Source organism: Deltaproteobacteria bacterium (assembly GCA_019309045.1).
Lineage (GTDB): Bacteria > Desulfobacterota > Syntrophobacteria > BM002 > BM002 > JAFDGZ01.
This window is the reverse complement of record JAFDGZ010000014.1, coordinates 1-51166: the sequence shown is the minus strand read 5'-3', so window position 1 is coordinate 51166 and position 51166 is coordinate 1. Positions and strand designations below refer to the sequence as shown.

40 protein-coding genes are annotated in these 51166 nt (G+C 52.6%); 25 read left to right on the top strand and 15 right to left on the bottom strand.

Annotation, left to right across the window (positions count from 1 at the left end; all coding sequences use genetic code 11):
- The 6 genes from JRI89_04930 to JRI89_04905 form a co-directional block, all read right to left on the bottom strand.
- A partial coding sequence (locus JRI89_04930; GenBank protein ID MBW2070581.1) for an FAD-dependent oxidoreductase occupies nucleotides 1-1032 on the bottom strand: 1032 nt, incomplete at its 3' end.
- Between the two features lie 105 nt (nucleotides 1033-1137).
- Nucleotides 1138-1566, bottom strand: coding sequence for a response regulator (locus tag JRI89_04925; protein MBW2070580.1), 429 nt, complete (start codon nucleotides 1564-1566; stop codon nucleotides 1138-1140).
- 96 nt (nucleotides 1567-1662) lie between these two features.
- Nucleotides 1663-2145, bottom strand: a complete 483-nt coding sequence (locus JRI89_04920; protein MBW2070579.1) for a universal stress protein — start codon at nucleotides 2143-2145, stop codon at nucleotides 1663-1665.
- A gap of 30 nt (nucleotides 2146-2175) precedes the next feature.
- On the bottom strand, nucleotides 2176-3765 hold the full coding sequence (locus JRI89_04915; protein MBW2070578.1) for a response regulator: 1590 nt from the start codon (nucleotides 3763-3765) through the stop codon (nucleotides 2176-2178).
- The gene (locus JRI89_04910; protein MBW2070577.1) at nucleotides 3758-6094 is read right to left on the bottom strand and encodes a PAS domain S-box protein; all 2337 of its coding nucleotides are present in this window, start codon (nucleotides 6092-6094) and stop codon (nucleotides 3758-3760) included. Before JRI89_04910 ends, JRI89_04915 begins: the two co-directional genes overlap by 8 nt.
- 396 nt (nucleotides 6095-6490) lie before the next feature.
- Nucleotides 6491-8239 carry a sigma 54-interacting transcriptional regulator gene (locus JRI89_04905; protein ID MBW2070576.1) on the bottom strand — a complete coding sequence of 583 codons (1749 nt, stop codon included), beginning with the start codon at nucleotides 8237-8239 and terminating at the stop codon, nucleotides 6491-6493.
- Nucleotides 8240-8694: 455 nt separating this feature from the next.
- Between JRI89_04905 and JRI89_04900 the strand changes: the two genes are divergently transcribed.
- Nucleotides 8695-10239, top strand: a complete 1545-nt coding sequence (locus JRI89_04900) for a response regulator (protein ID MBW2070575.1) — start codon at nucleotides 8695-8697, stop codon at nucleotides 10237-10239.
- Between the two features lie 21 nt (nucleotides 10240-10260).
- Here JRI89_04900 and JRI89_04895 read toward each other — a convergent pair whose 3' ends face one another.
- The 4 genes from JRI89_04895 to JRI89_04880 are packed head-to-tail and all read right to left on the bottom strand — an operon-like array spanning nucleotide 10261 to nucleotide 12753.
- A complete protein-coding gene (locus JRI89_04895) occupies nucleotides 10261-10719 on the bottom strand; it encodes a cytochrome c3 family protein (GenBank protein ID MBW2070574.1) in 459 nt (152 codons plus the stop codon).
- Nucleotides 10720-10775: 56 nt separating this feature from the next.
- Nucleotides 10776-11300: a (Fe-S)-binding protein gene (locus JRI89_04890; protein MBW2070573.1), complete on the bottom strand. Its 525-nt coding sequence runs from the start codon at nucleotides 11298-11300 to the stop codon at nucleotides 10776-10778.
- 9 nt (nucleotides 11301-11309) lie between these two features.
- Nucleotides 11310-12062, bottom strand: a complete 753-nt coding sequence (locus tag JRI89_04885; GenBank protein MBW2070572.1) for a (Fe-S)-binding protein — start codon at nucleotides 12060-12062, stop codon at nucleotides 11310-11312.
- Nucleotides 12063-12102: 40 nt separating this feature from the next.
- Nucleotides 12103-12753, bottom strand: coding sequence for a nitrate reductase (locus JRI89_04880; protein ID MBW2070571.1), 651 nt, complete (start codon nucleotides 12751-12753; stop codon nucleotides 12103-12105).
- 523 nt (nucleotides 12754-13276) lie between these two features.
- Here JRI89_04880 and JRI89_04875 point away from each other — a divergent pair.
- The 14 genes from JRI89_04875 (at nucleotide 13277) to JRI89_04810 (ending at nucleotide 32286) form a co-directional block, all read left to right on the top strand.
- Nucleotides 13277-14407, top strand: coding sequence for a response regulator (locus JRI89_04875; GenBank protein ID MBW2070570.1), 1131 nt, complete (start codon nucleotides 13277-13279; stop codon nucleotides 14405-14407).
- A 385-nt stretch (nucleotides 14408-14792) separates the two neighbouring features.
- Complete coding sequence (locus JRI89_04870; GenBank protein MBW2070569.1) at nucleotides 14793-17084, top strand: PAS domain S-box protein; 2292 nt, start codon at nucleotides 14793-14795, stop codon at nucleotides 17082-17084.
- A gap of 201 nt (nucleotides 17085-17285) precedes the next feature.
- Nucleotides 17286-18791, top strand: a complete 1506-nt coding sequence (locus tag JRI89_04865; protein ID MBW2070568.1) for a response regulator — start codon at nucleotides 17286-17288, stop codon at nucleotides 18789-18791.
- 25 nt (nucleotides 18792-18816) lie between these two features.
- Nucleotides 18817-20154 (top strand): sigma-54-dependent Fis family transcriptional regulator, encoded by a 1338-nt coding sequence (locus JRI89_04860; protein MBW2070567.1) that lies wholly within the window; start codon nucleotides 18817-18819, stop codon nucleotides 20152-20154.
- Nucleotides 20155-20400: 246 nt separating this feature from the next.
- Nucleotides 20401-20778, top strand: a complete 378-nt coding sequence (locus JRI89_04855) for a response regulator (protein MBW2070566.1) — start codon at nucleotides 20401-20403, stop codon at nucleotides 20776-20778.
- A gap of 15 nt (nucleotides 20779-20793) precedes the next feature.
- Complete coding sequence (locus JRI89_04850) at nucleotides 20794-21669, top strand: methylenetetrahydrofolate reductase (GenBank protein ID MBW2070565.1); 876 nt, start codon at nucleotides 20794-20796, stop codon at nucleotides 21667-21669.
- A gap of 27 nt (nucleotides 21670-21696) precedes the next feature.
- Nucleotides 21697-24795 (top strand): CoB--CoM heterodisulfide reductase iron-sulfur subunit A family protein, encoded by a 3099-nt coding sequence (locus JRI89_04845; protein ID MBW2070564.1) that lies wholly within the window; start codon nucleotides 21697-21699, stop codon nucleotides 24793-24795.
- A 17-nt stretch (nucleotides 24796-24812) separates the two neighbouring features.
- The gene (locus JRI89_04840) at nucleotides 24813-25571 is read left to right on the top strand and encodes a hydrogenase iron-sulfur subunit (protein ID MBW2070563.1); all 759 of its coding nucleotides are present in this window, start codon (nucleotides 24813-24815) and stop codon (nucleotides 25569-25571) included.
- Between the two features lie 41 nt (nucleotides 25572-25612).
- Nucleotides 25613-28645, top strand: coding sequence for a CoB--CoM heterodisulfide reductase iron-sulfur subunit A family protein (locus JRI89_04835; GenBank protein ID MBW2070562.1), 3033 nt, complete (start codon nucleotides 25613-25615; stop codon nucleotides 28643-28645).
- Nucleotides 28645-29100 carry a hydrogenase iron-sulfur subunit gene (locus JRI89_04830; GenBank protein ID MBW2070561.1) on the top strand — a complete coding sequence of 152 codons (456 nt, stop codon included), beginning with the start codon at nucleotides 28645-28647 and terminating at the stop codon, nucleotides 29098-29100. Before JRI89_04835 ends, JRI89_04830 begins: the two co-directional genes overlap by 1 nt.
- Entirely contained in the window at nucleotides 29097-29765 is a 669-nt protein-coding gene (locus JRI89_04825) for a methylenetetrahydrofolate reductase C-terminal domain-containing protein (GenBank protein MBW2070560.1), read from the top strand. Before JRI89_04830 ends, JRI89_04825 begins: the two co-directional genes overlap by 4 nt.
- Complete coding sequence (locus JRI89_04820) at nucleotides 29762-30700, top strand: methylenetetrahydrofolate reductase (protein MBW2070559.1); 939 nt, start codon at nucleotides 29762-29764, stop codon at nucleotides 30698-30700. The genes JRI89_04825 and JRI89_04820 overlap by 4 nt, the downstream gene beginning before the upstream one ends.
- A 132-nt stretch (nucleotides 30701-30832) precedes the next feature.
- Nucleotides 30833-31219: a response regulator gene (locus JRI89_04815; protein MBW2070558.1), complete on the top strand. Its 387-nt coding sequence runs from the start codon at nucleotides 30833-30835 to the stop codon at nucleotides 31217-31219.
- 41 nt (nucleotides 31220-31260) lie between these two features.
- Complete coding sequence (locus JRI89_04810) at nucleotides 31261-32286, top strand: ACT domain-containing protein (GenBank protein ID MBW2070557.1); 1026 nt, start codon at nucleotides 31261-31263, stop codon at nucleotides 32284-32286.
- A gap of 78 nt (nucleotides 32287-32364) precedes the next feature.
- On the opposite strand, the gene JRI89_04805 is transcribed toward JRI89_04810, so the two are convergent.
- The 3 genes from JRI89_04805 to JRI89_04795 all read right to left on the bottom strand — a co-directional run bounded on the left by JRI89_04805 (nucleotide 32365) and on the right by JRI89_04795 (nucleotide 35489).
- Nucleotides 32365-33591: a (Fe-S)-binding protein gene (locus JRI89_04805; protein ID MBW2070556.1), complete on the bottom strand. Its 1227-nt coding sequence runs from the start codon at nucleotides 33589-33591 to the stop codon at nucleotides 32365-32367.
- A gap of 387 nt (nucleotides 33592-33978) precedes the next feature.
- On the bottom strand, nucleotides 33979-34587 hold the full coding sequence (locus tag JRI89_04800; protein ID MBW2070555.1) for an IMP cyclohydrolase: 609 nt from the start codon (nucleotides 34585-34587) through the stop codon (nucleotides 33979-33981).
- 143 nt (nucleotides 34588-34730) lie between these two features.
- On the bottom strand, nucleotides 34731-35489 hold the full coding sequence (locus JRI89_04795; GenBank protein ID MBW2070554.1) for an AAA family ATPase: 759 nt from the start codon (nucleotides 35487-35489) through the stop codon (nucleotides 34731-34733).
- Nucleotides 35490-35930: 441 nt separating this feature from the next.
- On the opposite strand from JRI89_04795, the gene JRI89_04790 reads away from it, so the two are divergent.
- From JRI89_04790 to JRI89_04760, 7 genes are all read left to right on the top strand, one after another.
- Complete coding sequence (locus tag JRI89_04790) at nucleotides 35931-36287, top strand: response regulator (protein MBW2070553.1); 357 nt, start codon at nucleotides 35931-35933, stop codon at nucleotides 36285-36287.
- 446 nt (nucleotides 36288-36733) lie between these two features.
- The gene (locus JRI89_04785; GenBank protein MBW2070552.1) at nucleotides 36734-39793 is read left to right on the top strand and encodes a CoB--CoM heterodisulfide reductase iron-sulfur subunit A family protein; all 3060 of its coding nucleotides are present in this window, start codon (nucleotides 36734-36736) and stop codon (nucleotides 39791-39793) included.
- Between the two features lie 52 nt (nucleotides 39794-39845).
- Nucleotides 39846-40601: a hydrogenase iron-sulfur subunit gene (locus tag JRI89_04780; protein ID MBW2070551.1), complete on the top strand. Its 756-nt coding sequence runs from the start codon at nucleotides 39846-39848 to the stop codon at nucleotides 40599-40601.
- A 94-nt stretch (nucleotides 40602-40695) separates the two neighbouring features.
- On the top strand, nucleotides 40696-43731 hold the full coding sequence (locus JRI89_04775) for a CoB--CoM heterodisulfide reductase iron-sulfur subunit A family protein (GenBank protein MBW2070550.1): 3036 nt from the start codon (nucleotides 40696-40698) through the stop codon (nucleotides 43729-43731).
- A 17-nt stretch (nucleotides 43732-43748) separates the two neighbouring features.
- Nucleotides 43749-44228, top strand: coding sequence for a hydrogenase iron-sulfur subunit (locus JRI89_04770; protein MBW2070549.1), 480 nt, complete (start codon nucleotides 43749-43751; stop codon nucleotides 44226-44228).
- The gene (locus JRI89_04765) at nucleotides 44221-45024 is read left to right on the top strand and encodes a 4Fe-4S dicluster domain-containing protein (protein ID MBW2070548.1); all 804 of its coding nucleotides are present in this window, start codon (nucleotides 44221-44223) and stop codon (nucleotides 45022-45024) included. The genes JRI89_04770 and JRI89_04765 overlap by 8 nt, the downstream gene beginning before the upstream one ends.
- 106 nt (nucleotides 45025-45130) lie before the next feature.
- Nucleotides 45131-47653: a PAS domain S-box protein gene (locus tag JRI89_04760; GenBank protein ID MBW2070547.1), complete on the top strand. Its 2523-nt coding sequence runs from the start codon at nucleotides 45131-45133 to the stop codon at nucleotides 47651-47653.
- Between the two features lie 4 nt (nucleotides 47654-47657).
- Here the strand turns inward: JRI89_04760 and JRI89_04755 are convergent, their stop codons facing one another.
- Both JRI89_04755 and JRI89_04750 read right to left on the bottom strand, forming a co-directional pair.
- Nucleotides 47658-48044 carry a response regulator gene (locus JRI89_04755; protein ID MBW2070546.1) on the bottom strand — a complete coding sequence of 129 codons (387 nt, stop codon included), beginning with the start codon at nucleotides 48042-48044 and terminating at the stop codon, nucleotides 47658-47660.
- 77 nt (nucleotides 48045-48121) lie between these two features.
- The gene (locus tag JRI89_04750; GenBank protein ID MBW2070545.1) at nucleotides 48122-48562 is read right to left on the bottom strand and encodes a GNAT family N-acetyltransferase; all 441 of its coding nucleotides are present in this window, start codon (nucleotides 48560-48562) and stop codon (nucleotides 48122-48124) included.
- Between the two features lie 488 nt (nucleotides 48563-49050).
- Here JRI89_04750 and JRI89_04745 point away from each other — a divergent pair, with 488 nt between their 5' ends.
- From JRI89_04745 to JRI89_04735, 3 genes are all read left to right on the top strand, one after another.
- Nucleotides 49051-49596, top strand: a complete 546-nt coding sequence (locus tag JRI89_04745; protein MBW2070544.1) for a 4Fe-4S dicluster domain-containing protein — start codon at nucleotides 49051-49053, stop codon at nucleotides 49594-49596.
- Nucleotides 49597-49617: 21 nt separating this feature from the next.
- A complete protein-coding gene (locus tag JRI89_04740; protein MBW2070543.1) occupies nucleotides 49618-50469 on the top strand; it encodes a CoB--CoM heterodisulfide reductase iron-sulfur subunit B family protein in 852 nt (283 codons plus the stop codon).
- A 25-nt stretch (nucleotides 50470-50494) separates the two neighbouring features.
- Nucleotides 50495-51166 (top strand): FAD-dependent oxidoreductase (locus tag JRI89_04735; protein ID MBW2070542.1); only part of this gene is annotated, 672 nt, incomplete at its 3' end.

The window sequence follows — 51166 nt, the reverse complement described above, 5'->3', positions numbered from 1 at the left end:
GCTATACTCGCACGGATGCGGACACACCCGACCCAATACCCCGGGCAGCGGCAAACGCTCCATGATCAACTGCACCGCCTCCACATACTTGCCCTGGCCTATCAACTGCACATAGCCCTGCACATTCACCCCCGCAGGACAACTCACTACACATGGCGCCCGATCCTTCTTGTCTATGGTGAAGGTAATGGGCACAGCCTGGGGAAAGTGACGGTAGATGGCATTGCGGCTTCCCAGATATTCATCGAACTGGCTCGGCACAGACACCGGACATGCCTCTGCACAGAGACCGCAGCCGGTACAGCGGTCTTCGCGAACATAGCGGGGTTTTCTCCTAACTTTGACGGTAAAATTTCCCACGTAGCCGTTCACCTCGGCCACTTCGGAATAAGAAAGCAGGTGGATATTGGGCTCCTGTGTCACCGCAACTGTCTTGGGCGTGGAAATGCAGGCGGCACAGTCAAGTGTGGGGAAAGTTTTGTCGAACTGCACCATGTGTCCCCCAATGGAAGGCTCCCTTTCCACCAGATAAACCTGATTGCCCGACCTGGCAATATCCAGGGCTGCCTGAATACCGGCAATACCTGCTCCCACGACCAGGACGTCAGGATGCACTCTCACTTCCCGGGCAGCCAGACTCTCATGGTAGTGCACCCTGCTGACCGCGGCTGCCACGAGCGCTTTTGCCTTGTCCGTTGCTTCTGCGGGATCTTCCACCACCCAGGAGCAGTGTTCCCTGATGCACGCCATCTGGAAAAGGTAGGGATTGACACCGGCCCTCTGACATGCCCCCTGAAAGGTTTTTTCGTGCAGCCGAGGAGAACAGGAGGCGACTACCACTCTGTTTAAACCAAAGTCGCGGATGTCCTGCTGGATCATTTCCTGACCGGGGTCCGAGCACATGAATTTGTAGTCCCGGGCCACAATTACATCTTTCAACCCCCTGGCAAAAGCCACAACTTCTTCTGTGTTCACCTTGCCGGCGATATTAGTGCCGCAGTGGCAGACATACACGCCTATGTTCTTTGCCATGCTTCATACCTCATCTAGCAAAAGATATGCTCTGGTACAGGCACTGCCGCTTTGCGCTGACCTGCTTGCTGCCGGGACTCGCGCTGGCAAGCCAGGCTAAATCCCTCAGGATTCTGGGGCAGCATTTTTTTCCGACACACAGCCGAGGCAGTTTTCCAGAGTGCGTAGGAACTCCTCTGTCTCAGGCGGTTTCTCCAGATAGGCTTCCGGCTCTGGGACCTCCTGGCCGCGGTAGGTATTCAACATCTTTTGCGAGTGGAAAAAAGTCCTGCGAGAAATGGCCGACAACATTATGACAGGAATGTGCCGCAGCTCTTTGTTGGTTCGCAGCTCTCGATACATCTGGATGCCGCCTTCCTTGGGCATCATCACATCGAGAATTATCGCCTCCGGCTGGTGAGCCAGGGCTTTCTGCAAACCTTCTTCACCATTGGTGGCAATGATCGGTTTATAGCCGCTGGTCTCGAGTAGGGTGGAGATAAAGGTGCGCATATCGAGTTCATCGTCCACCACTAGCACTTTTTTCTTTTTCATACAACCATACCTCCTCGCTACACGCTTTCAGGGTAGCTCCGGCTCCCTGGCAGGCGGCAGCCGTGGCCGAGCAGCCCCGGCTGACTTGTGCCTTCTTCAGCCAGGCAGTTTGAAGGCCTTTTCTGGATTGCGAATCGCCATTACATGGCAGTGCGCTCTTCTGGCCACATTCTCCACTGTACTGCCAAAACTCTGCTTGTTGAGTTCAGAACTCCCGGATGCGCCCATTATGATGAAATCCACCTTGTTCTCCCGGGCGTAGCGAACAATTTCCACAAAAGGCACCCCGACCCTGACCTGAAAGTTCACCTCCCGGCACTCCTGCAGTCTTCCTTGATACCTCTTTTTGAGATCTTCTTCCGCCTTGGCAAGCAGTTCAGGATCCGCAGTTTGCTCATCCTGGCCTTCCTCCACATATTCGTCCACCACATGGCGAAGGTATTTGTAGCCCGAGTGAAGCACATGGAGTACATGCAGCCTGGCACCATAGCGCTGGCAGAAATCTACGGCATGGTGAAAGGCCATCTCTGCCTCTTCAGAAAAGTCACTGCAAAACAAAATGTTGCTGTATTGCACCATAGCTCTTTCTCCCTCCCGTACTGGCTGGTCCTACTGGGCACTGGTATCGAGCACTTGATCGTTTTCGCTGCTTCCCTGCTCACCTTCCCCTGGCCTCTCAGGAAGCAAGATTCGAAACAGTGAACCCCTGCCTACTCGCGATTCCACCTCCACACGACCGCCATGCTCATCAACAATTTTCTGCACATTCAGTAGACCGAGGCCGGTGCCTTCGGCCCCCTTGGTGCTAAAGAAGGTGGTAAAAAGCTTGCTCTTATCCTCTTCGGCAATGCCGCAGCCATTGTCTTCCACCTCAAAACAAACCGCCCACCCAGGCTGCCGGCAGGTGCGGAGTACAACCTTTCCATGCCGGTGTCCACAGACCTCCGGGCGACAGGCATCAATGGCGTTGTTGACCAGATTGACCAGACTTTGATGAATGCCGTTGGCATCCATAGCCACCGGCTGCTGATCGCCCGTGCTCTCTATTATCAGCTTAACGCCAAATTCATCTGCTCGTGGTTTGAGCAACTCCGCCACCTCGGCTACCACTTGAGCTGCCTCCGTCAGCGTGAATTCAGGGCGGCGATCTTTGCAGTAGGTGAGCAGATCCATAGCCAGGGTAGATATCTTGCCAATGTTGCGCTGCACCATGTCCCAGCCTTGCCTCAGATACTGCTGATTGTTTCCTTCGAAACCTTTATTGACCACAAACATGCCGCCTTTCAGGCCACCAACTATATTCTTGATGGCATGTGCCAAACTGGCCACAGTCTCCCCTGTTGCTGCCAGCCGTTCGGTTTGAATCAACTGTGCTTGCAGACGGTGGATCTCGCGCAAATCTTGGCAGAAGACAACACAGCCGATCACTCTTTCCTGATCGCGCAGTGTCACCCCAGTGGTACGAACCGGAATGTCTCTGCCGCTGCGGTCTCTGATGGTAGCGTCCAGATAGTCTCCCCTGCTCACGGTGCCAGCATGCTGCCCCTCTTCCCCAAACCGACACCAATGCTCGACCACTTGGCGAGGGAAGAGATCTTGAAGCCGCAGCTTGCCCACTACCTCCTGGTAGCCGTAGCCGGTCAGCCTCTGAGCACTACTGTTGAAAATCACCAGGCGGCCCTGTTCATCGGCAGCCACAATGCCATCCAGAGAATTGTCGATCAAGCTTGCCTGAAAATCGTTGATTCTTTTGATCTCAGCTGTGGCTTGCGCCACTTTACGCTCCAGGTTTTCTGTGTAGTCACGCAGTTGCCTCCTGAGACTGATCTTTTCCTCCGCCCGTTTCAGGGCCAGGGTTAGAGCTTCGTCGTGAATAGGTTTCGTAATAAAATCAGAGGCTTCTAACTGCAAAGCGCGAATAGCAAGTTCCATTTCACCATGGCCGGTGATCATGATCACTTCGGCATCCGCATCCATCTCTTTGACCTTCCGCAATACGTCGAGCCCGTCCATCCCTGGCATCTTGATATCAGTGAGCACAATTATGGGACGTTCACGCGTGAATACCTCAATGCCTTGTTCGCCGCTTTCGGCGAGCAAGACCTCATAGCCGGCATCACGCAGGGCTATAGCCATCACTTTGCGGATGCCCTCCTCATCGTCGATCAGAAGAAGCCGGTGCCTATCTGCTTCAGCCACCTGCCACCTCCATGGCCTCCTCCCTCTCCTCTTCGGCAGCAGGAAACCTCAGCCTGAACAGAGTGCCCTGCCCCTCCACGCTTTCCACTTCAATGCGGCCGTCGTAGTCTCTGACTATGCCAAAACTGATGGAAAGGCCGAGGCCGGTGCCCTTGCCAACCGGCTTGGTTGTAAAAAAGGGCTCGAAAATTTTTTCCCGCACTGCTTCACTCATGCCCACACCGGTGTCGGCAATCTCTACCACCACTTCACCATGCTCCTGGTAGGAAGCAATGGTGAGCACCTTGTCCACCTTTTCGTCTCGGCTGAGCGCTTCTTTCTCGTCCATGGCATCACGGGCGTTCATAATAAGGTTGAGAAATACCTGTTCCAGCCGATTCCTGTCTCCCTTGATAGGGGGCAGATTGCCGTCTAGATCGAGCTCCACCCGAATGCCATGTACTTCAAGCTGGCGGCCGAGCACGGTGAAGCTTCCCTCTATGCACTCATTCAGCTGGACATTGACCTTGCGAATCTCTGTTTTGCGGCCAAACTGGCGGAGATGATTGATAATCTGCGAAGCTCGATCCACCTGACTGTCCATTTCTTCCGCAAGAGTCTGCAAGATTTCAGCGTCCATCTGCTCGCCCCGGGCAATTTTTTTCAGGAGAAAGCTGGACGAAGTCTTTATCACTGACAAAGGCTGATTCAACTCATGAGCCACACCTGCCGACATTTCCCCAAGGGTGGCCATCTTGCCTGCCTGCACCAGCTGCTCTTCACTTCTCACCCGTTCAGTCACGTCTGAGGTGGTAACGATGATCGCATCCTGCCCCATGTGGCTCAGGTTTGAAAAGCTGATGTTCACCACGAGTTGCCCACCGCTCCTTGTGCGGTGCCTTACCTTGTAGATAGCGCTCTTCTGATGCCATGGGGCTCTCTTGAGTCTTTCCCTCTCTTCAGGATCGGCAAGATCCAGAAAACTCCTGCCCAGCAATTCTTGCCTGGAGTAGCCATAGTCCTCCAGAGCCCGCTCATTAGCATCGAGGATCTCCAGGGTATGATAGTCCAGGACAAATATTGGATTGGGGTCGCTGTTGAAAAGCGTGCGGTACTTCTCCTCGGAGCGCTTAAGTTCTTCTTCCAGTTCACGCACCTGGGTGATGTCGAGGGAGACCTCCATGGCGGCCGTGACTTCACCTGCCTCATTGAAGATTGGAGTGGCGAATGCCAAAATATAGGCCTTGCTGCCGTCCTTCTTCACCACGACTTCCTCGCTGGAGTGGGGCTGAGCATCCCGAAAGGTCTTGTCTACACTGCACACCTCACACTTGCTATCCCTGCCTTTGTAGGCCCGATAGCAGTATTCACCCACCTGATTGCCGAATTTTTCTTCGAAGGCCCGATTTGTCCTTACTATGCGGAATTCACGGTCCTGCACTGTTATCTGGCAAGGCACCTCTTCAAAGAGCATCTGATACTCTTGTTTGCTTCTCTGCAGCGCTCGAGCCTGCTCACCAATATTGCGCCGCATCTCGTCGAAACAGAGGGCAAGATGACCGATCTCATTGTCAGGAACCGGCCCCAGATCCTGGTCGTAATTGCCATTGGCTATCTCTTTGGTGGCTGAAACCAGGCGACGAATGGGTTTGTTTACGAAATGGTTCACAGATACCGCCATGATGGCGGACACCGCGACGAACATCAACAGGGCAAAGAGCACCGTCCTGGTCTTGGTAGCACTGATCTCCTGATCCAGCTCTTTGAGAGACAAGCCTATGTCGAGTACACCAAGAACAGTACGAGATTCAGGATGATAGTGGCAGCTGGCCTGCCAACAGCTAGGCTCATTGTAGATGGGATTGATCATCCCCAGGACGCGATAGCCGCTCGGATTGCGGTAAATTCTGCTGCGATCCCCCATGCTCAAGCGCTCGAGAGGCCTATCCCGCCGGTGACAGGCATAACAGGCCTCGGCCTGCATATCCACATTGGTGCCGATCTCCTGCTTGAGGCTCGAGAACATGATGGCGCCGTTCTTGTTGAAGATTCTGATCTTCTCTACACCTGGCTGCGCCCCGATTGCCTTTATGATCTCGTGCAAACTCTCTCGCTGGTTCTTGAGCATGCTATAGTAGGTGCTTCGTTTGACAGCATCGCTGAAGCGGCCCACATTGTCCACCATGCGCTGGAAGGCCAGTTTTTCCTGGAAGGAAACCAGGGAGTAAGTAAAGACGAGCACTGCCACTAGAAAGATGACGCCTACTACCAGGCTCAATTGCAGGCCCAAGCTCCGTTTGAAGTTTGCCAGGGCACCTAGGATTGACTGGGCAGTTCCGGAAAAAGCCATGATGCTCCTTGCAGGAGGCAGGGTTCAATTCAAAGTCATGCCAGGTCCATGCCATCTGGAATTGGATTAAAATGGCTGCTACAAGTAGTTGATATTACTAACTTTAAATCACTAGAGAGGCTATATACCAGAGTCTTGCAGGGATGGGGAGATGCAACATAAATAGCAACATTTCTATGTTATTTGGTGCTAATTTCAATGGTTACTGTGTTGCGCTCATGATGCAACATTGTTGCAACAACCGTTGCAGCAGCAACCATATCAATTACTTTCCGAGCCAAGTCCTTCAATGCATAAGTTAAATGACGAACTTATTGACACAGGACTTAGTGCTGACTGAGAAACTGCTTCGAGGTAAATCTGCAGAATACGTCACAGTATCTGCGAATCGATGCACTAAGGCACGATATTGTGCTTTTTCATCTTGCGCCACAGAGTAGTGCGGTCAATGCCGAGGGCCCTGGCTGTCTTTTGCCTATGCCACTGGTTCTGGCGAAGTTGCGTCAATATTTGCCTTTTTTCCTGATCATGCTCGCCATGTTCGGAGGTCTGCCACTCTGTAGCAGGCCTTTCATGGTGATTCTGGTCGAGCGGCACCCTCAGATATTTCGGGAGATGCCGCCACTCTATGACACTTCCCTGGCAGAGGATGCAGGCATGTTCCATGATGTTCTCCAATTCGCGAATATTGCCAGGATATTGATAGTTGAGGAGCCCATCCATGGCCTGCTCGGAGACTCTGCCAATAGCTGTTCCTTTGGTAGCGTTGTAGCGCCTGATGAAGCGATCGATCAGCAGAGGGATGTCGCCCCGCCGCTTGTTGAGCGGCGGCAATTCCAGGCGCATGACATGCAAGCGGTAATAAAGATCCTCTCTGAACCTTCGTTCTCTCACCAGACGCTCCAGCCCCTGGTTGGTGGCGGCAATAATGCGTACGTCTACCCGCGTGAGCTTTCTGCCACCTAGAGGATAGAACTCCCTGTCTTCGAGTACTCTGAGAAGCTTTGCCTGCAAAGAAAGGGGCAAATCGCCTATCTCGTCCAAAAAGATCGTGCCGCCATCCGCTTCCTGGAACCTTCCAGGCTTGTCCTGGTCTGCGCCGGTGAAGGCCCCCTTCACATAGCCGAACATTTCAGATTCGAGCAAGCTGTCCGGCAGCGCTGCGCAGTTCACCTTTACAAAAGGCTTGTCCTTGCGTCTGGAAATTTTGTGGATTACTTTGGCCAGCAGGTCTTTACCGGTACCGGTGGCACCCTCGATGAGCACATTCGCCTCGCTGGCAGCAACCACCGGCACAATCTCGAAGATCTGCTGCATCAATCCATCTTTGCCGACCATATCGTCGAGGGTATAGGTCTTGCTTATGGCACGATTGAGCTGCTGGATCAGGGAGATGTCTTGAAAAGTTCCCAGGCCCCCCACAATCTGGCCACTCTCGTTTCTCAGGGCCAGGAAACTTACCCGTATGGGCAGACTCAAACCGTCCTTGGTGACCAGATGACTGTGATGATCTGCGAGTTTTTTCCCGGTCTTGATCGACTCATTCAGCAGACATCTCACCTCCGGGCGGTCACAGCCCATGAACTTGGCGTGGTGTTGGCCGAGAATCTCCCGGCGCTTGTAGCCGGTGATTGTCTCAGCCACTGAATTGAAAGACATAACATGGCCGCTTCTGTTGACGGTAAAGATGCCAATGTCCAGATTATCAAGAATGAGCTTGAGTCTGTGTTCACCATAGCGGATACGTTCGAGCAGTTCGCTGAAAATAGAAAAATCCTGAAAAATTTCAATGCAGCCGCTCACACGCCCATCGCTGGTCAGCAGGGGAGAAACCAGCTTGGTGATTCGGTGACGATTCCCTTTCTGGTCTTGAATTTCCATGTCAAAGGCCTGTGGCCTTCCTGCCTTTTGGATATCGTCCCGGGACATGCACTCGCCGTGGCAGAGGTCATTGTAAAATACATCGTAGCACTGTCTGCCGAGCACCTCCTCCTCACTGAAGCCTGTAAGTCTCTGGACAGTTTGATTGAAAGAAGTGATACGACGATCCCTGTCCACAGTGAAGACACCGATTCCTAAGTTCTCTAACAGCTGGCTCAATTGTTCATGAAAAATGATATCAGTTGCAGCCCGGGTGACCGGCATGGCTCTCCTCCCCACCTTTGTCAAGGCTCCGGTTGTCTTCCTCTGTCGAGGCCGCTCAGCCCTCAAGTGTCCAGGTTTGATATTGGACCGGTATTGGCTGAAATTCTATCACAAGCACGGTTGATCCAAAAGTGCCCCCCATGCTCGGGAGAGAGTCGCGGACCTCAGCCACCACACCCCGAGTGACCTGCCGCCTGCCTGTGGCCAGGCTGCATGAGCAGGAAGGCAACTTGTTATGCTAGAGTAAGTGCTGTTATAGTAAACAATCATGCTGATTGTCATGCCCGAAAGGTACCTGCAACCAGAAAAGTAGAGACAACTGCCCGCGGGGCACCTCGTGGGGAGGCGGGCCATTCTCCAGTTTCGGGACTGCCTGGCACGATGGCCAGTGCTGTCCGCTGGGAGGAGCATATCAGCCCCAGCCCTCGAGACTGCAACAGAGGAGATCTGCTGCCATGATTGCCAAGAAGTGGCGTATCCTTTTCATAGACGACGACGAGAGCATCCGCAAAGTCATGGCCATTGAATTGACAGATGCCGGCTACACAGTATTCACAGCAGCAGATGGGGAAAGCGGCATTGAACTGCTGCGCCAGCATCCTTGTCAGATAGTCATCACCGACATTCGCATGCCCGGCATGGACGGGCTCGAGGTGGTGCGCAGAATCAAGGCCGAGGACCCGGACAGGGAGGTGATCGTTATCACCGGCTATGGGGATATGGAACTGGCAATAAGGGCGCTGCAACTCGATGCCTCTGATTTCATTACCAAACCTATTCATAATGAAGCCCTGGAAATCGCCCTCAAACGGGCCAAGGAACGTTATCACACCAGAAAGGAGCTGCGCGACTATACGGCTGTGCTGGAAGAGAGATGGATGGACACGGCAGACAAGCTCGCAGAGACATACAACTTTCAAAAAAATCTCATCGAGAGCTCCATGGACGGCATTCTCGCCTGTGATCGGCAGCGCATCGTCAACACTTTCAATAGAAGTCTGGAAAAAATGCTCGGCTATACCAAAGAGGAGGTTATTGGCAAGAAGTCTTTTGATTTCTTCTTTTCCCCGAAAGATGCTGACAGGATCAAACAGATCCTCTACAGCGACAATTATGGCGGCAAATACAGACTGTCCGTATACGAAAACACCCTCATTGCCAAAGATGGCAGCAACGTGCCGGTACAGCTCTCAGCCAGCAGCCTCTTCGAAGGAGACGAGGAGATCGGCATTGTTGCCTTCTTCCGTGATCTCAGAGACATAAGAAAGCTGGAGCAACAATTTGCTGATCAGGCCAAACTGCTGCACCAGGACAAGATGATATCTCTCGGCAAACTGGCGGGCAGCGTGGCTCACGAAATCAATAATCCCCTGTCCGGCATCCTCAACTACGTCCGACTCATGCTGCGAATTCTCAAGCGAGGTCAGCTCACCCCGGAATATAGAGAAAAGTTTCAGAAGTACCTCACCCTCATGGAAAGCGAAACCAGCAGATGCTCGAGAATCGTCTCCAGCCTGCTGGCCTTTTCCCGAAAATCCAAGCTGGAAGTCTGTGAAGTAAACGTCAATGACTTGCTCAGTCGCTGCATCACCCTCAGTGAACACAATCTGGAGCTCCACAACATCACCATCAAAACCGAGTTGGATCCCCAGGTGCCGACCTTGCCCGCTGATGCTGATCAAATTCAGCAATGTTTCCTCAACATCATGTTCAACGCCATGGATGCTATGCCCCAGGGCGGCACTCTGTCCATCTCGAGTCGCTATCATCGCGAGAAAAAAGAAATCAAGGTGAGTGTGGCCGATACTGGTTGTGGCATCAGCGAAGAACACCTGCCGCGGATCTTCGATCCCTTCTTTACAACCAAGAAGGAGGGCAAGGGTGTAGGCCTGGGCCTCTCTACAGTGTACGGCATTATTGACCGCCATAAGGGAACCATTCAAATATCGAGTGAACCGGGCAAGGGTACTCTTTTCACCATCACCCTGCCAGTAAAGTAGCCGCCCAGGTGCGAAGCCGAGTCAGGGCTGGGCCGACTTGGGCCTAATATGGCATTCACCGCAGGCCACAGGCCCGCCTTTCACCTCTTTTTTCCTCATACCGCGGTGACAGCCGATACACATACGGTGATAGGCCTGCCTCAATATCTTCTTCGTGGGGTCAACCTCGGGGCTAAATTGGAAGCCGGCGCTGTTTTTATGGCAGGAAGAGCAGCTGATCCCCTCTGCACCCTCCTCTAACTCTGACTCGTCTAGGACGTTCTCACCGCGCTGAAAACGATGGTGGCAGGTTGTGCAGTCGAGGTCTGCATCTATGTGAAGCATGTGGGGAAACGCCACAGGAGGCCGCTGATGTTGGCCGAACACCACCTGGTCCTGCAAAACGATCTCTTCTGGCTGCGCCTGCAACTGCATTGCCAGCAGGAGCCCTCCTCCGGCCAGGACCGCTATCCATACCAGTAGACGTCCTCGATACAGCATGCCCGCCCTCCTCAGCGCAGACCACCCAGCATCTGCCGTGGTTTGTCAATGCCCTGTCAGTCTTCTTCGTCTTTGGCTTTTAGTTCCTCGGGAATAATCAAGGCCTGTTCGAACATCTCTTTAAAAGAGAGAACTCGGATACCCAGGTCATATTCTTTGTTGAGATCTCGAATTTGATCATAGCAGTTGTGACAGGGGGTAATGCAGATAGTCGCCCCAGTTGCCCGGATCTGCACGGCCTTTACCTTGCCGGCCTTTAGACGCCGCTCTCTGAATGGGCCCGCCATGGGTATGGCTCCCCCACCGCCGCCGCAGCAAAAATTGTAGTCTCCGTGAGGTTCCATCTCCACAAAATCCTCGCAGAGATAAGAAATGATTTCCCTGGCATCTCTGCCGCAGCCGCCGTTGCGGCTCACATTGCAGGGATCCTGGTAGGTGCACCGCTCATTGGCAAAGACCGTCTTGTCCAGTTTGAGCCGTCCTTCGCGGACATATTCGGCAAATAGGGTGACGCTGTGCACCACCTCGAACTTGTGATCACGGCCCAGCCAGACAGGCGCTTCAAACTGAAGCGCACGCAAGGCGTGGCCTCATTCCGTAATGGCCACGCGTCTCACCTCCAGTTCCTCGGCAGCATCGCGCACCAGCTGCGACACATAGGCAGCACACTTGAGGTCGCCGGCAAACATGGCCAGATTGGTATCATCCCATCCCTTGGTGGACACGGTCCAATCCTCGCCCGCCAGATAGAAAATCATGGCAGCCTGGGAAATATCCATGGGATAAAATTTAGGTTCTCTGGCATTTACCGTATAGAGAAGATTGGCGCCTTTCTTGTCAATGGGAATGGTGGCTCCAGGGAGCTCCTCCTGGAGTTCTTCCTCCATCCACTCCAGGGTGTCTATCCATTCCTCCTTGGTTATGGCCATTTGATTGCCATGCTCGAGATAGTTCTCAATGGTCTTGACCAGATTCTCAGGCACCTTTCCCTGGGATACGCACAGGCCGCGCCCCATGCTGGTGATGGTGGCGATATCAATGCCGAAGGGACAGTACATGGTACAGCGGCGGCACATGGTACACTCTCCGTAGACTCGCCAGTAGAGGTCATCAAGAAATGCCTCGTCCACTCTGTCCTTTCTCTTGATCGCTTCCAGCACTTTCTTGGCCTTGTAGGCCGGGATCATTTTCGGATCTCTGTCGTTGGCAAGATAGTAATGGCAGGTATCAGCACAGAGGCCACAGTGGGCACAGATCTCCAGCCACATTTTCAGACGGGCATTCATCCTGTCTGCCACTGCCTTGCTGAACGGTTGGGCGCTAGATCTTGCTGTCTCTGTCATGCATTCCTCCTCTGCAGACATTGAATTTTAACCCTGTGCTCTACCAGGAGGGAGCGCTTCGGCGGCCAAACTCCATGCCAGTTACTGCCCGGGAAACGAAAAACATCAGAAAATGGCTCAATTTGGTAAAAGGAATCACCACGAGCATCAATTCACCAAAAGCCATGTGCAGCAGAAGCATTGTCTCATAGTGAAAGTACTGGTGATAGGCCAGATATCCTGTAACAAAGGGGGCCGCCGTGAGCAGCAGAAGAACATAGTCTGCCAAAGTGGTCACCACTCGTACATGGGGCAACACCAGCCGGCGAATTAACAAGAAAAGGGCGCAAGCTATAGTAACGAGGGTCAAGTAATCAGCTATTTTTTCAGGAAGATACCACCAACTTATTTGCCAGGATTCGTACCAGAGGACCCCGTGGGCCAGCAGCAGCAGCGGGGTGGCAATCAGGCAGATGTGAAAGAGGAATCCCACCAGCGTCACTATGGGATTCTTTTTCGCTGTCTGGTTCAGGGGGATCAGCCAATGAAAGATTGACAACCACAGCCACTTCCAGTTGAAAAACCGATAAATGGGCCTGTCTTTCTTGAGGCTCAAATTGGCAAAAAGGATGATCCGCACAATCATCCCACAGACAAACACCCCAAAGGACAGCCACAACAGAGGGCCTCGCAGTAATTCGTACAAGTTCATAGGGCTCCACTCCACACCGTGGGTCTAGGCCTCCACATCTCAATGAGAGCGACTTGAAAAAAGTGCAGACTTCTCAACGGCTTTATGGGGAGCAAACCGTATGCCCAAAAGGGTACCAGTATAAAATAGTCATACATTTCAATATGATATATCCATACTGCAGAAACGGCCGCCGGCAAGCGAGAGGGGGAAATACCCCGCCTCGTAAACAAAAAACCCTCTAAGCTATCAAATTCAAGGCCATTTTTTCCTTTTGTGTAATAATGTCCCATCCGATACCAAATTACCCGTTCTCTGCCTTGACCTGAAACCACCCAAGCGGTCCTGGTGGACTTTGCCACGGCGTCACCACGTGCACCAGGGGTGCATCTGGAGATTGTCCTATTGCTGTAACATGATGAATATTCACAAAACGCCTTGCAATTGACAGGTTATTTTGTGATACTTTGCGCAAAATTGACGACTGATCCGAGCACATTTGCGGTGCAGAGGAGAGCAGGCCAAAGCTAGTCGAGGAAAGACAATGGTTGTTCAGTGCCAGAAACTTCTGCTGGTTGATGACGAAGAGGGGATTCGCAAGGTGCTCTCAATTGCCCTGCAGGACGCCGGCTATCAGGTGCTCTCTGCCCCTGATGGAGAGGCAGGGTTGGAGCTTTTCCGGCGGGAGCACCCTGCACTTGTAGTCACCGACATAAAGATGCCAGGCATGGACGGCATCGCGCTGCTGCGACATATAAAGGCGGAATCGCCAGACACTGAAGTGATCGTCATCACCGGTCACGGCGACATCGAAGTTGCCATCAAAGCCCTGCAACTCAAGGCCTCAGATTTCATCACCAAGCCCATCCACGACGAAGCCCTTACGGTTGCCCTGAAGAGAGCAGAAGAAAAGCTGCGGCTGCGCCGAGAACTGCAAGAGAGCCAGAGGCAGGTCCTTCATGCAGAAAAGATAGCTTCTCTGGGCAGACTTGCCGCTGGAGTGGCCCATGAAATCAACAATCCTCTCGCCGGTATTCTCATCTATGCTGAAATGCTCATGAAAGAAATGGAGGACAACAATCCCTGGCGCCAGGATCTGGCGGAAATTATCACCCAGACCCTGCGCTGCAAACAAATTACCAACCGTCTGCTGGAGTTCAGTCGACAGTCTCTGGGAAGAAAAATAAGATTCGATGTGAATTTCACAGTTGAACAGGCTGTTGCCATGCTGGAACACCAGGCCATCTTTCACAACATCTTCATTGATCTCGATCTCCAGCAGGACATGCCCCCGCTCGTCGGCGACCCGGACGAATTCCAGCAGGTAGTTACCAATCTGCTCCTCAATGCCGCCGACGCCATGGAGGGCAGAGGCCGTATCGCCATCTCCACCTGGGACCATGCCGGCAGCAGGGAGATAGTGCTCCGGGTGGAAGACACTGGCCCTGGTATACCCCAAGACCTGGCAGACAAGATATTTGAACCCTTTGTTACCACCAAACCATCAGGCACGGGAACAGGATTGGGCCTGGCCGTGGCCTTTGGGGTGATCAAGCGGCACTCTGGCTCCATAGTCCTGGAAAATCCAGGTGAACAGGGGGCTTGCTTTGCCATTACTATACCGGTGCAGCCTCCAGCAAGCAGCGCAGAAAGGGAGGAGCTCTGCTGTTTATAACTTGCAGTGCACATGTCAGCTGATAGCAGGAAAACTGGACGCACTGAAAATGATGCCGCCCATTATGCCACAGCTTGCCATTCTGCTGCTATTGCAAGTGACGCTGCGGCCAGCTTGCTTTCTCCGGGCGCCTAGCAGGGTAAACCGCCATGTGCAACGTATCGTGTATGGTGAGGCTGCTGCTTGCCAAAACACCGCTGACAGAGGGCGCCATTTTGAAAAAAGCCTCAGCGTCCTTTATAATTCACTAGACTGGCCAGCTAGGCCCATAAGCAATACAGGCTGTCAACTCTACAATCTTGCAGAGGCGGGCTATGAGCACATCTTTACTGCAACAGCGACCAGTGCCTGCCAGGGGCAGGGAATATGAAAAGAACGGTTTATCGTGAAGCGTCCTGATCCAGCAAGACAAAGCCAGGAGAGGGCAGGTAAAGCCCCCTCTACTGGCAACTTGAGGGGCTCTGAACTGCACCGCTATTTTGCCCACGTCACTGATGCGGTGGTGGTGGCAGACAGTAGCAAACGCCTGGTCTATCTAAACAATGCGGCAGAAGCTCTTTTCAAAAGAACCCTTTCTTCTGGAAAACCTCTTCTCTCCTGCGCCGATCTCTTTCATCTGGAGCCCCACTCCAGGAGTAGCTGTTTTGTAGAAGAAGTGCTCTATGGCAGGCGAAATTCCCTGCGCACTAACATTCGCTTGCCAATGGAGCAGGGCAATTGGCTTTCCTTCACAGTATCCGCCTCTGCGATTCAAGACATACAGGGCGCTCCTGGAGGCTGTCTGGCCATCCTGCGGCCTTCAATGGAGGATCTCGATACTCTTCCGGAGATTCAGGACAAGCTGGCCACTCTCTCCAGTATTCTAGAAAATTTTCCCACTCCCTTTTTCACGGTGGGGCCTGACCTGGTGATCACCTTCATGAACCGCTACCTTGAGGAGCTCACCGGCTATCGGCGCGAAGAGGTAGTGGGCCGGATGACCTGTGCCAAGGTGCTCTGCACCAAGGAATGCCAGACAGATGCGTGCGTGCTCAGGCAGGCCATGGAGTATCGAAGGCCTCTTGCCGGTATAAGACGCGTAATCCGCAGTAGAGACGGTAGAGAGATCCCGGTGGTAGTAAACGCTTCTCTCATCACTGATCCTTCCGGGAGAGTCATCGGCGGCTACGAGGCCATACGTGACATTACCCCCATAGTGGAAGCCCAGAAAAAGGTGGAGATCCTCACCGAAATGACCCAAGAGGGCATCCTGATGGTGGACCAGGAGTGTCGGGTCATCTTTGCCAACAGCAAGATGGCGGAAATCGTCGGCTCCCCAAAAAGTGAACTGATAGGCAGGACACTCGCTGAGCTGCTCACCAGCCAGCACGAAGAAATGGTCAAGGAACTCCTGCAGCGAGCAGATCTTGAAGACGAGGAGCAGCTGCGCTTTTGCAGCACTCTGCAGCTTTCCCATTGGGAACAGGGTGACTCGCGTATCTATGAGACCTGCATGAGCGGTTGCCGCCTGGGCAGCGGCAGGACAGTATGTGTCTATCTTCGCGATCTCACCAAGCGCATTGAAATCGAACGTCAGCTACGCAAAGCCAACAGCTTTCTCCAGAATATTATCCAGAGTTCTGTTGACGGCATTGTAGTCACGGACACCTCGGGTACGGTGATGATTTTCAACGAGGGGGCCGAACGTATTCTCGGCTACCAGGCGGAAGAGATTGTCGGCAAGCCTGGCATGTTGAGCCAATTTTACGATCCAGAACTGGCCCGGGAGATCATGAGAAAAATGCGCGCTGACGAACACGGTCCCCCGGGTAAACTGAACCCAACGCGCATCTCTTTTACTGACAAACAGGGACAAGAGGTGCCGGTGAACTTCTCCGCAGCCATTATCCAGGAAGGTGAACGAGAGCTCGGCAGTGTGGGCATTTTTTCCGATCTCAGGGAGCATGAGAGAATGCGCCGTCAACTCGAACAAACCCAGCGTCAACTGGTGCAGGCGGAGAAGATCGCCTCTCTGGGCAGACTGGCTGCAGGGGTTGCTCATGAAATCAACAATCCCCTTGCCGGTATTCTCATCTATGCCGATATGCTGATGAAAGAAATTGCCAGCAATGAACAGTGGCGTGCGGATCTGCAGGAAATCATCAACCAGACATTGCGCTGCAAACAAATAGTCACACGATTGCTCGAGTTCAGTCGTCAGTCCCTGGGACAAAAGTTTCTCTTTGACGTAAATGACGTCATCAAACAGAGTGTGGAACTCCTGCGGCATCAGGCACTATTTCATAATATTGAATTTGTCCTGCAGCTGGATTCTACACTGCCGCAGATCCTTGGAGATCCCGGTGAACTGCAACAGGTTTTTACCAATCTGATTCTCAATGCTGCTGACGCTATGGATGGCAAAGGCAAGATCACCGTAGTCAGCAAGACATCGACTGATGGCAGCCAGATAGTCTTGACATTTTCGGACACTGGCCCCGGGATCCCTCCAGAGGATTTGGACAAGATATTCGAACCCTTCTTTACTACCAAACCACTGGGAAAAGGAACTGGCCTGGGACTCTCTGTTGTGTATGGAGTGATTCAGCGGCACGGCGGCAGCATAGAAGTGCAGAGCCCTGCCGGACAGGGAGCCACCTTCCTTGTGACCCTGCCAGTGGGATCTGGTGCGGAATAATTGCTAGGGTGAGGTCGCAGCTGAGGGGGAAAGTTTATCCAGAAAAAGTGGCTGGCAGCCCTCGCTGCTGTGCCACTTGCATTGCAGACTCCGCAGGGGGAGATAGACCAAGCCGCTCCAGCAGCGACAGACAGAACGGTAACCCCGCCATCTCCCTTTAGGAAGAGGCAGACATCAATTCTTCGGTAGGCAGGAGATTGCATGCAGGCTGCAGAGCAGGCAGAAATCATTCTGGTGGTGGATGACGAAAGAGTCGTCAGGGAGGGCTGCAGTCGTATTCTCACACCCGAGGGTTACCAGGTGCTCACCGCTGTCAATGGCAAGGAAGCCCTGGATCTGTTGCCTGCCAATCCCGTGAATCTGCTGCTGTGCGACTTGAAAATGCCAGTCCTCGGAGCCATTGAAGTCCTGGAGGAAACCACCCAGACCTACCCAGATATTCCAGTGATCATCATCACTGGCCACGGCACGGTAGAAAGTGCAGTGGAATGCATGAAGAAAGGAGCCTATGACTTTATTACCAAACCCTTCAGGGCAGACCATCTGGTCCTGTTAGTAAAGAGAGCCCTGGAAAAGCAGGCCCTGGAAAGGGAGGCTCGGCGGCTCCAGGAAGAACGAGCAAGAAACCTCTATGACCTGGCCATGGAGCAGAGCCGTAGCCGCACTATTGTAGCCTGCATGGCTGATGGGGTGCTGGTGACCAATCGCAACCTGGAGGTGGTTCTTCACAATCCTGCTGCCATGAGACTGCTGGGATTCACTCCCCCGGCAACTCCAACGGCCATGCTGTCTCACTTTATCGACGATGAACAGTTGACTGAAGCGCTGCGCCTCCTCTTGCAGGAACAACAGCAGGAGGATGAGTATATTGTCCAGGAACTAGAACGAGCCCAGACACATCTGCGGGCTCTTTCCGGGCTCGTGTATGGGCCAGAACGAGAAGTGCTGGGCACCGTTACCGTGTTTCACGATATTACTTCTCTCAAGGAACTTGACGAAATGAAGTCCCGTTTCGTTCAGCAGGTATCCCACGAATTGCGTTCTCCACTTGCGGCAATCAAACAACAGCACAGTGTGATTCTGGAAGGAATGGCCGGGGAACTCACTGCCAAACAGCGGGAACTACTGCAACGCGGCCATGACAAGATCCAGGGCTTGCTGGACATGATCAACGAATTACTGGACGTGGCTCGCATTGAGAGCGGCCATGCAGTACAGCAGCAAATACCTTTGCAACTTAATGGCATCATCAAGGAAACCTGTACACTCCTCGCTGAGAGAGCTCGAGAACAAGGGGTAGAAATTGAACTTTCCTTGCCCGAGGAAATGCCAATGGTCCAGGCAGATGAACGCTGCATGGAAGAAGTCTTTATCAACCTAGTTGCCAATGCGATCAATTACTCTCCTGAAGGGGGCAAGGTATCGCTCTCTGCCGTGGATCATGGAGAATACCTCGAACTGCGATTGACTGACACGGGCATAGGAATTGCTCCGGAAGAACTCCCTAAAATTTTTGATAAATTTTACAGAGTTAAGCATCCAAAGACCAGACAGGTCATTGGCACCGGCTTGGGCCTCGCCATTGTCAAGGGAATCATAGAGGCCCACCGCGGCTCCATTGAAGTGGAAAGTACACCTGGGCAGGGAACAACCTTTCGCATTATGCTGCCCACGATTAGCGGAGATGATACAATTGGGTGCAACTGAGATGAAAAACAGGTCTCACATACTGGTGGTAGACGACGAATCAGTGGTTCGCACTGGCATCGGCCGAATACTCGAAAGGCAGGGTTTACCCTACTACACTGCCGCCAATGGGAACGAAGCCCTGTCTTTGCTGGCGAAAGACAAGGTGGGCATAGTCTTGTTGGATGTAATGATGCCAGGAATGAATGGCATCGAAGTGCTGAAGCGCATTCGAGCCAGCTATCCGGATACTGTGGTCATCATGATTACTGGACATCCCACCATAGACAGTGCTGTGCAGTGTACTCGGCTCGGAGCAATGGACTATCTGGTAAAGCCCTTCCGGGTTGACGAACTCGAAGCGCTCATCTCGAGGGCCCAGGAGTGCCTCGGTGCAAGCCAGGATTGCGGCTCCGCTGTCCATCTTCAGGACACAGCAGCCGAGGTGCCATACATTGTCGGCAACAGCCCTGCCATCAGGCAGGTGTTCGCCAAGATCAAGAAGGCTGCCCCCAGTCACAGCACCGTGCTCGTTACCGGCGAAAGCGGCACTGGCAAGGAACTGGTAGCCAGAGCCATCCATGCCCTCAGCGACCGCGCCGACCGAGAGTTCGTACCAGTCGACTGTTCCGCCCTGGTAGAGAGTCTTTTGGAAAGCGAGCTGTTCGGCCATGTCAAAGGCTCGTTCACTGGAGCGTATCAGACAAAACACGGTCTTTTTGAACTGGCAAACCATGGCACCTTTTTCTTCGACGAGATTTCCAATCTCAGTCTGAATATCCAGGCAAAACTGCTGCGGGTGATTCAGGAACGGGAGTTCATGAAAGTCGGCAGTCAGAAGCGAATAAAGCTGGATATTCGCATCATCGCCTCATCTAACAGGGACCTGCGCGAAGCCATCCACGATGGCACCTTTCGCGAGGACCTCTTTTACCGCCTCAGTGTGGTTCCCATACATCTGCCGCCATTGCGAGAGCGCACCGGAGATATTCCTTTGCTGGTAGACCACTTCCTCGACCTTTATTCCAAGAGAAGCAACAGAAAAGTAGAAGGTATATCCAAGGCAGCTCTGGAAATGCTCACGTCCTACGCCTGGCCGGGAAACGTCCGAGAACTGGAGCACACTATTGAGCGCATCCTTATCCTGGAAGACTGTGAAATAATCCAGCCCGAACACCTGCCGTCCTTTATCACCCAACGCCAGGGAGAATTTCAGGTATTTTCTGAAGAAAATTTCACCTTGGAGGAGATAGAAAAACGCTATATTCAGTTTATCCTCCGACGCACCAAAGGCAAGCGGCAGCAAGCCGCCCGCATCCTGGGAATCAACCGAAAAACCCTGGCAGCCAAGATCAAGAGGTACGACTTGCGGGTAAATTGGTAACAGTCGGGGCATTTTTACACAATCAGAGAATTATCATGGAATCAATGCCACTTATCCCATAATCTGCCTAGCTACCGGGGCAATCACACCGCTTCGCTCTCCTGAGGCCGCCTCTGGCTCAAATTTGATATCACCTTGAGATAACTACCATTTTACCACATTACCACCTTAGGCACAGGGCTTGCTGCTAGGCAAGAGCGGTATCAGGCAGAAAAATGCGGCATTCCACAAGGAAGACAGAGGCTCATGGCAGAGTGTGGCACCCTACTCATTGGAGAACCTGGCTGCGAGCTGGCTACCGAACTGCAGCAACTGGTGGCCAACAAAGGCTACAAAGTCTGTGCCGTCAACAATCTCGAGGATGTCATTCACACCCTGCAATGCGAGAAAGTGCACGTCCTGGTCCTAGATGTCTGCCTTTATGAAAAAATAGGTTTTGAAGCCCTCTCTATCATCAAGAGTATGGATCGAAGTCTGCCGATCATAGTAACCACCGATGAAAATAATCCTGATATGGAAAGCCGCATCAGGCAAAAGGGCATATTTTATTACCATGTGAAGTCTTTTGGCATGGATGAGCTCGTACTCGCCATTATAAATGCCATGGCGCGCTCATCTCGATGAACTTGGGGAGATCCTATGAACATGCAGTCAAAATTGATATCCGGTGATTTCTTGGTTCTGGCCGAAATGGAGCCTCCCAAAGGAGTGGACGTTTCCCACATGGTGGAGAGCGCCGTCATGGTTCGTGGACGCGTAGACGCCTTTGTGGTCCCGGAAATGAGCAATGCGGTCATGCGTATGAGTTCTCTGGGCGGCGCCATACTCTTGCAAAGCAAGGGATTTGAAGCAGTGATGCAGCTCTGCTGCAGGGACCGCAACCGGCTGGCTCTGCAGGCAGACCTGCTGGCAGCCGAGGCGCTTGGAGTGGCCAATGTGATGGCTGTCACCGGGGAGGATCCGAGCTACGGCGATCACCATAAGGCACGGGCAGTATACGACATTGATCTACTGGAATTGTTGCACGTCATCAAGACCCTGCAACAAGGCCGGGATATGGCTGGCGTGGAACTCCGCGGCGCCCCCTCTTTCCTGGTAGGTTCATTTGTTAATTCTGGGGCAACCGGTGGGGCCCTTGATCTGGAGCTGCAGGAACTGGACAAGAAAATGGCAGCAGGCGCTGAGTTTTTCCTTACCCCCCCGGTATTTGATCTGGAGGCATATGCCAGCTTCAGCAAAAAGGTGGGAGACCGGAAGGGAAAAATCATTCCCACGGTGCTGCTGCTCAAATCGGTGGGGATGGCCCGCTACATTGATCGTCATCTGGACAACGTCAGCATACCGGCTGCAATAATCAACCGCATCCAGAAAGCCGGAGACAGAGTGCGTGAATGTGTGTTGATCGCAGCGGAGATCGTCCGTTCTCTCAAAGAGGCAGGGTGCTGCGGCGTGCACATCGTCACCATTGGCTGGGAGAACAAACTGCTTGACATCCTGGATGCAGCTCGTCTGTAGCCAAACATAACGGACAGGATGAAAATTATGGTGAACAAAAAGGATGCAAGACCATCGGCAAACCCTGAATCCACCACAGGCGCGGTAATGGTGATAGGTGGTGGGGTGGCTGGAATCCAGGCAGCCCTAGACCTGGCGAACTGCGGATTTTATGTCTACCTGGTGGAACAGTCAGCCGCCATCGGCGGTGGCATGGCACAGCTGGACAAGACCTTCCCCACCAATGATTGTTCCATGTGCATATTGTCGCCCAAACTCGTTGAATGCGGCCGCCACTTGAACATAGAGCTGCTCACAATGGCCAGCGTGGAGAGCGTGGCTGGCGAGACCGGACGCTTCACTGTAGCCGTACGGGAACAACCGCGATACATCGACATGGAAAAATGCATCGCCTGCGGGGTGTGCGCAGAGAAGTGTCCCAAAAAAGTCGCTGATGAATTCAACATGGGGCTGGACAAGCGAAAAGCAGCCTATGTCAAATATCCCCAGGCAGTTCCCTTGAAATACGCCATCGATGAGGAAACCTGCATCTATTTCACCAAGGGCAAAGGCAAGTGCAAGGCGTGTGAGAAGTTCTGCCCGGCTGAGGCAGTGGATTTTGCGCAACAAAGCAAGCTGCACCAGTTGCAGGTGGGAGCTATCATACTTGCTCCTGGATTTCAGTCAGTTGCACCGCATATGCTGGAAACCTACGGCTACGGCAGATACGCCAACGTCATAACCAGCATGGAATTCGAACGCATCCTCAGTGCTTCCGGACCCTATCAAGGACACCTCCTGAGGCCTTCTGATCAAAAGACTCCCCGCAAGATTGCCTGGCTGCAGTGCGTAGGCTCCAGGGATCTGCACGAGGGCAGCCATGGCTATTGCTCTGGAGTTTGCTGCATGTACGCCATCAAAGAAGCTATCATAGCCAAGGAGCACGCTCCAGAGGGTCTCGATACCGCCATCTTTTTCATGGACATGCGCACCTACGGCAAAGACTTCGAACAGTATTTCAACAGAGCGAAAAAGGATCTGCAGGTTCGCTTCATCCGCTCCCGCATTCACAGCATCGAACCGAGTGCCACGGATGCAGGCGATCTGGAGCTGCACTACGTGGACGAAAAGGGCATTCCCTGCAGTGAGATCTTTGACCTGGTGGTGCTGTCCGTGGGTCTGCAGTCTTCTGCCGGCATCCAGCAACTTGCGGAAGTGTGCGGCATTAATTTGGACGAAGATGGTTTTGGCCGCAGCAGCTGCTTTACTCCAGTTGCCAGCAGCCGTCCCGGCATCTTTATGTGCGGCGCCTTTACAGGGCCGAAAGACATCCCACATGCTGTAATGGAGGCTTCAGCGGCTTCAGCGGCCTCAGCAGCGCTCCTTGCCGACTCTCGCCACTCCCTGAGCAAAAAAAAGAGTTACGGCGAAGAAATTCAGGTCAGCTCCGAGCAGCCGTGTATCGGCGTATTTGTCTGTCACTGCGGCATCAACATCGCCAACGTGGTTGATGTCGCTGCGGTCCGCGATTACGCCAAGACTTTGCCGCACGTGGTCTATGTGGCCGACAATCTGTTTACCTGCAGTGAAGATACCCAGCATTTGATTCGAGAGGCAATCAGCAAAGAAAATCTCAATAGAGTGGTGGTTGCGGCATGTACACCGCGGACCCACGAACCGCTGTTTCAGGAAACCATCAGGGAGGCAGGTCTCAACCGCTACCTTTTTGAGTTGGCCAATATCCGCGACCAGGACTCATGGGTGCATCAGGCCGAACCGGAAAAGGCTACCGAGAAGGCCAAAGACCTGGTGCGCATGGCAGTGGCCAAAGTGGCTCTGCTCGAACCTGTAGAGCGTATACAGGTGCCTCTGACCCGGAAAGCACTGGTGATCGGCGGCGGGGTAGCTGGCATGAGCGCCGCTCTCAATCTTGCCCAGCAAGGCTTCCCCACATTTCTCGTGGAGCAAAAAGGAGAACTGGGGGGACACGGCCTGCAGGTGAAGCAGACCTGGCAGGGAGAAGAAGTGCGAGCCAAGGTGCTCGATCTTCGCCAGCAAGTTCTCGAGCATCCTGACATTGAAGTACTTGTGGACACCCGGGTGGTAGAGGTGCAGGGATATGTGGGAAATTTTGTCACCACGGTGGCCATAAACGGTGGACAACGGCAACTGGAGCACGGGGTGGCAATTCTAGCCACAGGGGCCCGCTCTTACGAACCAGCAGAATATCTCTACGGTCAGAGTGCACTGGTGCACCGCTGGCACGAACTGGAAGATCTCTTCGAGAAAGACCCTGATTTGCTCCGCCAAGCAAAGGCAGTAGCCTTTATTCAATGTGTGGGATCCCGCCAGGAGGACAGACCATATTGTTCCAAGATTTGCTGCACAGCTTCCGTACAGCAGGCTATCAGTTTAAAGGAGAAGAACCCGGATCTTGATGTCTATGTGTTCTACCGGGACCTTCGCACCTACGGACAAAGGGAGGCACTTTACCGCCAGGCCCGCGAATTGGGAGTGCTGTTTTTCCGCTATTCTCAGGAGGCAAAACCCCTGGTGGAAGAAATAACTGTTGGGGGAAAAAAGAAAATTCAGATACAGCTTGAAGACCATGTACTCGGTCGCCCCGTACAATTTCAGGTGGATTACCTCAATCTGGCTACAGCACTCATCCCTGTGGGCACTGACGAACTTGCCAGGTTTTTCAAAGTGCCAAGAAACGATGACGGCTTCCTGTTAGAAGCTCATATGAAGCTTCGTCCCGTGGATTTTGCCACAGATGGCGTGTTTCTTTGCGGCCTGGCCCACTATCCCAAGCCCATGGAGGAATCTATTGCCCAAGCCCAGGCGGCAGCAGCCCGGGCAGCCAGCATTCTCGCCCAAGAATTCATTGAAGTGGAACCCATCGTCTCAGTTGTAGATCAGGAACTCTGTATTGGCTGCGGCCTTTGTGAGGCTTCCTGCCCCTTTGGAGCCATCAGACTGCAGAAAGTTGAAGGAAAAGGCTACAAAGCCGACAGTGTCGCCGCCTCCTGCAAGGCGTGCGGCGTCTGCGCTGCAGCCTGTCCGCAGAAAGCTATAGACATGATTCACTTTCGTGATCGCCAGATTATTGCTGCCATTCAGGCAGGTGGTGCAGCGGAACTGTAACATCTAGGAGAGCTGACATGCACGCAAACCATGAACCCAAGATCCTAGCATTCCTTTGTAACTGGTGTGCCTATGCTGGTGCGGATCTGGCCGGCGTGTCGCGCTTTCAGTATCCCCCCACCATTCGCGTCATTCGCACCATGTGCTCTGGACGGGTGGACCCTCTTTATGTGGTGGAGGGTTTGAAAAACGGCTACGACAGTGTTTTTGTGTTCGGCTGACACTTGGGCGACTGTCATTACCTGGACGGTAATGTCTATACCTCCAAACGAATGCCGGTAGTGGAGCAGTTGTTGGATTTGGCCGGCATTGGCAGACAGAGATTGCAACTTCGCTGGGTGAGCGCTGCTGAAGGACAGCTGTTCGCCGACACCGTGACGGAGCTGAGTGAACAAAGCAGATCTCTAGGTCCCTTTACGCCTGAAAAATTCCAGCTTTCTCTAGCAGCAATAGAGTCAGTGTTGAAATCGTCGAGGATACGGTGGCTTATTGGTATGGATCGACAACTTACGGAACGGGCAAACGTTTACAACGAAAAAATTGAGCCGTCCACATTCCGGCAGTTTCTCAATCTGGCTGTAGAGCAGGAATATCAAAAGGCCCTCATTCTAGAGTCTCTAGCGGACGGTCCTCGTTCAGTGCGAGAGATTGCCAGAAGTACAGGCCTGCCCATATACACAATATCACTGCGGTTGAATGATCTCGAGAGGAGCGGCCAGGCCGATCTGCACGGCTTCGAGGGAACCACGCCCAAATTCGTGCGTTTGGCGGCCTGAGTCCAGAGTTTGCCCTCAGTGCACACAGCAAAGGATTCACTATGGCATCTTCCAATACTACCAATCATAAGACAGGAACAGTTATGGTCGTTGGAGCCGGCGTGGCAGGAATGCAGGCATCCCTGGACCTGGCAGAGTCCGGCTACTATGTGCATCTGGTGGACAAGTCACCAACCATCGGCGGCATTATGGCGCAGCTGGACAAGACCTTTCCCACCAACGACTGCGCCATGTGCATCATATCGCCCAAGCTGGTGGAAGTGGGCCGACATCTCAACATCAACCTGATCACCAACACTGAAGTTGAGGATCTGCAAGGTGAAGCCGGCCAATTTCAGGCAAAACTTGTCAATTATCCTCGTTACATAGATCTGGAACGGTGTACTGCCTGCGGTGAGTGTCTGCGAGTCTGCCCTGCCACTGCAGTAAATGAGTTCAATCAGGGTCTCGACCTGCGCACTGCCACTTACCTCAAGTATCCCCAGGCAATCCCGCGAGGGTATGTGATCGACAGAAATGTATGCCTTGGCTGCGGCATATGTGAGAAAGTCTGTCTAGCAGAAGCCGTGCGCTATGATGAGCAGCCGCGCAGAACCAGCATCGATGTGGGCGCTGTAGTGCTCGCCTGCGGCAACTCGGTGTTCGATCCGTCGCGCTTCGAAACATACAAATACAGTCAGCTGCCCAATGTGGTGACCAGCCTCGAATTCGAGCGTATTCTCAGTGCCTCGGGACCCTACCGCGGTCACCTGATGCGCCCCTATGACCGGGAAGAACCGCGGAAAATCGCCTGGCTCCAGTGTATAGGCTCACGCAATATAAACAGCTGCGACAATTCTTATTGTTCCGCAGTTTGTTGCATGTATGCCATCAAAGAGGCGGTCATTGCCAAAGAACACGCCCATGAAGACCTGGATACTGCCATTTTCTTCATGGATATGCGAACCTACGGCAAAGACTTCGAATTGTATTACAATCGAGCAAAAGAAGAAGGCGTCCGCTTTATTCGCTCCAGAGTCCACAGCATTGAAAAAGAAGGAGAGTGTGACTTGCGGCTCAGCTACGTGAGCGAAGAGGGTGAGCCCAAGAGTGAAGTATTCGACATGGTGGTGCTCTCTGTGGGCTTCGAGGTGGGCAAAGGAACCGCCAAATTGGCCGAGCGCCTCGGCATCGAACTCAATCAGCACAATTTTGCCGTCACCGACATCTTCATGCCGCTGGCCACTTCCAGGCCAGGAGTTTTTGTCTGCGGCACGCTCCAGGGTCCCAAAGATATCCCCCAGGCAGTAATGGAGGCCTCAGGAGCTGCTGCTGCATCCAGTGCTCTCCTCAGCGAGGCTCGCTGGACCACCACCAAGACCCGAGAGATCCCTCCCCAGAAAGACGTCCGCCAGGAGCCTCCCCGGATAGGGGTGTTCGTGTGCAACTGCGGCATCAACATTGGTGGCATAGTGGATGTGCCGGCAGTGCGTGAGTATGCCAGAACTTTGCCGCATGTGGTGCACGTGGAAGACAATCTCTTCACCTGTTCGCAGGACACCCAGGTAAAAATGGCTGAGGTGATAAGAGAAAAGGGCATCAACCGCATGGTGGTGGCTGCCTGTACTCCCCTGACCCACGAAGAACTGTTTCGTGAGACTTTGATCGATGTGGGTCTGAACAAGTATCTCTTTGAAATGGCCAATATTCGCAACCAGGACTCCTGGGTACATATGCACGACAAGGACAGGGCCACGGAAAAAGCCAAAGATCTGGTGCGCATGTCAGTAGCCAGGGCTGCCCTGCTCGAGCCCCTGGAAGAAAAGAAAGTGACAATCAACCAGCGGGCCCTGGTAATAGGTGGTGGGGTGGCAGGTCTGAATGCTGCGCTCAATCTTGCTCAGCAGGGCTATCAAGCTTTTATCATAGAAAAAGAAAAAGAACTGGGCGGCATGGCTCGCCGGGTGCAGCACACCCTAGACGGCATGGATGTGGGCGATTATCTAGAACGTCTCATCGCCCAGGCCCGGAGTCATCCGAACATTCAGGTGCTCACAGAAGCGCTGGTGGTGGGCTTCAGCGGCTCCAAAGGCAACTTTACCACTGAAGTGCTGGTGGGGCCGGGCATGTATGAACGGAAGATTGACCATGGGGTGACCATTGTGGCCACCGGTGCAGTTGAATACAACCCCAGTGAATTTCTCCACGGCGAGCATGATCAGGTCATGACTCAACTGGAGCTGGACAAACGTCTCAAAGAAAATGGTGCCGAGATCTCCAAATGGAACCGGCTGGTGATGATTCAATGCGTGGGTTCGAGAAATGACAGCAATCCCAATTGCAGTCGCATCTGCTGCCAGGGAGCTGTCAAGCACGCCCTAGAGCTCAAGAAACTGAAGCCTGACATGGAAATCGTCATTCTCTATCGAGACATGAGGATGTATGGCCTCCTGGAAGATTACTACAGGGAAGCTCGCAGCCAGGGCATTATTTTCAACCGCTATTCTCTGGAAAAACCACCGCAGGTAGAAGGCAACGGCAACGCTCTGAAGGTCAGCTTTATTGATCATGTACTCAATCGCCATGTGGAGATGCACGCTGATGCCGTGGTCTTGAGCGCCGCTACAGTGGCCGCTGACACCGAGGAGCTCGCATCCCTGCTCAAGGTGCCGCGCAACACCTACGGCTTCTTCATAGAGGCACACGCCAAACTCAGACCTGTGGACTTTTCTTCAGAGGGCATCTATTTGTGTGGTACAGCCCACAGTCCCAAGCTCATCCAGGAGAGCATTGCACAGGCACTGGCAGCGGCATCTCGAGCCGGAGCTTTTCTGGCGGGCAAAGAGCTGCGCGTGGGAGGGGCCGTGGCCGAAGTAGATCCTAGCCGCTGTGCCGCATGCCTTGTCTGCGTGATGAGCTGCCCTTATGGTGTCCCCCGCATCAATGAAGATAATGTTTCCGAAATCGACAAAGCTTTGTGCCAGGGATGCGGAGTCTGCGTCTCTGAATGCCCGGCCAGAACCATTCATCTGGCTCACTATGAGGATGAGCAGATCAGTGCCGAAGTGGTCGCACTTTTGGGAGGGATGAAGTGATGAATCAATTCGAACCGGTAATTGTTGCATTTTGCTGCAGCTACTGAGCCTATTCCGCAGCGGACCTGGCAGGTTCCATGAGGCTCAGCTACCCGGCAAACGTCAGAATTGTCAAAGTACCCTGTACTGGCAGAGTAGCCATTATCCACATTTTGAAAGCACTCGAGCAGGGTGCTGACGGGGTTTTCGTGGCAGGCTGTCTGGAAGGCGATTGCCACTATCAGTCAGGAAATCTGCGTGCCAAGAAACGGGTGGCCTATGTACAGGGCATCCTGGATCAGATAGGCATCGGCTCTGAAAGGGTTGGCATGTACAACCTGTCAGCTGGAATGGGCCCAAGATTTGCCGAAATCGCCAGAGAAATGACCGAAAAAATAAGGAACCTGGGGCCGAGTCCAATAAAGCCCGGTGTCAGCCAGGGACCCGGAAAGCCCAGTGGGGAGGTGGCCGCATGATTATGGCAAAACCCAAGTCTATAGAAGAAATAATCAAGCAGATCGAAGAGTTCGACAGAGTACTCATTGCCGGCTGCGACGGCTGCGTCACGGTCTGCGAAGCAGGTGGACTCAAAGAGGTTCAGGTGTTGGCCTCGTCTTTGCGCCTCTATTTCACGAAAGAGGGCAAACGGATGGAGATCGAAGAAACCAGTCTCACCAGACAATGCGACAAGGACTACTTGCGTGAACTTCTCGATACTATAGACAATTATGACGCAGTAGTGTCATTGGCCTGTGGTGCCGGTGTTCAGTTTATGGCGGAGATGTATCACAACAAACCCATCTTCCCCGGCGTGGACACCTGCTTCATCGGGGTGACAGAGGAACGGGGAGTATGGTCCGAGAGATGTCAGGCCTGTGGCCAGTGCATCCTGGCCACCACCGGGGGGATTTGTCCTGTATCACGATGTTCCAAACGGATGCTCAACGGCCCCTGCGGCGGCTCGGAAAAAGGCAAGTGTGAGGTCGATGCAGAAATCGATTGCGGCTGGCATCTCATCTACGAACGCCTCAAGGAACTCGGCCAGCTGGAGCGATTTGAACAACCCACAGACCCCAAGGATTGGGCCAGTAGCAGAGATGGGGGACCTCGGAAAATCGTAAGAGAGGATGTGAAGTTATGAAAACTACAACACCGAGCAAACTGGAAGCCATTATTGCAGCAGGACATCTGGCGGTAACTTCAGAGTGCGGTCCACCGCGCAGTTGTGACGGCGGGATCGTCGAGCACAAGGCTGAACTGATAAAGGACCATGTGGATGCCATAAATGTCACAGACAATCAGACCGCTGTGGTGCGGTTGTGCAGCCTGGCCTCCTGCATCCGGATCAAACAGATGGGTTTGGAGCCGGTGCTGCAAATGGTTACCAGGGACCGCAACCGCATTGCCATCCAGAGCGATCTTCTCGGTGCAGCCTCTTTCGGCATTCACAACGTACTCTGCTTGACGGGCGACCACCAGCACTTCGGTGACCATCCCAACAGTATCAATGTCTTCGACCTGGATTCCACCCAACTCATTCAGACTGTAAAATTAATGCGGGACGAAGGCAGGCTGATCGGAGGGTTTGAACTGAAAGAACGACCGCAGATGTTCATCGGTGCCGCAGCCAATCCATTTGCAGATCCATTTGAAATCAGAGTGGCACGCCTGGCCAAGAAGGTGGCAGCCGGCGTGCAATTCATCCAGACGCAGTGTATCTACAACATGGAGAAATTCAAGTCCTGGCTGCAGCAGGTTCGTGATCGCGCCCTGCACGAAAAGGTGGCAATTCTCGCTGGCTTGACTCCCATGAAGAACGTAGGCATGGCCAGGTATATGAAAAATCGGGTGCCAGGTATCGACGTGCCCGATGAGATCATTAGCAGGCTGGCTGGTGTTCCCAAAGAAAAACAAGCAGAGGAAGGCATAAAAATTTGCGTGGAACAGATCGAGGAACTCAAGGAGGAAGAAGGAATCAGGGGCTTCCACATTATGGCCATCGAGTGGGAGCAAAAGGTGCCAGAGATTGTGGAGAGGGCTGGGCTCTATCCGCGGCCACAGGTGAGTGCTGCCTGATGGTTATCTATTGCCGCCGAGCTCAGTCCTGATTCCATGTGGGCCCAGCAAGGCTTGTTCAACTTTTTGGCAGCAAGCTCTGCGAGAACACACTTGAAAAATATTTACATAATCGAAGGGAGGGTATCCGAGATGTCAAAAAAATATGTACTTATTGTCGATGACGATCCAGATTTGGTGGAAACTGTTTCTATGATGCTCAAGAACAAGGGATACGAAGTTGGTAAGGCCTACGACGGCATTGAGGGCGAGGAGGCCATCAAAAAGCGCCAACCAGACGTCCTCGTCCTGGACGTAATGATGCCACGAAAAGATGGCTACAAACTTTGTGCTGAACTAAAAGCGAACAAGTGGACCCAAGATATTCCCATTATTCTTCTGACTGCGGTGGGTGAAGCAGTGCCCTCAACCAGTTACACCCACGCCCAGGGGATGACCACGGAGGCTGATGACTACATCCCGAAACCTGTCGACGCAGAAACTTTAGTGCAGGCGGTTGAGAACTTGATGCCGGAATAGCTTTTCCGAAAAAAGGTCAGTGGAACTCGGCCCACGTGGTTATGGAGACAATCAAACTGGGGGGCTTCAAGCTTCTGCAAAGAGGAGCTCAGGTGGCTGCGCTGTTGCCCACAGCCGAGCCGTGCACTGTGGGGGCTGTCTGTTCTCCTCTGGCAGAAAGCAAGATCAACTTGACCCTCCTGACCTATGTCTGCCTCCATGAATACAAATGGCGGAGTGCTGCTTTCTGTACTGAAGGCAGCGCAGGAGCTGCCAGCGCCAGCCTCCTGGGCGAGCAGTTTTCCCGTGTTGCCCTGTCCGAGGACGTTTGCACTCTTTCCATATTCCCGCACAACAATGAACCAAGCATTACCGGTACCCTGCTCAACACGGTGACAGCGCAAGGGATACCTGTTCGCGGCCTAGCCAGTTCACCTTCTGCCATGTCCATCATAATTCCAAGAGAGCACAGTGAACTTGCCATTGCTTCCCTTTTCCGGCCCTTCCACTTTCCCAGCTACAGATCACCGGCCGATTGGCATGCTGCTTATGATGGTCAACAGGACCGACTCGAGGAAATCGTCGCCCGCTATCAGGAGCAGGTAATAAGGATTTATGGCGTGGTGGCCCGGCGCGAGCTGGATCTCTGGAGCGCATTTGTGCCGGCGGTTGAGATAAGCAGTTTCGCCACTGTGCTCGCCTCTCTGGACGGCAGCAGATACCGACTGCCTTTTGTGGTGGCCCTGCCCATTTCGGCGGAAGTGCTCTTGAGTGTTTGCTGTTTCGAGGGAGCAAGATCAGCAGAGCAGCAGCATATTTTTTTAGAAGAGATACCGGAAGGCTCCTGGACTCACCATGGCCCCGTTGGCGGCTTTTCACTCCATGGGCCACACTTTGGCGACCGCCATGGCATTGCCAAGGCTGTGGCAGACGTACTGGAGCAGGCTCATATTCCCATATTGGCCATGAGTTGTGCAGTTTCCACAATCTCGGCAATCGTGCCCGAGGAGAATCTGGCAAGGGCACTCCAGCTGATCGAGCGCTGTTTCGAAAAGCCTTCCTTGCCGCCGCGCCAGAAAAAGACGTGAACAGCGACAAAAAAGCCTCTGGGCAAATCAGCTGATTAGCCCAGAGGCTTTAAAAGACTGGAGAGCCCCTTTGTGTCGCTACCCACTGCTGGATTCGACCTGGTCGATCACCAGTGAATCTGCCACCAGTTCCCAGAGATACTTCACCTCCAGATCCATCATGTCATACTCTTTGCGCAGACTCTTCATAATCTGGTCGCGGCAGTTGTGGCACGGAGCCACCAGTAGCTTCGCTCCACTATCTTGGATCTGCTTGGCCTTTACCCGACCGTAATAGATGCGCTCCTCAGCATAGGGCATGGCCCAGGCGCCGCCGCCGGCCCCGCAGCAGAAGTTGTTGGCCCGGCTGGGCTCCATGTCAACGAAGGACTCTACGCACTGCTGGGTAATCCACCTGGGCTCCTCATAGTAGCCGTGCCCAAAGGTGCGCTCGCTCTTGCGTCCATAATTGCAGGGGTCATGATAGCTGGCAAGCTCCGGGTGTTTGGACTTGTCCACCTTGATCCGGCCAGTCTCCAGGTACTCCTTCAACAGGTCGTGCACGGAGAGGAACTTGACGCCTTCATCAACAAACCATTGTTGCAGACCAAGCCTGGTCGCAAAGTAGGCGTGGCCTCACTCCGGCAACAGTAAATACTCGCACTCCAGCTTCTTGTAGTTCTCCACAATTCTGCGGACCACCTCGCGCATGGAATCGTCATCACCAGTAAAAAGCCCCCAGTTGACGCCTTCCCAGTTTTCCGAGGGAACAGTCCAGGACTCCTTGGCTGCGTAAAAGATTTTCCACCAGAAAAACATGTCCTCAGGTTCGGCAAAGGGCTCCTTGGAGTTGATGGTCACCAGGATTCTGGCCCCTTTCTTGTCAATGGGTATGGTGAAGCCCGGCAGTTCTTCGGCCAGCTCCGCTGCCAGATCCTCCAGCAGAAACAGATAATCTTCCTTGGGAATGCCCACGTTGTTGCCAGATTTGAGGCACTGTTCCACGCCCTTGTGCAGTACTCCTGGCACCTTGTCTCGTTCTCGATGGCTGCGCGCTGAACGCATCATCTTCAGCAAATCGATGTTCATGGGACATGCTGCCTCACAGCGGCCGCACAGAGTACATATCCATGGAAACCGGGAATCGATCAATTCCTGTTCCAAGCCGAGCAATACCATGCGCACCGCTTTACGCATATCCATACCGTCCACTCCGGTTACCGGACAACCACCGGCGCAGGTGCCACAAGTGAGGCAAAGATCTGGAAACTGTGCCGCCAGTCTCCGCTTTTCTCTTTTGTCCAAAATAATCGGCTCACCTTGCATAAGTATCCTCCTCCCCGACTCTGGCAACAAACTCGACGGGATGCCAGCACGCCGGCATGTCGTGGTCGAACCAGGGGCAGGCCAGAGGTTCCATCAATCACCCAAACCCCTGCTTGCCAAGATAGCAGCACTGCCCTTTCTGGGTGAGGAGCAAACACCATGCCGGACAGAACAAAATATAGAAATTCAGAAAAATCAAGGAGATACAGAGAAATCACCAGAAAAGCCGTCGAGCATCTGACGGAAGGAACCTCCCATCTAGTAAACAAAACGCTTGATAATTAGTTGATTTGCTTGCATTACATCAAATATGAGGCATTCTTTCCCTTATGATACCAAATTACCCAGCGGTCACGCGGATGGAGAGGCCGACTAGCGCTGCCCCTGTCAGGGGATATCCGGCTGCACCTTCTCCAAATATCTGCTAATGGCCCCATCATATTCATGAGTGAGCCGAAATACCTTTTTGGCCAGTTTGAAACGGCTCTCCAAGCTTAGGGCGCCGTCATTTGCTCTCATTTCTGCAATAATGCCGTCATAGTCAGCTGGATCCACCACCACTGCCACGTGTCGATAGTTCTTGGCTGCAGCCCTGAGCAGGGTGGGGCCGCCAATGTCAATGTTCTCTACGGCTTCCTCCAGAGTACAACCTTGCCGAGCTACGGCCTTTTCAAAGGCGTACAGATTAACGACCACCATGTCGATAGGGTGCAAATCATGCTCGGCCATGGTTTGCATGTGAGCCGGGTTGTCCCGCTGAGCCAGGATGCCGGCGTGTACCTTAGGATGCAGCGTCTTGACCCTGCCGTCCAGCATCTCTGGGAAGCCAGTAAAATCTGAAATGTCGCGAACCTCTATGCCTCCCTCACGCAACTGCCTGGCAGTACCGCCAGTAGAAAGAATTTCCACAGCCATCTCACCTAGAGATCTGGCAAAAGGCACCAGACCTGATTTGTCAGTGACACTGAGAATCGCCCTCTGAATTTTGACTCGCATTCTGCCGCTCCTTCATGCTCTTTGGTTCTTATGGTAACAATGCATGCATCTCACCTGCAGTCTTGCGCTGTCAATCTAGAAGTACATCCTTTCGTTGTCAGCAGTCGCCGGCCCGCCCCTGCATGCCTAGTGAAACATGCAGACTATAAAAGCAGTTTGGCATAGATCTCTTTTGCCGCCTGCCAGGCCGCGGATTCAGGCGGCAGTTGCACTGTAGGTTTGCCTTCCAGATCGAATTGCCGAATAAGATCGTCTTCCGGTACCGTCATCACTGCCTCGTGGCCCAGAGTCTGAATCTGTTCAGCAACGAGAGGTGGCAGCCCATTACGATACTGGTTGATCAGCAGAAACTTTCGACCCACCCGCAGGGTCAGTCCGTCAACCAATTCGAAGATCCGCATGGCAGACAGCACGCCTCGGCGACTGGGGTCGGAGACCACCATGAGCAGATCGATGTCCTTGGTAGTGAGCCGACTGAAATGCTCCATGCCGGCTTCGTTGTCCACAACCAGATAGGCATAGTTGCTCACCAGGCGATCTATGAATCTGCTCAACAGATTGTTGGCAGCGCAGTAGCACCCGGGCCCCTCAGGCTGGCCCATGGCGATGAGATCAAAGCCGTTGGCCTCTACCAGGGACTGTTCTACCTTCATCTCCATCCACATGTCCTTGGTTATACCCACGGGAACGTCTTTGCGCATTTGCTCGCGGGCATGTCCCAGGGTTTCCTCCACAGTGAGACCCAGCACCTCGTTGAAATTGGTATTGGAATCTGCATCAACTGCAAGTATGGGCACCATGTCGTGCTCCTTGAGGAAGCGCACCATGAGCCCGGCAAGGGTAGTCTTGCCAGTGCCACCTTTACCAGCAAAAGCTATTGTGTAGCCTTTTTTCTTCAGCATAAAAAGCCCTCGATTCAACGTCCATCATTTTGTCAGATACTGCTTCACGTATATCGTCCATGAGGTTAAATCTTAAGTGTTCCTCCCAGCTATGTCAATGGAATGCTCTCTGTCTCTCTCTGCAAGCAGCCCAAGCCATCTGAATGGCGTTGATCCATTTCAACAGCTGTCCCCCTTGCAGACAACCGTTTCATGGTGATAGATTAAGGTCACCAGACTGAGCGATCTTTCGGAAAAGGATGCAGAAAACTTTCTCGGTTCCTGCTGGAGCACCATTCTAGCGCGCTGCAATGGACATCTGCTAGCAGAGCTTCTGAGACCTGCCTGACAACCAATTACTACGGGTCGTTTCTATGAATTCGCCCGGCTTCTCCAATACCGCATCGCTCAACTCGAGACAACATAAGGGTGACAGGAAAAACTTTGTAGAAGGAGGGCATTGTGGCAACGATTTTAGTCCTGGATGATGTTTGGGAGGCGGTCAAGGCTATCCAGAAAATTCTGAACAAGAAAGGATACCAGACCGTGGGCTTCACAGACGAAGACGAGGCTATCGATTACGTGCGCTCAGAACCTGTCGATCTCGCTATTTTGGACATAAAGCTCCGGAAGCAAAGCGGTGTTCACGTCCTAAATCAAATGAAGCAGATACGTCCAGATCTAAAAGTGATCATGTTGACAGGATATCCCACTCATGAGACTGCAGCTGAAAGTGCGGAGCTTGGTGCGGATGACTACTGCATAAAACCCATCGATCGTCGGAAACTAGAAGAAAAAGTAAGACAGATTTTGAGCTGAATTGTCCCGGCCCAGGGAGAAAATAGTCGAGTTATCCGCCGGTGGTCGCAAAGCAAAAGCGGTGCGACACAGGTAAATCAGCGATACGCGCCTCACCTTACAGCCACTGATAGCAAATGGGCTGAATCAAACCTGTGCTAGCATTCTTGACACTGGCAGGTGACTTTATATATTATGAGCCTACGATGTCAATCAGCTTCTTGCAGCAAGTGTTGTCGACTTGAGTACAACCTCCAGCTCTGCCTGCTGCAGCTTGCGGTTCTGCTGACTGTTCGCTACTAGACGGCTGCTAATAGCCCCTCTTCTCCTTCTGAGTTCCTGCTCAACATCCCATCAGCACCACCTGACCAGAATACATCACCCGGAAACGCTGACAATTAGGGGCTGACCATGGCGTTCAAGTATACCCCCGCTAAACCTCATGAAGAAACAGCCAGGAGTGCACCATGCAACCTACCACCTTTTCTTCAATCTATGGCTCAGTACTGATTGTTGGAGGGGGCATCTCTGGAATACAAGCTGCCCTAGATCTGGCAAACTCTGGATTCAAGGTTTTTCTAGTAGAGCAAGGTCCGGCAATCGGTGGACTGATGGCCAGACTCGACAAGACTTTCCCCACAAATGAGTGCTCCATGTGAATTCTGTCGCCCAAACTGGTCGAGGTCGGCCGTCATCTGAACATAGAGCTGTTCACTCTCGCAGAAGTTGAGTCTGTTTCTGGCAAAGTGGGAAATTTTGCCATTACACTCAGGCAGCTTCCCCGCTATGTGGATCAGGCAAAATGTGTGGCCTGCGGCCTGTGCGCTGAAAAGTGTCCCAAAAAGGTAACCAGTGAGTACGACGCGGGTTTGAGCCGGCACAAAGCAATTTATCTGCAGTATCCTCAAGCTGTACCACTCAAATACGTCATAGACCCCAAAACTTGCCTCTATTTTGTCAAAAAAGGCAAGTGTCGAGCCTGTGAAAAATTCTGCCCCAATGGCGCTATCAATTTCCAAGAGCAGGAGCAGCAGTTCACCCTGCGGGCCGGAGCCATAATATTGGCCACAGGTTCCACCGTCTTCAATCCAGCCATAGCCAATATCCACGGTTACAATGACCATCGGAATGTTTTGACCAGTCTGGAGCTAGAACGAATCCTCTGTGCCTCGGGTCCTTTCCATGGTCAGCTGGTACGCCCCTCGGATCACCAGGAACCAAACCGCATTGCCTGGCTCCAGTGCGTGGGTTCAAGAGACATGCACCGCTGCAGCAATGGCTACTGCTCGGCAGTTTGCTGTATGTACGCAGTCAAGCAGGCGATTGTCGCCAAAGAACACAGTGCAACACATCTCGACACCACCATATTTTTCATGGACATGCGCACTTACGGCAAGGACTTCGACAGGTACTTTGAACAAGCCCGTCAAGAGCATGGTGTGCGCTTCATTCGCAGTCGGATCCACAGCGTTGCCCAGAAGCCCGGCAGCGACGACCTGCTCATTACTTATGTGGACGACCGAGGTGGACTCCATGAAGAGAGCTTTGATATGGTGGTGCTCTCCGTGGGGCTGGAAACCTCGACCTCAGCTAGGAAACTGGCTGACAAGTTGGGAATTGCTCTAGACAACTATCATTTTGCCGTAACCAGTTCCTTTACTCCGGTCAGCACCTCAATGCCTGGAATATACGCTTGTGGTTCCTTTCTGGGGCCCAGGGATATCCCCTCCTCGGTAACTGAGGCCAGCGCTGCTGCCTGTGCCGCCTCTACTGCACTGGCGTCGGCTCGAGGCAGCCTGGTTCAGGAAAAATCCTTTCCAGAGGAACAGGATGTTGCGGCAAGGCCACCCAGAATAGGGGTATTTGTATGCAACTGCGGCGTCAACATCGGGAGAGTAGTGCGAGTCGCTGAGGTAGTAAACTATGCCGCCAGTCTTGCCCATGTGATCCACGTGGAGGAAAACCTCTTTTCCTGCTCCCAGGATGTCCAGGAGCAGCTGCGCCAGGTAATCATTGACAAAAGACTCAATCGGGTGGTGGTGGCTGCTTGTTCACCCCGGACCCATGAACCCCTCTTCCAAGAAACTCTCAAGACGGCCGGCCTCAACCCCTTTCTCCTCGAGATGACGAACATCCGCGACCAGAACTCTTGGGTGCACCAGGATGATCCGGATGCTGCCACCGAAAAGGCCAAGGATCTGGTGCGCATGGCAGTGGCCCGGGCGGCGCTGCTGGAGCCCCTGCAAGAAGAACTGGTTGCCATTACACCCAGCGCCCTGGTAATTGGTGGAGGTGTTGCCGGCATGACCTCTGCCCTCAGCCTGGCCGAACAGGGGTTCAAGAGCTACCTTGTGGAGAAAAAAGAGCAACTTGGCGGGCACGCCCTGCAGATGAGAACCACCTGGAAGGGTGAAGATGTTTCTTCTTTTGTTGCTAATCTGGTGTACCAAGTACAATCGCATCCGAAAATCGAGGTATTCACTTCTGCTGAGATCATTGAGGTAAAAGGCTTCGTAGGCAATTTCTTGAGCACCATAGTTACCCCACACGGAAACAGAAAGATTGACCATGGGGTAGCCATTATTGCCACGGGAGCCAGGGCGCTCGAACCGGACGAATATCTTTATAAGAAAAGTGATCTCGTTTTCTGCTGGCACGAACTGGAAGCCGCCATTAGCAATAACCCCGAAATGGTCCAGCAGGCCAAGGCAGCAGCCTTTATCCAGTGCGTTGGTTCTCGGGAACCGGCCAGACCTTACTGTTCCAAGATCTGCTGTACTCATTCCGTGCAGATGGCAATCAAACTCAAGGAAATGAAACCTGAACTGCAGGTGTTCGTACTCTATCGTGACCTGCGCACCTATGGCCCGCGGGAAGATCTCTATACTGAGGCCAGAAAACAGGGAGTGATCTTCGTTCGCTATCAGCTGGAAAATAAACCAGTGGTGCAAGAAGCAACAGGCCCCGATGGCGGCAAATTTTTGCGGATCACGGTTACCGATCATGTCCTGGGGCTGCCTGTTACTATCGAGGCAGATTTCCTCAACCTGGCCACAGCAATCTATCCTGAGGACCATGAAAGGGTGGCGCAACTATTCAAGGTGCCGCTCAATAATGACAAGTTTTTTCTGGAAGCTCACATGAAGCTGAGACCAGTGGATTTTGCCACTGATGGTGTGTTTCTCTGTGGGATGGCCCATTACCCCAAACCGCTGGAGGAGAGCATCGCCCAGGCCCAAGCTGCAGCAGCCAGGGCAGCCACTATTCTTGCCAAGCAATTCGTCACTGTTGAGCCTATTGTCTCCTCGATTGATCAGGAAAAGTGCATTGGCTGCGGTTTGTGTCAGACGCTTTGTCCTTTCGGCGCGATGGAGCTCGAGGAAATTGCCGGGGTGGGGTTTCGGGCTGTAAACATCGCGGCGTCCTGCAAGGGCTGCGGTCTCTGTGCTTCCTCCTGTCCAGAGAAAGCCATTGACATGCTCCATTTCAGAGACAGCCAGCTGATGGCAATTATAGCCGCAGTATAGCAGGACAACTGTCCCGTGCAACCCACAGATGCTCTTGTCCAGGAGAAACAAAATGAGCAACAGTTTCAAACCCAAGATCTTGGCATTTCTCTGCAACTGGTGCGCCTATGCCGGCGCCGATCTGGCAGGGGTCTCCCGCCTGCAGTATCCTCCCGGCATCCGGGTCATCCGCACCATGTGTTCGGGCCGGGTTGACCCCATTTTCATCGTAAAGGCACTGCAAGCAGGTTGCGACGCTGTCTTGGTCTCCGGGTGACATCCTGGCGAGTGTCATTACCTGGATGGTAATCAACACGCGGAAATAAAGATGCAGGCAACCCAGGAACTGCTTGACTGTGCTGGAATTGGCCGGGAACGTCTCCAATTGCGGTGGATCTCGTCAGCTGAAGGACAACGTTTTGCAGAAACTGTGAGGGAGTTGACCGATCTCGTGCTCACGAACCTCGGCCCTTTTGATGCGGATCGCCATAAGAGCACGCTCGAGGCAGTCTACAGCACTCTGGAGTGTGAAACTGTACGCTGGCTTCTGGGAATGCAGCATCAACTTACCCAACAACAGAATGTCTACGGAGAAAAAGTTCAACTGCAAGATTACAAAACCCTGATCCGGGAAACTTTCTGCAATGAATTCAAGAAAAGCTTGATTCGGACCAGCCTGCAACAAGGTCCGCTATCGGTCCGGGAGATTGACAGCCGTACCAGACTCGGCGTTCAAAATGTCGCCACTCTGTTAGTGGAGATGGAGAATCAGGGCCAGGTTGTACTGCACGGCTATAGGGGAAGAACTCCCACATTTGCCGGCTGTTGAGAGGCCAGGTTCCTTGACGCCAGTCTTGATTTAATATCCGAGTAGATCAGAAACTTGTAGACCCAGAGCACCCTGTAAAAGAGAGGTAGAGACAATGGCAGCAAAAGGTGAAGCAACCATGGTGGGCTCGGTCATGGTGGTGGGCGGGGGCATTGCCGGTATGCAGGCTGCCCTGGATCTGGCCGATTGCGGTTACAAAGTCTATCTGGTGGAAAAAGGACCTGCCATCGGCGGCCTTATGTCCCAGTTGGACAAGACCTTTCCCACAAACGAGTGCGCCATGTGAATTATCTCGCCCAAGCTGGTCGAGGTCGGCCGCCATCTCAACATCGACTTGCTCACCCTAACCGAGGTCGCCAACATCTCCGGCAAGGCGGGAAATTTCTCTGTCACCCTTAGCCATCGACCTCGATATGTTGACCCTGATCGTTGTACAGGCTGCGGTTTGTGCAAGGATCACTGCCCTGTTACTGCAGTCAGCGAGTTCAATGAGGGGTTGAGTCACCGTAAAGCTGCCTATATCAAACTGCCCCAGGCTGTGCCACTCTCTTACGCCATTGACCGTGAAAGCTGTATAGGCTGCGGTTTGTGTGAAAAAATCTGTCTAGCCAAAGCCATCCGCTACAGTGATCAAACAAGGGAAAGCTGCATCAGTGTGGGTGCCATTGTCCTGGCACCGGGCAGCGAGTTCTTCAAACCCACAGCCTTTGATACGTACAACTATGCTCATTTCCCCAATGTGATCACCAGCATGGAGTTCGAACGAGTCTTGAGTGCCGGCGGGCCTTATAAAGGCCATCTCATGCGTCCTTATGATCTCGATGAACCGAGAAGCATCGCCTGGCTGCAATGCGTGGGCTCCAGGAACATCAATCAAGGTGACAACCCTTACTGCTCTGGCGTTTGCTGCATGTACGCCATAAAGCAGGCGGTCATTGCCAAAGAGCATGCTCGCCAGCATCTGGATGCGGCCATCTTTTTCATGGACATGCGGACCCACGGCAAAGATTTTGAAAAATATTATCAGAGGGCCCGGCAAGAGCACGGCATACGCTTCATTCGCTCCCGTGTTCATTCCGTTGAGCAGGAGCGACAGAGCAAGAACTTGCTCATCACTTATGTGGACGAGGCAGGCACACTGCATGAAGAGGTTTTCGACTTGCTGATTCTCTCTGTAGGCACTCGTCCTCCTGCAGGGGTGATTTCTCTTGCTGAGAAACTGGGAGTAGACCTCAATAGCTATGGCTTCTGTGCCACCAGTTCATTGAAGCCCGTGGCAACTTCACAAGCTGGCATCTTCGTATGCGGCATCTTCCAGGAGCCTAAAGACATTCCCTCCTCTGTGATCGAGGCCAGTGCTGCGGCCTGTGCCGCCTCCACTGCACTTGCTCCGGCTCGAGGCACTCTGGTGCGGGCAAGAACTTATCCTGAGGAGCGGGACGTTTCCTCCCAGAAGCCCCGCATCGGCGTGTTTGTCTGCAACTGTGGCGTCAATATCGGCAGTGTGGTGCGCGTGCCAGAGGTGGCAGCGTACGCCAGGACCCTTCCCCATGTAGTATATGTCCAGGAAAACCTCTTTTCCTGCTCTCAGGATGCCCAGGAACAACTGCGGCAGGTCATTGTAGAGCGCGATCTCAACCGCGTAGTGGTAGCGTCGTGCTCGCCACGCACCCATGAGTCTCTTTTTCAGGAAACACTGAAGGCTGCCGGTCTGAACAGATATCTCTTTGAGATGGCAAACATCCGAGACCAGGATTCCTGGGTGCACCAAAATGATCCCGATGCTGCCACCGACAAGGCCAAGGATCTGGTGCGAATGGCTGTGGCCAAGGCCAGTTTATTGGAACCCTTGAGGGAGGAAAAGATCCCTATTACGCCCGTGGCCCTAGTGGTTGGTGGTGGACTTGCCGGCATGCACGCAGCCCTGGCAATCGCTCGAGCTGGATATCACGTGCACCTGGCGGAGAAGTCGGGAGCACTAGGGGGGCAGGCTGCCATGATTCATTGGACCTGGGAGGGCAAAGAGGTGCAGCCCTTTTTGCGGCAGATGATTCAACAAGTGGAAGAACACCCTCTGATTACTATCCATCTGAACAGTGAACTAGTTTATTGCAGTGGCTTTGTCGGCAGTTTTCGTTCTACTCTAGTTGATAATGGCGCAAAACGTGAAACCATCACCGTAGATCATGGTGTGGTCATCCTGGCAACCGGAGGAGCTGCCTATCAGCCAAAAGAATATCTCTATGGCAGCCACCCGGCAATATTCCTGTGGCACGAACTCCATGAGCGCATTGCCGGCCGTGATCCTCTTCTCACTGATGGCCGATGCGGTGTCTTTATTCAGTGTGTGGGGTCGCGCCAGCCTGATCATCCTTACTGCAGCCGCATATGCTGCAGCCATAGTGTGCAGACTGCTCTGAAGATCAAAGAGCTCAACCCTGAAATCGATCTCTATATTCTTTATAGAGATCTGCGCACCTATGGTTTCAGGGAAGGTCTCTACCAGGAAGCCCGGCGCAAGGGCATTCTTTTTAGCCGTTATGACCTGGAGAACAAACCCCAAGTGCGAATGACAGCAGCCGGAGACCTGGAAGTGGAAATCTTTGATCAGGTATTGGGGCGTTCTTTTGTCATACACCCTGATTTTGTCAACCTGGCCAGCGCCATTGAGCCGGCAGCCGGGGAGGAACTCGCCAGGATGTTGAAAATTCCACTCAATGAAGAGGGTTTTTTTATGGAAGCCCACGCCAAGCTGCGGCCGGTGGATTTTGCCAGTGAGGGCATCTTCGTCTGCGGTCTGGCTCACTATCCCAAGTCCATCGAGGAATCACTGACGCAGGCCATGGCTACGGTAGCGAGAGCCATGGGAGTCTTGGCAAAAGAGGTCTGGCTGACCAGCGGCTTGACTGCAACGATCAACCCTGAAACCTGTGCGGGATGTATGGGATGCATAGAGGTCTGCCCTTATGGGGCCATCACTTTTAACGATGTCCTGCATATCTCAGAGGTAAACCGTGCCCTTTGCAAAGGTTGCGGCTCCTGTGCTGCAGCCTGCCCTTCTGGAAGCGCTCGGTTAATGGGTTTTACTCGCAGGCAGCTGAACACGCAGGTAATGGCTGCTTTGTCTTGATCTGGAGGGAATGGCTCATGGAACAATTTCACCCCAAAGTACTCGCTTTTCTCTGCAACTGGTGCGCCTACGCGGGGGCAGACTTGGCAGGAGTCAGCCGTCTGCAGTACCCCCCGGAGGTTAGAGTTATTCGAGTAATGTGCTCCTCCTCAGTGTCTTTTGAAAATATCCTCAAGGCACTGCAAAATGGCGCAGACGGGATTTTTGTGGGAGGCTGACATTTCGGAGATTGTCATTACCAGTATGGTAATTACCTCACGGCGAGACGGGTGACGGTCCTGAAGGACCTGCTGAGTTATCTGGGGATAGAACCACAACGACTGCAGGTGGTCTGGGTATCATCGGCAGAAGCATCCAGATATGTCCAGGAAATGACCCGCTTTATTGAAGAGATTCGCTCACTTGGTCCGCTTTCTCACCTGCTGCAGCAAAATCGGCCACAGTTCAGCTCTAGAACAAGTCAGAGTCATTCAACGGAGGGCCAGCCACATGCATGAAGAAATAAAAAGGGCTGTTCGCGATCTTCTGGCAACCGGAAAAATAGAGGGATTTCTGGCACTCAAACAGGATGGCGCGCACGTGGGGCCCCATCTTTTCGTGCAAGCAGACGAGGTGGAGCACCTTGTTATTGGCGATGAATCAGGTCCAGGCAGAGCCCGTTACCCTTTGTTGAAAATAGTGCAAACTCTCCTGCAGGCAAAGCCAAATAGCCGCTTTGGTGTCCTGGTGAGGGGCTGCGACGAGCGGGCTCTCAAAGCGCTGTTAGCCTGGAACCAGATAGCAGATGAACAGATAATTACCTTAGGAGTAGCCTGTCCGTCAAGTTTGGCAAAAGCATGTCAATGTGCACAGCCATATCCTGAGAAATGGCTCGAAGGAGAAGCCACCGAGACCGTGGAATTTCAAGGTTCACCTCTGGAAAAACTCAGTCCTCCTGAAAGGTTGTTTTCCTGGCTGGAACAATTTGAAAAATGCATCAAATGTTATGGTTGTCGCAACATTTGTCCTATGTGTTTTTGCAATGAATGTGCACTCGAGAGTGAAGACGTGGTGTCTCGTGGTGAAATTCCGCCAGAATTTCCCATGTTCCATCTGGTGCGAGCGCTTCACATGATCGGCCGCTGTGTGGACTGTGGGCTCTGTGAAGAAGCTTGCCCGGCCGATATCCCCCTCAGAACACTTTACAAAAAGATCAACGACATAGTGGACGACCACTTCCGTTTCCGCCCCGGGTTCAATACTGACAAGAGGTCTCCTCTGCACGAAGTGGCAGAACCGCCGCCAACTCGCTGATTGCTTCTACTGTCAACGGCAAGCAACCGAAAAGCAATAGAGCGCGAATATTGTCGAATTCTGGAATGATTGTCCAGATTGGACAAGCTTACGGGGTTAAATCGGTATGAAGAATAAAACCGACAGCAAACCGGAAGAAAAAATCAAAGAGCTCGAGCATCATATCCAAAGACTAAAGAGTGAAGCATCCAGGTCGAAGCTCGTAGAAGAAGCTTTGCGAGAGGCACTTGTCGACTATGAGCGATTATTGGACAATATTCCCGGCATCCTTTACCGCGGTTACAGAGATTGGCACGTTGACTTTTTCGACAACAAGATCGAGGCGTTGACAGGATATCCCAAAGAAGTATTCAATTCTCGCCGGATGAAGTGGTCCGATCTGATCATAGCGGCCGACATGGAGGCGGTAAAAAGTGCCACCAGGGCCGCTTTGAATGAAAATAGACCTTATGTACGAGAATACAGGATAAGAGATAGACGAGGCCAGGTAAGATGGATTCAAGACAGAGGCACTATAATCAGTGGCGAGGCAGGTGAACCTCGGCAACTGCATGGTATATTCTTTGATGTCACTGAAACCAAACAGGTCCAGGCAGAAATGGTCAGGACCAAAATAGAACTGGAACAAATCTTTCAGACCGCGGCAGATGGCATGCGAGTGGTCGACAAAGACTTCAACGTGCTTAGGGTCAATGACACTTTTGCTGCTCTGGTAGGACAGGGAGAGAAAAAGTGCCTCGACAGCAAGTGTTACGAGGTTTTCGCAGGCTCCCTCTGCCACACGGCCAAATGCCCTCTGAGACGAATCTTGCTAGGTGAACGCCGCATAGAGATCGAGATTGAAAAACAGCGGCTCGATGGCAAGAAGATCCAATGTATTCTGACCGCGACACCCTTCAAGAATGAACGAGGTGAAGTACTTGGTATTGTGGAAAATTTCAAAGATATTACCGAACGCAAACAGATGGAACAGTCACTGGCCCAGTCCGAGGCAAACTATCGCATGTTGCTCAGCACTATACCATCTGTGGTTTTTAAAGGATATGAGGATTGGTCTGTTGATTTTTTGGACAATAAGATCGAAGAACTCAGCGGCTACCCAATGGAGGACTTCAACAGCAGAAAATTGAAATGGTCGGATATTGTTGTGCCAGAAGATATCGCCCCCATGAGAGATAGATTTAAACGAGCGCTCAAGAATGGCAAGATATACCTGCGGGAGTATAGAATACGAACAATTGACGGTGATATTCGCTGGATTCGAGAAAGAAGTCGAATAGTCTTGGATGAAAAGGGGAAAATTGACCACGTGAGCGGCATTTTCTCGGACATTACTGCAAGAGTTGAGATGAGGCAAAGGCTGGAAGAATCTTATGAGCAACTGGCTAGGGCCCACAAGGAACTCGAACACCAGTGCCAAGTGATCAATAATTTGAACGAGAACCTGGAAACAATGGTGAAGGAGAGAACAGAAGAACTCGTTAAATCCGAGAGAAAATACAAGAAACTCATCGAAGACTTGAAAGACATGATCTTCATAGCTCGTAAGGATGGCAGGCTTACAGACATCAACCCCAGCGGCCTGCAAATGCTGGGCTTGAATTCTTCTCAAAATCGGCACTCCTTGACCCTGGAAGATATTTTCCTTGATGTGGCCGAGGCCACAACCTTCCGCAAAATTCTTGAAGAGCAGGGGTTTGTCAAAGATTACGAGGCCAGGTTCAAAACTAGAGATGGCAGTATCCTGGATACACTCATCACTGCCAATGCTATGCTGGACGATTCAGGGAAATTCGACGGCTGCGAAGGAATTGTCAGGGATGTGACAGAGCTGCGTAGAGCAACCGAAGCCTTGATAGAGTCACAGAAGATGACTACTGTTGGACAACTCGCAGCAGGTGTAGCCCATGAAATAAATACCCCCCTAGGTATTATTCTAGCCCATGCTCAACTCCTGGCAGACGATTTTCCTGAAGGGAGTGAACCGCTTGAAGACCTGAAAACAATTGAAAAACAAACCAAGATCTGTGCTAAGATCGTTGCGGATCTTCTGGAGTTTTCAAGGCGCAGTGAAGCTGCGGTCGATTCTACCGATATCAATCTGACCATTGAAGAAGTGCTGGCAGTAATGGAACACTCCCTCAACATGGATCGGATCTATATAGTAAGAGAGTTTGCAGAAGATCTTCCCCTTATATCTGCAGATAGTGAAAAACTAAAGCAAGTATACATCAATATGCTCAATAATGCCCATGATGCCATTGGCACTGATGGCGCCATCGGCATAAGGACCAGATTCAACCGAGATTCAGGAGAAATAGTGATCTGCTTCCTTGATACCGGTGAAGGTATTCCGGCTGGAATAAGGACCAAAGTTTTTGAGCCGTTTTTCTCCACTAAGGCGGTGGGTAAAGGTACGGGGCTGGGCCTGTCGGTGAGCTTCGGGGTGGTCAAGCAACATGGTGGCTACATTGAAGTAGAGAGTCCCCTGTCTGCTGAATGGCTCGAGATCTTTAAAGGAAAAGAAATCGGCAAGAGAGGTCCTGGAACAGTTTTTACTATTCACCTGCCTATAGCCTTGGAGCCCGAGATAGGCACGGAAGTAGGTTCAGGTGTTGCAGATCGATAGCCTTTCAGTCCCCAACATCCTCTCTGTTTTTCAGCCCCGCCAGGACCACAGAGACTTTCATTTCCAGTTCGTCTCTGTCTATTGGCTTCACACAATATTCATGAGCACCCGACTCAAAAGACTGGGCGGCGGTATCTAGGCCCGGGTAACCGGTGAGCATGATCGCTTTGATGTCTGGCTGCATCTTTTTCAACTTCTGCAATGCTTGCACCCCCGACATTTTCTTTAATTTAACATCCAGTATGGCAAGGTCCACCTTGTGCTCCTGGGCATAGGTAAAAGCATCGTCTTCTTCGGTGAAGCCGGCTACTGCATGTCCTTTTTTGGTCAAGATCCTTGTAATTGCATTGACCGCATCTGCAACATCATCCAATACCAGTATCTTGGCCATCCATATCCCCTCTGCGAATCTTTGCTGGTAGCGACAGCGCGCTCCTCCCAGCTTTGTCTGAGTAACGGATGAAATAGTTAATACTTTCTTTGCATAATTACATAATTGCCAGAAAACTCATAGCGAGAGTATCCAGCCTTCAAGAACAGCTGCAGAGCCACCACGTTGGTGTTGGGAATCAAGGCCCACACCACACCTTTCACCGGAACCATGTTCAACATCTTTTCGCCGTATCCCTTTTTCCTGTGTTCCGGCAGGACCGCGATGTGGATCCAGTTAGCCCTATCCAAACTGATCAAACCCACGGGTTTGCCGTCCGCTTCCGCTATCCAGTCGCTCTTGCGTCTCAGCACTTTGATAAACCAGAGAGCATAATCCTTTTCTTTGACCGGTGTGAGGTCTGTCTCACATCTAAGGGAACAGAAAAGCTCAAAATCCTGGGCGGTGACAGGTCTCAGTGTAAGAACCATCTTCACCTCCAATTTTGGCAGGACCACAAAATCCCTCCTTATAATCATTTTAACTTGTTCCTTTTTGCAAACACAAATTTTTTTACTGCTGCTATTACTGCAACCGAGTATGGCTAGGTGCACTCCAGATGCATGCCTCACTGTAAAAGAAAAAGTTCACATCAAGAGGGAGAATATATTGTCAAGTAAAGTTTAACTTGTTAATATAGCTCCCTGCTGGTGCGGGCTGCCCTGGAGACTACAGGCTGTGTAACAGTACCGTTGCATGCCCTGGCTGTGAAGATTCTTGCGCATCGCACTTTCTGCAGGCATACGTGAGGAGTTCGCGGATAGCAGTTTGTGAACCTCTCAGGTGTTGTCGAGAGATGGATTAAAACTCGCAGGGTAATAGGAAGATCATGATTGCACAACAGGGGCTTTCTGGGCGATCTATTCTCTTTTTATTTTTAATATTGTTGTGCAGGTCGTTGCCTCGGTCATTTCATAAGCAGCAGTTTCAGTGAGGCTTGCGTGTGAATACTGGACAAACTAACTTTCTGGAGCCGGACTTTGACTTTCTGCCAGAGGTGGAACACGAGAGCGGCATTAAAGCCTCTGCCTGCTTTCAGTGCCGTAAATGCAGCAATGGCTGCCCGGTGACCTTTGCCATGGACTATCCACCGGATCAAATTATCCGTTTCATCCACCTCGGCTTGAAAGATTTGGCTCTGGGCAGCAGCACCATCTGGATCTGTGCAGCATGTGAAACGTGCACCACCAGGTGTCCTAACGAGATAGATATCGCCGGTCTAATGGATTATTTGAAGCAGCGCGCCCTCAAAGAGAAGGTGGTCTTGCGCGACTCACTCACCTATCGTTTTCACAGGGTTTTCATGGATGAGATTGCCAGGCATGGCCGGGTGTTCGAGGCCGGCATACTGTTTCGCTATCTACTGGTAAGCGGCCAGTGGTGGTCGAAATTGGCAGACGGTTCCTGGTGGCGCGATACCAATCTTGCTCTCAAGCTCCTTAGAAAAGGCCGCCTCCCACTGCGGCCACACTCGGTGGCAGCCAGACAGGAGATCGAATCCCTCTTGAAATAGCGGCCAGTGAGGAAATTGCCGATGAAAGTCAGTTACTACCCGGGCTGTTCTCTTGAAGGCACAGCAAGAGACTACCGGGAGTCTCTGGAAAGTGTGGCTGCAAAGCTGGAAATCCACCTGCAGGAACTGGAGGATTGGAACTGTTGCGGCGCTACCGCAGCCCATAGCATCGACGATGTTGCAGCTCTCATTCTGCCAGGGCGCAATCTTGTCATTGCGGAACAGGCGGGCTTGGATCTGGTAGTTCCTTGCGCTCTCTGTTTCAACCGCTTGAAAACGGCCGAAAAGGCTTTCCTCCAAGGGAAAATGCCGCGAAGTGACTTCAGCTTTACAGGAAAAATCAAAGTGTGGGATCTGCTGGACTTTTTCGCGCAGCCTTGGATGCTGCCAGAGATCCGCGCCCGAGTGACAGCTCCCCTCATTGGCCTGGAACCCGTATGCTATTACGGCTGTGTAGCCAATCGTCCACCCAAAGTCACTGACGCAGCGCAGCCCGAAAATCCACAAAACATGGATGTCTTGCTCACAACTCTAGGGGCCAGGGTTATAGACTGGCCTCACAAGACTGACTGCTGCGGAGCGAGCCATGCAGTAGCTCGACCCGATATTGTGTTTCAGCTAGTTCACCGACTTTATCAGCGGGCGCTCCGCGCCGGCGCCAATTGCATCGTGGTCTCCTGTCAGATGTGCCAGGCCAACCTGGATATGTACCAGGAACACATAGGACGGCTGTTCGGAGCTTCCTACTACCTGCCAATATTCTACTTTACTGAACTCATGGGGCTGGCAATGGGACTGCGTGAGGTCGGATTCTGGCTCGCAAGGCACATGGTGGACCCGCAACCCCTACTCGCCAGAGCTAAACTCCTGTAACCTGGAACAGATAGCGGCAGAACAGATGGAAAAAACAGAAGATTATTCCGCCAATAACAAAGAAAAAACTGTAAGCAGCAAGCCAATCGGGGCTGCCATGGTGGTTGGCGGTGGCATTGCTGGTATGCAGGCCTCTCTAGACATTGCCAATGCGGGTTTTCTAGTCTACCTGTTAGAACAAGACAGCAGCATTGGCGGCAACATGGCAAAACTCGACAAGACCTTTCCCACCAACGATTGTTCCACCTGCATGATATCTCCCAAGCTGTTGGAAGTGGCAACCCACCCCAACATCAAGATCCTCAGCCGCACAACCGTGCAATCCATAAGCGGTGAGCCGGGTAACTTCAAGGTGGAAGTGGTTAAGCAGCCTCGCTATGTGGATGAGGATCGCTGTACCGGCTGCGGAGAATGCGCCGCTGTCTGCCCTGTGGATGTGGCGGCAGATTTCAATCAAGGACTGAATTGCAGAAAGGCTATCTATCGCCACTATCCTCAGGCCATTCCCTCTACCTTTTGTATAGACAAGAAGGATCGGGCGCCGTGTGTAGTGAGTTGTCCTGCGGGGGTGAATGTGCAGGGATATGTGCAGTTGATAGGCCAGGGCAAGTATGTGGAGGCGGTGCAGTTGATCATGGAGCGTTTGCCGCTGCCCGGGGTATTGGGTCGGGTGTGTCCGCATCCGTGCGAGTATAGC

Excerpts from the sequence above, each read along its gene's own strand:
- JRI89_04845 (MBW2070564.1), top strand. The coding sequence starts at position 21,697 with ATGGTGAACAAAAAGGATGCAAGACCATCGGCAAACCCTGAATCCACC.
- JRI89_04755 (MBW2070546.1), bottom strand. The coding sequence starts at position 48,044 with ATGGCCAAGATACTGGTATTGGATGATGTTGCAGATGCGGTCAATGCA.
- JRI89_04905 (MBW2070576.1), bottom strand. The coding sequence starts at position 8,239 with ATGCCGGTCACCCGGGCTGCAACTGATATCATTTTTCATGAACAATTG.
- JRI89_04925 (MBW2070580.1), bottom strand. The coding sequence starts at position 1,566 with ATGAAAAAGAAAAAAGTGCTAGTGGTGGACGATGAACTCGATATGCGC.
- JRI89_04760 (MBW2070547.1), top strand. The coding sequence starts at position 45,131 with ATGAAGAATAAAACCGACAGCAAACCGGAAGAAAAAATCAAAGAGCTC.
- JRI89_04825 (MBW2070560.1), top strand. The coding sequence starts at position 29,097 with ATGATTATGGCAAAACCCAAGTCTATAGAAGAAATAATCAAGCAGATC.
- JRI89_04750 (MBW2070545.1), bottom strand. The coding sequence starts at position 48,562 with ATGATTATAAGGAGGGATTTTGTGGTCCTGCCAAAATTGGAGGTGAAG.
- JRI89_04855 (MBW2070566.1), top strand. The coding sequence starts at position 20,401 with ATGGCAGAGTGTGGCACCCTACTCATTGGAGAACCTGGCTGCGAGCTG.
- JRI89_04835 (MBW2070562.1), top strand. The coding sequence starts at position 25,613 with ATGGCATCTTCCAATACTACCAATCATAAGACAGGAACAGTTATGGTC.
- JRI89_04800 (MBW2070555.1), bottom strand. The coding sequence starts at position 34,587 with ATGCGAGTCAAAATTCAGAGGGCGATTCTCAGTGTCACTGACAAATCA.
- JRI89_04765 (MBW2070548.1), top strand. The coding sequence starts at position 44,221 with ATGCATGAAGAAATAAAAAGGGCTGTTCGCGATCTTCTGGCAACCGGA.
- JRI89_04875 (MBW2070570.1), top strand. The coding sequence starts at position 13,277 with ATGGTTGTTCAGTGCCAGAAACTTCTGCTGGTTGATGACGAAGAGGGG.
- JRI89_04850 (MBW2070565.1), top strand. The coding sequence starts at position 20,794 with ATGAACATGCAGTCAAAATTGATATCCGGTGATTTCTTGGTTCTGGCC.
- JRI89_04900 (MBW2070575.1), top strand. The coding sequence starts at position 8,695 with ATGATTGCCAAGAAGTGGCGTATCCTTTTCATAGACGACGACGAGAGC.
- JRI89_04740 (MBW2070543.1), top strand. The coding sequence starts at position 49,618 with ATGAAAGTCAGTTACTACCCGGGCTGTTCTCTTGAAGGCACAGCAAGA.
- JRI89_04865 (MBW2070568.1), top strand. The coding sequence starts at position 17,286 with ATGCAGGCTGCAGAGCAGGCAGAAATCATTCTGGTGGTGGATGACGAA.
- JRI89_04910 (MBW2070577.1), bottom strand. The coding sequence starts at position 6,094 with ATGGCTTTTTCCGGAACTGCCCAGTCAATCCTAGGTGCCCTGGCAAAC.
- JRI89_04820 (MBW2070559.1), top strand. The coding sequence starts at position 29,762 with ATGAAAACTACAACACCGAGCAAACTGGAAGCCATTATTGCAGCAGGA.
- JRI89_04920 (MBW2070579.1), bottom strand. The coding sequence starts at position 2,145 with ATGGTGCAATACAGCAACATTTTGTTTTGCAGTGACTTTTCTGAAGAG.
- JRI89_04880 (MBW2070571.1), bottom strand. The coding sequence starts at position 12,753 with ATGAACTTGTACGAATTACTGCGAGGCCCTCTGTTGTGGCTGTCCTTT.
- JRI89_04810 (MBW2070557.1), top strand. The coding sequence starts at position 31,261 with ATGGAGACAATCAAACTGGGGGGCTTCAAGCTTCTGCAAAGAGGAGCT.
- JRI89_04895 (MBW2070574.1), bottom strand. The coding sequence starts at position 10,719 with ATGCTGTATCGAGGACGTCTACTGGTATGGATAGCGGTCCTGGCCGGA.
- JRI89_04795 (MBW2070554.1), bottom strand. The coding sequence starts at position 35,489 with ATGCTGAAGAAAAAAGGCTACACAATAGCTTTTGCTGGTAAAGGTGGC.
- JRI89_04815 (MBW2070558.1), top strand. The coding sequence starts at position 30,833 with ATGTCAAAAAAATATGTACTTATTGTCGATGACGATCCAGATTTGGTG.
- JRI89_04885 (MBW2070572.1), bottom strand. The coding sequence starts at position 12,062 with ATGACAGAGACAGCAAGATCTAGCGCCCAACCGTTCAGCAAGGCAGTG.